The organism is Sphingomonas sp. Leaf67 (assembly GCF_001421965.1).
Lineage (GTDB): Bacteria > Pseudomonadota > Alphaproteobacteria > Sphingomonadales > Sphingomonadaceae > Sphingomonas.
On record NZ_LMLP01000020.1, the window covers coordinates 172,171 to 229,841 of the forward strand.

Genomic DNA, 57,671 nt, shown 5'->3' on the forward strand with positions numbered 1-57,671 from the left:
AGGTTCTTGAACTGCGCCGGCATGTTCTGGTGGATAAATAATATGTCCAACCGCAATACTCCATTCGGGGTAGGTGCGAATATTCAGAATGTGTCCTGTCAATAGACTGGTAAAACTATTGAGTATTTACGTTCAAGTAACCATTGTGTCGCGCATTTCCGACAATGGGTCGGATGGTTGATGACGATGGCGGGGGGCGCGCCGTCGGACGTGGGGGATGGCAGATGGCGAATTATAGCGGCACCACCGGTGGCGACAATTACTCGGGCACCGCCACGGACGACAGCATCGCCGGCAATGGCGGCAACGATACGCTGTACGGCAATGCCGGCAACGACAGCATCGACGGCGGCGACGGTAACGACGTGCTGTACGGCAATGACGGCAACGACACCGTGCGCGGCGGGGCGGGCGACGATGTCATCGAGGATTATCGCGGCAGCAACGTCCTCGACGGCGGCACCGGCAACGACACGTTCAACGGCATCGGCTATATGGACGGTGGCAGCACCGGCGGTGCCGACACGATCACCACCGGCGCGGGTCGCGACACGCTGCGCGTCGATGGCTATGGCGTCCGCAATTTCCCGCTGAGCTTCCTTGCCGACACCGTCACCGACTTCACCACCGGCGCGTCGGGCGACGTCATCGACCTGTCCGAGGTCGTCAACGACCTGATCGGCTATAGCGCGGGCACCAACCCGTTCCTCACCGGCTTCCTGTCGGCGGTGCAGTCGGGCAGCGACACGCTGATCCGCATCGATATCGATGCCGGCGCCACCGCGCACAGCATCAAGACGCTGCTGGTGCTGAAAAACGTCACCGCCACCGCGCTGGTCGCGAGCAATTTCGCGCCGAGCTGGAGCCCGACCGGGGCGGGCGAGACGATCACCGGCACCCCGCTGAACGATACGCTGACCGGTACCGATTCCAACGACCTGATCGACGGCGGGGCCTTTGCCGACCGGATCGATGGCGGCGGCGGCAACGACACGATCCGTGGCGGATCGATGGGCGACACGCTGATCGGCGGATATGGCAATGACTCGATCGATGGCGGCGACGGGCGTGATTCGATCCTTGGCGGGGCCGGCAACGACACGCTGATCGGCGGCGCGGGCGACGACATTTTCGAGGACAATGCCGGCGCGAACCTTATCAATGCCGGGGCGGGCGACGACGAGATCCGCTTCGTCGGCAGCGGCCGGAGCGAGGCGGGCGGCGCGGACACGATCACGCTGGGCGCGGGCAATGATACGCTGACGATCGACGGCTATGGCCTCTATGCGTATCCGTCGAACCAGCATACCGACATCGTCACCGACTTCGTGGCCGGCAGCACCGAGAACCGTGACGTCATCGACCTGAACGACGTCACCTCCTATCTGTCGGGCTGGGATTCGAACACCAATCCGTTCGCGACCGGATTCCTGCGGCTGCTCCAGTCGGGCAGCAACACGCTGTTGCAGGTGGACCGCGACGGTAGCGGCACCGGCGTTGGCTGGGTGTCGGTGCTGCAACTGAACGGCGTGACCGCGACCGCGATGACCGCCGCCAATTTCATCGGCTATGCACCCGCCGACAAGGGCTATGTCCTGACCGGCGGCGAAGGGCGCGACGTGCTGAACGGGTCGCTGGTCGCCGATACCCTGTCGGGCGGCGTCGGCAACGACGTGCTGGACGGCAATGCGGGCAATGACAGCCTCGATGGCGGGGCCGGCAACGACACGCTGTCTGGCGATATCGGCAACGATACGGTCGCGGGCGGCGACGGCAACGACACGCTCTACGGCAATGCCGGCAACGACAGTCTGACCGGCGGCGCGGGCAACGACTTTTTTCAGGATTATGAGGGCAACAACACGCTGGTCGGCGGCGATGGTGACGACCGGTTCGACTATGTCGGCTATGGTGCCGGCACCGACCGTTTCGTCGGCGGGGCGGGGCGCGACACGTTCCAGACCTATTATTACTATGCCGGGCAGGGCGCGGACACGATCGCCGGGTTCGAAGGCGGCGCGAACGGCGACGTCGTCGACGGCTACTGGAACTTCTCGAACCTCGCCACCGGCGCGAACCCGTTCACGACCGGGCATCTGCGGCTGATCGCCAGCGGCGGCAACACCCTGCTCCAGATCGACCAGGATGGCGGCGGCAATAGCTGGGCGACGTGGCTGACCTTCGAAGGGATCGCGCCCGCGGCCTTTACCCGCGACAATTTCACGCTGGGCTATGCGCCGAATGCGCAGGGGCTGGTGCTGACCGGCAGCGCGCTGGCGCAGGAGATCAACGGCTCCAACGACGGCGATACCATCACCGGGCTGGGCGGTAACGATACGCTGAGCGGCAATTACGGTGCGGACAGCATCGATGGCGGCACCGGCGACGACAGCCTGTATGGCGGCGGTCAGAACGACGCGCTGCTGGGCGGCGACGGCAACGACTATCTGAACGGCAATGACGGCGACGACGACGTCGAGGGCGGTTCGGGCGACGATCGGCTGTATGGCGAAGGCGGCAACGACACGCTGGCCGGCGATGCGGGCAACGACTATATCGATGGCGGCGACGGCAACGACAGCCTGATCGGCGGCGACGGCGACGACACGATCGAGGCGGTGTACGGCAACGACACGGTCATGGCCGGCGCGGGCAACGACAGCGTGCGGGGCGGCTATTACAGCTATGCCGGCAACGCGACGGTCGATCTGGGCGACGGCGACGACACGTTCAGCAGCGAAGTCGGCTATGGCGGGTCGGTCGATACCGTGACCGGCGGGACCGGGCGCGATACCTATATCCTGTCGGCCTATCCGACGACGACCGCCAACCTGACCGTCATCACCGATTTCGCGACCGGCGCGGGTGGCGACCGGCTCCAGATCGAAACCGATTATTTCTACAACTGGGACCCGTCGACCAACCCGTTCACCGCCGGCTATCTGCGCTTCACCACCGAAAGCGGCGTGGTCGTGCTCCAGGTCGACAACGACGCCGGTGCCACCGGCTATGCGTGGCGGACGATCGCGCGGTTCGCAGGAGTGACGAACCCGGCCGCCTTCACCGCCGACAATTTCACGACATGGTACCGCCCGGGCTTTGCCGGCGCGACCCTGACCGGCGATGCCAACAACCAGCGGATCGACGGCACGCCACTGGGCGACACCCTCTCCGGGCTGGGCGGTGATGACTCGCTCTATGGCGGCACCGGCAACGACAGCATCGATGGCGGCACCGGCAACGATGTTCTCGACGGCGGCGAGGGCAACGACACGCTGGTCGGCGGGGCCGGCAACGACACGCTGATCGGACAGGGCGGCAACGACAGCCTGTCCGGCGGCGACGGCGACGACGCCTTCAGCAGCTATGAATATGGTAACGACACCTTCGACGGCGGGGCCGGGGACGACAGTTTTAGTCTCTCATATGGCGATGACAGCTTCATCGGCGGCGACGGCGACGACAGTTTCGGCGACTATACCGGCGCAGATACGTCCATCGGCGGCGCGGGCGACGACCGCTTCGACTATGTCGGCTATTATCAGGGCAATGACAGCTATAGCGGCGGCACCGGGCGCGATCGCTACAACCTCTATTACCTGTTCAACCAGACGCCGATCGTCAGCACGATCACCGATTTCGCCACCGGCAGCGGCGGTGACCTGATCGTCCTCGATCAGGCCGGGCTGTCGCTGGGCGGCGAGCAGATGGATGCGACCAAGCTGATCTCGGGTGGCTGGATGCGGCTGCGCCAGGTCGGCAGCGATACCGCGGTCGATTTCGACCAGAATGGCGGCGGCGACAATTTCCAGCAATATCTGTTGCTCAAGAACGTCACCGCAACCGCGCTGACCCCCGACAATTTCACCCCCGACCTGCGTTCGACCGGCGTCTATGCGGTCCAGAGCGGCACGACCGGTGCCGACAGCTTCACCGGCGCGGGCCGCGACAATTATTCGGGGCTGGCCGGTAACGACACCATCAACGGCGCCTATGGCGACGACACGCTCTACGGCAATGAGGGCGCGGATTCGATCAGCGGCGGTGAACGCAGCGACCAGTTGTTCGGCGGCGCGGGCAACGACACGCTCGACGGCGGCGACGATAACGACGCGCTCTATGGCGAGGGTGACAACGACCTGCTGTCGGGCGGGGCAGGCGACGATTATCTGGACGGTGGTGCCGGTCTCGACACGCTGATCGGCGGCAGTGGCGACGACAATCTGTCGGGCAATAGCGAGGCCGACAGTCTCGATGGCGGCATTGGCAACGATACGCTGGATGGCGGTGCCGGCAACGACACGCTGTCGGGTGGCGACGGCAACGACCGGTTCCAGGACTATCAGGGCGCCAACAGCATCACCGGCGGGGCTGGCGACGATTATTTCCGCTATGTCGGCTATAGCGGTGCCACCGACACGCTGACCGGTGGCGACGGGCGCGATACCTATGAACTGACGTCGGTTTCGCCCGGCAGCGTGACCGCCGACCGGATCACCGATTTCGCGGTCGGGGCCGATGGCGATGTCGTCTCGCTGGCGTCGCTCGGCAGCTATTGGACCGGCTATGTCGCCGGCAGCAATCCGTTCGCGACGGGCTATCTGCGACTGGTGGTCAGCGGCAGCGACCGGGTGTTGCAGGTCGACTGGAACGGCGCGACCGGCGGGGCGACGTGGGTCGACCTCATCACCTTCGCCGGCAAGGCGGGCGCGACCTTTACCCGTGACAATTTCGTCATCGGCGATGTGCGGATCGATCCGGCCGGGATCGGCCAGACCGTTACCGGATCGGCACAGGACGACCGCATCGCCGGAACGGCCGATGCCGACAGCGTGACCGGCGGGTTGGGCGACGACACGATCGACGGCAATGGCGGGCATGATTCCGTCGCGGGCGGCGACGGCGACGACCTGCTCTACGGCGAACAGGGCAACGACACGCTGTCGGGCGATGCCGGCAACGACAATCTGCAAGGCGGGATCGGTAACGACAGCCTGACCGGCGGGGACGGCAACGATAATCTGAGCGGGCAGGAAGACGGCGACACGCTGGCCGGCGGGGCTGGCAACGATACCCTGTCCGGCGGCAGCGGCAACGACCGGATCGATGGCGGTACCGGCAACGATACGCTCGACGGCGAGGACGGCAACGACACGCTGCTCGGCGGCGACGGCAACGACCTGTTCCGCGATTATACCGGTGCCGACAGCATCGATGGCGGGGCCGGCGACGACCGGTTCGAATATGTCGGCTACAATACCGGCGCGGACACCATCACCGGCGGCACCGGCCGCGACAGCTATGTCTTCTATCCTTATGGGCAGCAGGTCCAGACGACCATCACCGACTTCGCGACCGGGGTCGACGGTGACGTCGTCGATGTGGCGCAATTGCTTGGACAGCTTCAGAATTACACCGGCACGGTCAATCCGTGGACCGACGGGCATTTCCGCCTGACCGCCGATGGTGGCACCGATACGCTGCTGCAATGGGACCGCGACGGCGGCGGCAATGCGTGGACGACGCTGATCCGGTTCCAGAACGTCCTGCCCGCCGCCTTCCAGACCGCGAACTTTACCGGTGGCTGGAGCATCGATGGTGCGGGCCAGTTGCAGCAGGGCAGCGACGGCGACGACCGGGTCACCGGGTCGAACGACCGCGATACGCTGATTGGTGGCCTCGGCGACGATACGCTGAACGGCGGCAACGGCAATGACAGCATCGTCGGCGGGGCCGGCAACGACAATCTGACCGGGGATGGCGGGAACGACACCATCGTCGGCGATGCCGGAAACGACACGATCGATGGCGGCGATGGCAATGACAGCCTCAGCGGCGGGCTTGGCGACGACACGATCGAGGGTAGCGGGGGGAACGATACCATCAGCGGCGGGGCGGGTAACGACCGGCTGTCCGACTATGGTGGTACGAACGTCATCGATGGCGGCGATGGCGATGACCTGTTCTACAATATCGGTTCGTGGCAGGGACAGGCCGTCACGAACACGCTGACGGGTGGTCTCGGGCGCGATACGTACGACTTCTACGAATATTCGATCCGCTATCCGGTGGCGGGTTCCGGCATAACGACGATTACCGACTTCACCGCCGGTACCGGTGGCGACGTCATCAACCTCGGCACCGGCTATATGTCCGGCGTCGATGGCGGCAATCCGTTCGAAACCGGCCATATGCGACTGTTGCAGGACGGTGCCGACACGCTGTTGCAGGTCGATCATGACGGCACCGCCGCCACGCTTGGCTGGCAGACGGTCGCGCGGTTGCAGAATGTCGTGGCGACGGCGCTGAACTACGACAATTTCGCGAATGGCGTCGGTCCGGTCGGCGTTACCCGCACCGGTACCCAGCTTGGCGACGATATCGATGGTACCAACAGCCCCGACCGGATCGAGGGGCTGGGCGGCGACGACACGATCGACGGTGGCATGGGCCGCGACACGATCCTCGGCGGTGCCGGCCGCGACCGGATCGATGGCGGACAGGGCGATGACAGCCTGTCGGGCGGCGACGGCAACGACTGGTTCAACGACCAATATGGCCAGAACACCGTATCGGGTGGCGATGGCGACGATACGTTCAGCTATGTCCGCGGCGTCGTGTCGGGTGATGCCGGCGACGATGTTTTCGACAATGTCGGCTATGACACTGTCGTCGACACGCTCGATGGCGGTGCCGGGCAGGACGTGTTCCGCCTGAACGGCTATTATCTGCGCTATGGCGACGGCACCGCCGACGTCATCCAGAACTTCACCGCAGGGGCGGGCGGCGACGTGCTCGACGTGTCGAACGTCGTGGCCTATTTCAGCAACTTCACCGCCGGGCAGAACCCGTTCCTGACCGGGCATATGCGCCTGCTGGGCGCGGCGGGCGAACTGTTCCTGCAGGCCGATTTCGACGCCGCCGGCACCGCCACGGGCTGGAAGACGATCGCGATCCTGCGGGGCATGGACACGTCGGTGTCCGAGGAACTGACCCTCTACAACTTCACGCCATCGATTTCGCCCAGCGGCATCGGCCTGTTGATCCAGGGCAGCGAGGCGGCAGATTCGCTGCCGGGATCGAATTCGAACGACACGATCGAAGGGCTGGGCGGCAACGATACCATCGACGGCAATGGCGGCGACGATTCGATCTCGGGCGGTGCCGGCGACGACCGGATCGAGGGCGATACCGGCAACGACACGCTGCGCGGCGATGCCGGCAACGACACCATCACCGACCTGACCGGCACCAACCGGATCGAGGGTGGCGCGGGCAATGACTATCTGAGCGGCACCGGCACCCTGCTGGGCGGGGCGGACAACGACCAGCTCTTCGGGTCGGGATTGCTCGACGGCGGCGACGGCGACGACGCGATGTCGCTGTACAGCGGCACCGCGACGGGCGGTGCCGGCAACGACACGCTCGACGCGTCGTCGGCGGGTGCGGGCGTGCAGATGACCGGTGATGCCGGCAATGACAGCCTGCGCGGATCGGCGTCGGCCGACCGACTGGACGGCGGCGCGGACGCCGACACGATCGATGGCGGCGCGGGGGCCGATACGCTGCTCGGCGGTACCGGCGACGACCTGCTGTTCGCCGGTGCCGGTGCCGACAGCGTCGACGGCGGCAGCGGATCGGACGTGGTTCGCGTGGCCGGGCGGATGGCCGATTTCTCGATCACCGCCGGGGCCAATGGCACGACGATCCTGACCGACCTGCGCAGCGGCAGCCCATTCGGCACCGATACGCTGTCGGGGGTCGAGCTGCTCCAGTTCGACGACGACGAATATGCGCTGGTCAGCACGCCCGGCATCTTCTGGCAGGACAGCGCCGGCATCGACGACCGCATTCCCAATGCGACGCTGACCTCGGCCACGCTGGCCGGCGACGACACGCTCTATGGCAATTCGGGCTTCGACATCATCGATGCCGGCTTCGGCAATGACTCGGTGCGCGGCGGCGTCGGCAACGACGTGCTGTACGGTCAGTCGGGCCGCGACACGCTGGAGGGTGGCGAGGGCGACGACACGCTGTGGGGCGGGACGGGCCAGGACGTGCTCGACGGCGGCGACGATGCCGACTGGCTGTATGGCGATGCCGGGTCGGACACGTTGCGCGGCAGCACCGGCAACGACCGGTTGGAGGACAGCCTCGGCAGCAACCGCCTGTACGGGGATACCGGCAACGACACGCTGATCGGAACGGGCACCCTGGAAGGCGGCATCGGCAACGACGCGCTCTCGGGCAGCGGGCTGCTCGATGGCGGCGTCGGCAACGATGCGCTGTCGGGCGAGGGCACGCTGATCGGGGGCGACGGCATCGACACGCTGTCGGGGTCGGGAACGCTGCTCGGCGGGATCGGCAACGACGCGATCAACATCGTGTCGGGGGCCGCCTATGGCGAGGCGGGCAACGACACCATCGCCACCGCCTATCCGTGGAGCGGGCCGGTCACCATGGACGGTGGTGCCGGCGACGATCGCCTGATCGGATTCTATGGCACGCGTGAGACGCTGCTGGGTGGCGACGGGTCCGACACGCTGTCGGGCGGACGCTATCCGGGCGTGTCGGGCGATAACGACAGCCTCGACGGCGGGGCGGGCAACGACACGCTCGACGGCGGCGATGGCGACGACACGATCGTCGGCGGCGGCGATTACGACGTCGCGCTGTATAGCGGGACGCGCGCCTTCGCATCGGTGATCCGCGATGGCAATGGCGGCTATATCGTCGCCGACAACCGCGACGGGCGCGGCGTCGACGGCACCGATCAGGTGCGCGGCATCACCACGCTGCGCTTCACCGACCTCGATTTCGACGTGACCGCCAACACCGGCATCGTCGTGAGCGGCACGACCGCCGCCGACGGCCTGACCGGCACCGCGTTCGACGACAGCATCACCGGCGGTGACGGCAACGACACGATCGACGGCCTCGCCGGTAACGACCGGATCGTCGCCGGCAGCGGCGCGGACAGCGTCGCCGGGAGCGCCGGCAACGACGTGATCTATGGCGAAGCCGGGGCCGACACGATCGACGGCGGCACCGGGGCCGACTGGATCGATGGCGGTGCCGATGGCGACAGCATCGCCGGCGGCGACGGCAACGATACCATCGTCCAGAGCGCGGGGGCCGACACGATCGACGGCGGCGCGGGCGACGATCGCATCACCGACTATGACGACAACGGCAACGTCCTGTCGGGCGGCGACGGCAACGACACGATCGGCGGCAACGGCACGCTGACCGGCGGCTTGGGCAACGATCAGCTGAACGGCAGCGGGCTGCTCGACGGGGAGGGCGGCAACGACACGCTGAACGGATCGGGGCTGGTGCGCGGCGGCGACGGCAACGACGTCGTCTATGTGTCGAGCGGCAGCGGGCAGGGCAATGACGGCAACGACACGCTGTCGGGCTATTATGCCAGCGACCTGCTGCTCGACGGCGGGTCGGGCGCGGATTCGATCTCGGGCGGCAGCGGCAGCGACACGCTGCTCGGCGGTGCGGGCGACGACACCCTTTGGGGCGGCGGCGGGACCGATACCGTCTATGGCGGGTCGGGCTTCGACAAGCTGGTCTATACCGGCCGCCGGTCGGACTATAGCATCGTCAACAACAGCGACGGCAGCATCACCGTGCAGGACCTGCGCGGCGGCAGCCCCAACGGCACCGACCGGGTGTACGGCGTCGAGCTGCTCCAGTTCGACAGCGGCGACGAACAGACGCTGCCGGGCAGCAATGTCGGGCTGGTGCTGACCGGCACCGCGTTCGACGACATCCTGATCGGCGACAGCGGCAACGACACCATCACCGGCCTTGCCGGTAACGACCGTCTGGGCGGCGACGACGGCAACGACATCATCGATGCCGGGGCGGGCAACGACGTGCTGACCGGCGATTCCGGGTCGGACACGCTGACCGGCGGGACCGGCAACGACTATATCGACGGCGGCACCGGCACGGACTCGATCAGCGCGGGCGACGGCAACGACACCGTCTATGGCGGCCTTGGCGACGACACGATCGATGCCGGGGCGGACGCCGATTATGTCGAGGATGTCGGCGGGTTGAACCGCATCCTCGGCGGCACCGGCAACGACACGCTGAACGGCAACGGTTCGCTCTATGGCGGCGACAATGACGATCGCCTCTATGGCACCGGGCTGTTGTCGGGCGATGCCGGCAACGACAGCCTCACCGGCTATGGCACCCTCGATGGTGGGATCGGCGCGGACCTGTTGCAGGTCGGCACCGGCGGCACCGGCACCGGCGGGGCGGGCAACGACACGCTGTCGGGCTGGTCGCCCACGGGCTATGACGGCGCGCAGACGCTCGACGGCGGGGCCGACAACGACGTCGTTTATGGCAATTGGGGTGCCGACAGCCTGATCGGCGGCACCGGCAACGACTGGCTGTCGGGCGGCGATGCCAGCGACACGCTGGTCGGCGGCGATGGCGAGGATACCGCCTCGTTCGAGCTGGCGCGGGAGACCGCATCGGTGATCCGCGACGGCAATGGCGGCTATTTCGTCGTCGACAATCGCCGCAACTTCGGCACCGATCGCCTGTCGGGCGTCGAACGGGCGACCTTCGCCAACGCCGCCTTCGCCCTGTCGGCGGCGACGGCGGGGATGGTGTTCACCGGATCGGCGGGCAACGACACGCTGACCGGCACCGAACTCGACGATTCGATCAGCGGCGCGGGGCTGCCGGCCGGCGTCACCGCGCCCAACACCGGCATCGACGATCCCGATCAGGACCGGGGCGACGACCGCCTGTTCGGTCTGGGCGGCAACGACCGCATCTTCGGCGGGCGCGGTGCCGACCTGCTCGACGGCGGCGTCGGCTATGACGTGCTCGACGGCGGGGCCGACAACGACACGCTGCTGGGCGGCAGCGACGACGATCAGCTGTTCGGCGGCGCGGGCAATGACAGCCTCGACGGCGGCACCGGCAACGACACCATCGATGGCGGCACCGGCAACGACCGGGCGCTCGGCGGTGATGGCGACGACGTCATCACCGGCGGCGGCGGCACCGACGAACTGATCGGCGGTGCCGGCCGCGACGCGCTGTCTGGCGACGGTACGCTCAGCGGCGGCGAAGGCGACGACGTCCTGTCGGGCAGCGGCCAGTTGCTGGGCGAGGCTGGCAACGACAGCATCTCGATCGGGTCGGGCAATGCCTTTGGTGGTGACGGCAACGACGCGATCACCGGCTATGGCATCCTGCGTGGCGAGGCGGGCAATGACGCGCTCGGCGTCTATACCGGCGCGATCGGCTATGGCGATGCCGGCAACGACACGCTTTACGGCACCGCGCCCGGCGGCATCGACGGCGCACAGACGCTGGACGGTGGCGAGGGCGACGACGTCCTGTACGGCAATTATGGCGAGGATTCGCTGCTCGGCGGCGGCGGTGCCGACTGGATTTCGGGCGGTGCCGGCAACGATGTCATCGACGGCGGCAGCGGCGGCGATTTCCTCGCGGGCAATGGCGGCAACGACACCATCGACGGCGGCGGGTCGGGCGCGCTGACCCCCGACATCGTCCGCTATTACGGCAATCGCAACGACTTCACAGTGACCGAGACCAATGGCGTCGTCACCGTCACCGACAACCGCCCCGGATCGCCCGAGGGCACCGACAGACTGACCAATGTCCGCGTGCTGCGCTTCGACGATGCCGATTACATCGCAAAGGCCAATCCCGGCGTTTATCTGCGCGGCGGATCGGGCAACGACACGATCGGCGACATCACCACCGGATCGTCGTCGGGCGTGGTCAACGTCACCAATCCGTCGGGGCCACGCTTCGCCGGATCGGGCGACGACACGCTGGAGGGCCAAGGCGGCAATGACTCGATCCGCGGTCTGGCGGGCGAGGACAGCATCCTCGCCGGTGTGGGCAACGACAGCGTTGATGGCGGGACCGAAGCCGACCGCATCTATGGTGAGGCGGGCGACGACCTGCTCGACGGCGGCGACGACGACGATCTGGTCGTCGGCGGCACCGGCAATGACTCGATCGTCGGCGGGACGGGCGAGGATATTCTGGCCGGCGGCGACCTGACCATCACCCAACCGGTCGATCCGGTCACCGGTTTGCCGGTGGGTGGTCCGGTGCTGGGCGTCGAGACGATCGGCGGCGGCAACGACACGCTGCGCGGCGGGGACGACGACGACAGCATCTATGGCGGATCGGGCCTCGACAGCCTGTCCGGCGATGCCGGCAACGACCTGATCTATGGCGGCATGGATGCCGACACGATTGACGGCGGCACCGGCGACGACGCGCTGTATGGTGAGGACGGCAACGACATCCTGACCGGCGGTTCGGGCGTCGATACGCTGTCGGGCGGTGCGGGCAACGACGCGCTGACCGGCTTCGGCATGCTGTCGGGCGATGCCGGCAACGATACGCTGACCGGCGGCGGCACGCTGTCGGGCGGCGAGGGGGCCGATATCCTGACCGCGGGCAGCGGCGACGACCTGCTCGACGGTGGCGACGGCGACGATACGCTGACCGCCGGTGATGGCAGCGACACGCTGATCGGCGGGGCGGGTACCGACCGGGCGATCATCGGCGGCCAGCGTGCCAACTTCACCGTCGCGGCGGGCGATGGCGGCGTGTACGTCATCGACAATCGCGGCGGCGGCGGCACCGATTTCCTGACCGGCATGGAAACGATCCAGTTCGCCGATGTGACGCAAGGCGCGGTCGGCGGCAGCGTGCTGCATGGCGACGACGGTGCCAATGCGCTGACCGGCACCGCGCTCGACGACTATCTGCTCGGGGAATCGGGTAACGACACGCTGATCGGCGCGGCCGGCAACGACCGCATCTTCGGCTATAACGACGATGACTCGATCGCGGGCGGCAGCGGCAACGACGCGCTGTTCGCCGGGGCCGGCAACGATACGGTCGATGGCGGCGACAATGACGACCTGATCGACGGTTTCGACGGGGCCGACAGCCTGTTGGGCGGGACCGGCAACGATACCGTCACCGGCGGCTTCGGCAACGACACCATCGACGGCGGCATCGGCAACGACGTGCTGGCGGGCGACGCCAACCACGACAGCCTGTCGGGCGGCGCGGGCAGCGATACGCTGACCGGCGGATCGGGCGACGACACGCTCGACGGCGGGGCCGACAACGACGTGCTGAACGATGGCGACGGTGCCAACCGGATGGACGGCGGTGCCGGCAACGACACCCTGTCCGGGTCGGGCACGCTGCTCGGCGGTCTCGGCAACGATCAGCTGGGCGGAACCGCCGATGCGTGGCTCGACGGTGGAGCCGGCGACGACACGATCGGCGGCAGCGGCGCGAACCTGTATGGCGGCGACGGCAACGACCGGATCACCGGATCGTCGGGGGCGGACACGCTGACCGGCGGCGACGACAGCGGTGCCGATACGCTGGACGCCGGGGCCGGCAACGACGTGTTGTTGGGCGGTGCCGGCGACGACCGGTTGGTCGGCGGCGGCGGCAACGACCGGATCGACGGCGGCAATGGCAATGACATCGCCCTCTATTCCTCGGTCCGCGCCGACTATACGATCACGCAGGAATCGCCGGGCGTGTTCCGCGTCGTCGACAATCGCGGCGGGCTTGGCCCCGATGGCGACGACACGATCACCGGCGTCGAACTGCTGCGCTTCACCGATCAGGATCTGGTGCCCAGCGACGGCAATACCGGCATCGTCTATGACGGCAACGACGCCCCCGACAATCGTACGGGTGGCGAGGGCGACGATACGCTGCGCGGCTTCGGCGGCAACGATACGCTGGACGGCGGGCCGGCGGGCAATGACAGCCTCGACGGCGGCAATGGCAACGACATCCTGATCGGCGGCACCGGCAACGATATCCTCGACGGCGGCGACGGCATCGACACGATGACCGGCGGCACCGGCAACGACCTGTACCGGGTCGAGGATGCCGCCGATATGATCGTCGAGGCGGCGAGCGGCGGCATCGACACGGTCGAGGCCGACTTGCCCGGCGGATCGGTGGCGACGATCAGCACCTATTCGATCGCGTCGCTGACCAATGTCGAAAACCTGACCTATACCGGCGGGCTGCGCTTCGTCGGCACCGGCAATGCCCTTGCCAACGTCATCACCGGTGGTGCGCTGGCCGATACCCTGAACGGCGGCGCGGGCAACGACACGCTGATCGGCGGCACGGGTGCGGATTCGATGATCGGCGGCACCGGCGACGACACCTATGAGGTCGATCTGTCGACCGATATCGTCGTGGAATCGTCGGGCGGGGGCACCGACACGGTCCGCACCGCGCTCGGCAACCTGACCATCGCATCGTTCGCGAACGTCGAAAACCTCGTCTATACCGGTACCGCCGGCTTCGTCGGCACCGGCAACGCATCGAGCAACCGCATGACCGGCGGGGCGGGCAACGACACGCTGTCGGGCGGGTCGGGCAACGACACGCTCGACGGCGGCGCGGGCGTCGACCGTCTGGAGGGGGGATCGGGCAACGACACCTATCTCGTCGACACCACCACCGACACGCTGGTCGAAGTGTCGGGTGGCGGCACCGATACCATCGTCACCGGCCTGTCGAGCTGGACGCTGGCGCTGTATTTCGAAGCGCTCACCTATACCGGCACCGCGGCGTTCACCGGCACCGGCAACGCCTCAGCCAACACCCTGACCGCCGGCAGCGGCAACGATACGCTGCGCGGCGGTACCGGCGACGACAATCTCGTCGGCGGTGCGGGCAATGACTCGCTGGTCGGGGAGGGCGACGACGATACGCTCGACGGTGGCGCGGGTGACGATACGCTCGACGGCGGGTCGGGCAACGACGTCTATGTCCTCGACGGCAACGACCTGATCGTCGAGGCGGCGAATGGCGGCCGCGATACGGTACGGACCGCTCGCAACGCCTACACGCTGGCCGCCAATTTCGAGAGTGTCGTGTTCACCGGCACCGGGGCGTTCACCGGCACCGGCAACGAACTGGCCAATGCGCTGACCGGCGGCAGCGGCAACGACCTGCTCTATGGCCTCGTCGGCAACGACACGCTGAACGGCGGGGCCGGGGCGGACACGATGGACGGCGGCATCGGCAACGACACCTATTATGTCGACAACATCGCCGACGTGATCGTCGAGGCGGCCGGCGGCGGCACCGACACGATCGTCACCTCGCTCGCCAGCTTCACGCTCGCCGCCAACCTCGAAAGCCTGAGCTTCAACGGCACCACCGGCTTCACCGGCATCGGCAACGACGTCGCCAATGCCCTGACCGGCGGGAAATATGCGGACTCGCTGACCGGCGGTGCCGGCAACGATACGCTCAGTGGCGGGGCCGGGGCCGACACGCTGACCGGCGGCACCGGCGACGACGGGTACGTGATCGACAATATCGGCGACGTGATCGTCGAGGCGGTCGGCGAGGGGACCGACACGGTCACTACCTCGCTGGTCAGCTACACGCTGGGCGCCAACCTGGAAAAACTTACCTATTCCAGCAGCAAGGCCTTCACCGGCACCGGCAACACGTTGAACAACGTCATCACGTCCGGCAGCGGTGCCGATCTGCTGCGCGGCCTCGACGGCAACGACACGCTGTCGTCGGGCAGCGGCAACGATACGCTGGAGGGCGGTACGGGCAGCGACGTGCTGACCGGCAGCACCGGCGGCGACGTGATGACCGGCGGTACGGGGGCGGATCGCTTCGTCTTTACCAAGGTGAGCGACTTCGGAACGGCCGCTCTGCTCGACCGGATCACCGACTTCGTCGCGGCGGACGGCGATCGCATCGACCTCGCGACGATCGATCCGTCGAGCGCCAGCGGGAACCAGGCGTTCACCTTCATCGGCACCGCCGCGTTCACGACGACGACCCACACGACCTATGAACTACGGTATCAAGTCGCGGCCGACGGCTACCTGCTGGTACAGGGCGACAGCAACCGTGACGGCGTCGCCGACTTCGCGTTCCTGCTGTATGCGACGTCGCTCGGCGCGGGGGATTTCCTCCTGTGATGGCTTGCCGGCGGTCGGTGCCTTTCATGGCACCGGCCGCTTGTGCCGGCATCGCTTTTTTGCAACGCAACATTCTTCGGCCCGGAAAACCGGAATTTGCCCCGGATCGAAGCGCTTCGCCGTCCGGGACGCCGCGTTCAGGGGGGTTGTTGCGTGCCCGTTCCGGGGCTAGGCGGTTTCCTCATGCGGCGATGCGCCGGGCGGGCAAAGGGTGCTACGAACATGAAGATCGCGGTTTTCGGGCTTGGCTATGTCGGCATGTCGAACGCGGTGCTGCTGGCACAGCATAACAATGTCGTCGCCGTCGACATTTCGGAGGACCGCGTCGCGCTGGTCAACGGCCGCAAGTCGCCGATCGTCGATGCCGAGCTGGAACGCTTCCTCGCCGAACGCACGCTCGACCTGACCGCGACCACCGATGCCGCGCAGGCGCTGGACGGTGCCGACTATGTCATCGTCGCCACCCCGACCAATTACGACGTCGAAACCGACAAGTTCAACACCAGCTCGGTCGAGGCGGTCATCAGCAAGGCGGCGGTCGCCGCGCCGCAGGCGACGATCATCGTCAAGTCGACCATCCCGGTCGGCTTCGTCGATGAAGTCCGCCAGCGGCTGAACGCGCCGAACGTGGTGTTCAGCCCTGAATTCCTGCGCGAAGGCCGCGCGCTGTACGACAATCTCCACCCGTCGCGGATCATCGTCGGCGAACGGTCCGAACGCGCGAAGATCTTCGCCGACCTGCTGTTGCAGGGTGCGGAGAAGAAGGACGTGGCCGTGCTGTTCACCGACAGCCGCGAGGCGGAGGCGATCAAGCTGTTCGCCAACACCTATCTCGCGATGCGCGTCGCCTTCTTCAACGAACTCGACAGCTATGCGATCGCTGGCGACATGGACACCAAGCAGATCATCGAGGGCGTCGGCCTCGATCCGCGGGTCGGCATGCATTACAACAATCCGAGCTTCGGCTATGGCGGCTATTGCCTGCCCAAGGATACCAAGCAGCTGCTGGCGAACTATTCGGAAGTGCCGCAGAACCTGATCCGCGCGATCGTCGATGCGAACCGCACCCGCAAGGATTTCCTGGCGGACCAGATCATCGCGCGCCGCCCGAAGAAGGTCGGGGTGTACCGCCTGACGATGAAGGCCGGATCGGACAATTTCCGCCAGTCGTCGATCCAGGGGATCATGAAGCGGGTGAAGGCGAAGGGGATCGAGGTCGTCGTGTACGAACCGAGCCTCGACGAGGACAATTTCTTCGGATCGAAGGTCGTGAAGGATATCGACACCTTCAAGAACGAGTGCGACGTCGTGATCGCCAACCGCGCCGCGCCCGAACTGGCCGATATCGGCGACAAGCTGTTCACGCGCGACATCTTCGGGTCGGACTGACCGGTCCTCTGCCGCCGCGTAAGGGGTTCACGCGGCGGCAGAAGCCTTTTGGGGTTATCCCCGTCCGATCCGCGCCAGCAGGCTGACCAGATCGGCCTGCCGCGACACGCCGGTCTTGGCAAAGATGTGGCGCAGATGGACGCGCAGCGTCGTCTGGCGACAGTCACGCGCCGCCGCCGCCGATTCCAGCGAATGGCCCGCCATCAGCAGCGCGGCGAGCGCGACTTCGCTGGGGGTCAGGTCGAACGCCTCGCGCCACAGCTGTGATGCCGGCGCAGGACGCTCGGCCGGGTCGATCAGCGTCACCACCGCCGCGCCGGGCGTGGCGTGCAGCAGCCGCATCGCCCATGGCACCGGCCGCGCGATCAGGATCAGCGGCGCACGATCGGGGGCGGCGTGATAGCGTAATGCCGCCGCCTCCGGCGCGATCCGCGCGGTGGCACGGGCGAGCACGGTGTCGACCCGCGCCTGTTCGCACGGCAGCAGCGTCCAGCGCGCCACGCCGTCGCCACCGGTGACCAGCAGCGCGTCGCAGGCCGGCGTCGTGCGCAGGATGCGACCGCTGGCGTCGATCAATGCGCCGGCCTCGTCCGCCTGATCGACACGGCCCTGCCAATACAGGTCGCGGCCAGGATCTCCCGATCCATGGTCCGCGACCTTCCCCCATTCGGTCGAAACGACCGTGCGTACCCCCGCCATATCGCTCCCCCTGAACCGGTCGTTACCGAACGGTTCGATGCTAGGCCCGCCGCACCGGAATCGTCCGGTGGCAAGGTGTCGCAAAGCGTCGCATCGGGTGGTGATACCGCAAAACCGGTGCGGAATCAGGTGGATCGACCGGTCAGGCGGTATCGATCCGTGGCTGTGCCAGCGCCCGCAGCGCGGCATCGATCCGCGCGTCGCCGGCAAAATGCGCCCGGATGCGGCGGACGAATCCGGCCGATCCCCATCGTTCGCCACGCGCCCGCGCATCGTCGAGGATCGCGAGCAGCGCCGCCCGGTCGCCCGCGACCGCGGCGACGAACGCCGGCCAGCTATGGTCGGGCAGGTCGTCATTCTGGGTGATCGACACCGCACGGCTGAGGATCACCGCATAGGTCGTGGCCCGTCCGATGCCCGCGCGCTGGTCGCTGTCGATCGTGCGCCGGAGCGCGGCGCTATAGGCGATGAGTTCGGGTTCGCCGCGCACGCGGGCACGGATGGCCAGATGATGGGCATAGCCGGCGAGATCCCCCTCGGCGAGCGCGGTGACGCTCAGCGCGTCGTGGACGCTGGCCAGCGTCGGATATTGGGTAGCGACGGTGGTGAGCAGCGCCTGCGCCTGCTCTGTCCGCCCTGCCGACCACAGTCCCCAGCCATAATCGGCGAGCAGCCATGGCGCGCCCGGCGCCAGCGTCCGCGCGGCGTCGAACGCGCGCTGGGCGGCGGCGTCCTCGCCATTGTCGGCAAGGATATTGGCATACCACAGATGGGCCAGCGGGTCGTTCGGGGCATGCGCGATCGCGCGGCGGAACAGTTCGCCGGCCCGTTGCGGTTTGCCGTCCCACCAATAGGCGATAACCCCGTCGACCCGGTCGGCGACCGCCGAGCGCGGATCGATCGCGCGGGCCGCCGCCGCCGCCGCGCGGGCCCGGCCGATGCAGAGCGTGTCGGAGGCCGATCCGAATTCGCGGGTCAGCACCCATGCCTCGGCCAGCGCCTCCTGCACCTCGACATTGCCGGGATGGTCGTGGGCGAGGCGGGTCAGCGTGGCAGTGGCGGCGTGCAGTCGCGCGGCGCTGCGCATCGCCACGTCGTCGCGGGCGGCAACGAAGCGCGCGTGGGTCGGCGCGTCGAGCCGGTCGGGCGAGGGCCCGATCCACTCGATCCCGGCGACGCTCACCCCCAGCAGCGCCAGCGCACCCAGCACGATCGGCCAGCGGCGCGGCGGGGCCGGGCGGGGCAGCGCCAGCGGGTCGATGGCGGTCGCTGGCGGTCGGGCAGGCGGCGGTTCCGGGACCTGCGGGTCAGGAAGTGTATCAGGCACCGGGTCCGGCGGCAGCGCCTCCTGCCCCGAAATCCACGCATCGAGTTCATGGGCCAGCGCATAGACGCTGCGGGCGCGGCCGCCGGGCAGGGCATGAACCGGCAGGCCGCGCTCGCGCGACCAGCGGATCGCGGTCGAGCGGTCGCGGCCGAGATAGGCGGCGATCGACTTCCACCCCTCGATCCGTCGCGCCGGTTCCCCGACCTGCCCCATCATCTTGCCACCCCCCGGTTTTGTCCGTCCGCCGGCGTATCCCTACTCGATACCGGGTACGCCATGGACCGTCCAGCGAGGTGTTCGGGCGGGCAAAGGTTGCGAAGGTGCCACGTAACGTAGGGTGTTCGGAGGGTGATGCGGGGGCGGGCAGACCGGCAGGCCGGCGGAGCATGACGCGGATCGGGGGCGTAGGAAAGTTCAATGCAGCCGCAACGCCCGATCATGATCCTGACTAGGGCCTAGTATGCGATGGACGAACACCCGGTCGGGCAATGCGGAATAGAGGATGCCATATCCTTTCCATGACCGTCGGCGAATACCCTGCCGTTCGTACCGCGGGATCAGGGGGAAGGCGCGGGGCATATCGGCGAGACCGGTCGCGACCGTGCGCAGTTCGACGACGAAGGTCGCCGCGCGGGCGGGATTGTCCTGCGCGATGAAGGCGGTGATCAGTTCGAGATCGACCTGTGCCCGGGCCGAAAGGATTACCCTCATGTAGCGGAGCGATCTTCCGCCGTCGCCAGGCGCGCCATGATCCCGTCGCACACGACACCGAGGTCGATGCCCCCGCCGGCCTGCATTTCGGCCATGCTTTCTGCCATCGACGTATCGAGTTCGCGCAACCACCGCGTTTCGTCCTCGATCACCTGCCGATCGCGGCGGATCAGGTCGCGCACATAGTCGCTGGCACTGGCATAATCCCCACTGTCGACGCGCGCCTGCACATGGTCGCGCAACGGGTCGGGAAGCGAGATGTTCATCGATGCCATGGCCGTCTCCAATGGCAGGACGATGGCAAAAAATGCCATCGTCGTCAACAAACGTCTACATGTCGACAGGTCGACCCGTTGCCTTCGCCGCCATCCCTCGCACGTCGACCCGCGCCTTCAGCCTTGCACCCAACAGCGCCGTGCCGCTGATCTTGCGCTGTACGAACAGCGTTTCGACGTGCGGTACGTGCCAAGTGGCACGGTCGGTGGCGAGGGTGCGGGCTTCCTCGCGGACCACCGGCACGAAGGCGCGGTCGCCGAAGTCGAAGGGGCCGGGGCGGGCCATCGCGTCGTCGATCGCGGCGATGATCCGGTCGACCGCGCCGCGATGCGCTGCCACGGCGGCGGCACCCAGAAAGCCGGTTTCGACCGCCACGTCGCGGATCGTGTCGCGGTCGTGGGCGAGGCCGGCGGCGATCAGGCGGCGATACGCGTCGGCGGTGTCGGGCGGCACGGGCCGCGTCGCGCCGAAATCGAGCAGGACGACCCGGCCACTGTCCGCCTGCCAGCGATAATTGGCGAAATTGGGATCGGTCTGCATCTCGGCGAAGTCGAACAGTTCGCGCAAGACCAAGTCGATCAGCGCGGTCATCGCCGCGTCGCGCGTGGCTTGCGGTGCGGTCGCCAGCCCTTCGATCGGGGTGCCGTCGATATAGTCCATGGTCAGGATGCGGGGCGTGGTCAGCGCGTCGACCGGCGCGGGGACGACATAGCGCGGGTCGCCGGCAAGGCGCTGCCCATAGCGGCGCATGGCGTCGGCCTCGCGCAGATAATCGGCTTCGTCGGCCAGTTGGCGCTTGGCCTCGGCGAGCAGGGGTTTTAGGTCCAGCTCGCGCGGCAACAGGTTGGAGACGCGCAGCAGCGTTGCGACATTGTCGACATCGGCGTCGATGCTCTCACGCACGCCGGGATATTGCACCTTGATCGCGAGGCGGCGGCCATCCTTCAGTTCGGCGCGATGGACCTGCCCGATCGAGGCGGCGGCGATCGGGTTCGCGTCGAACTTGGCGAGCTTGCTGCGCCAGTCGGTGCCCCATTCGGCGATCAGCAGCCGGTCGAGCTGCGCGGAGGGCATGGGTTGGCCCTGATTGCGCAACTGGGCGAGGATCGTGGCGAGTTCGGGCGGCAGCAGGTCGCCCGCGTCCATCGAGATCATCTGTCCGAGCTTCATGGCCGCCCCGCGCAGGTGCGACAGGCGGTCGGCCATGCGCTTGGCATTGGCGGGGGTAAGGATCAGGTCGCCCATGCGCGGGCGTTCACCGCTCGCCAATCGCCGCGCCCCTTCGGCGATCACGCCCCCGGCGATGCCGCCGGCCAGACGCCCGAAGCCGGACAGGCGCGACAGACGGCCAGAGGGAACGGCGCGGCCGGGGCGGGTGGGTTCGTCGGTCATGTGAAGACGAGCGGTCGGGGGTGGCGTTGGGTTCCGGTGCGTGGGGACGGGGGGCACCAAGAAATTTCCCAAATTGGGTAATATGCTTGTTTCCCAGATTGGGAAATGGTATGACTTCCTCATGCGGATCATCGCCCGGAACCGGTTGATTGCGTTCTGGGAACGGCATCCCACCACGGAAGCGTCGTTGAAGCATTGGCATGAAGTGGCCGCTGCTGCGGCATGGCAGAACCCGTTGGACGTCATCGCCGATTTCGCGAAGGCAAAGGCGCTGAACGGGGAACGGGTGCGGTTCGAAATCGCCGGGGGCAATTACCGGATGATCGTCGCGTTCGATTGGCGGCGGTCGATCGCGTTCGTGAAGTTCATCGGTACCCATGCCGAGTATGACCGGATCGACGCCCTGACGGTGAACCTGTTGTGATGGAAGGAAATGCGACCATGCATATTCGCCCGATCCGGAGCGATGCCGATCATGAAGACGCGCTTCGTGAGATCGAAGCGTTGTGGGGTGCCGAGGAGGGAACCGAAGCCGGTGACCGGCTCGACGTGCTGGTGACGCTGGTCGAAACCTATGAACGCCGGCGCTGGCCGATCGAGCCGCTCGACCCGGTGCGGGCGATCGAGGCGGCGATGGAGATGAACGGCTATACCCGTGCGCAACTCGCCGCACTGATCGGTCCGTCGCGCGCGAGTGAGATCATGAACCGCCGCCGGGCACTGACGCTGCCGATGATCCGGACGATTTCGGAAGCGTGGCATGTCCCTGCGGGCTTGCTGGTGCAGGATTATGCGCTGACCGGGCGGTGAGGTAACCCTCCTGCAGATTAGGTCACGCGGAGACGTGGGGGCGTGGAAGAAAAAGGAGGGGGTTCGCGCGGAGCCGCAGAGCCGCGAAGGAAGAAGAAGGAATGGGTTCGCGCAAAGGCGCAAAGGCGCAGAGGACGCAGAGGGGGCTTTGGCGAATGTCACCCGCGCAAGCGCGCTTCGGCTTGTCTGTCAGCGGGGGAGGTGTCTCCCGATCGCGGGGGGCTCACCCGGATCGCAACGCCCTCTGCGTCTCCGCGCCTCCGCGCGAACCCCATCTTCTCTTCGCGCCCTTCGCGCCTTCGCGTGAACCAATATCCCTTGTCCGTCGAAAGCCGCCGTCAACGGGATAACCGGAAGCCTGCACGCAGGCGTACTCCCGCGCAGCCAAGCAAGGCAGCGTTTCCCGTGTGGCCCTGGACCCCCGCCTGCGCGGGGGTACGGGAGGTCAGAACGACGCCGAGATCGTCACGCCGTACGTCCGCGGATCGCCCGGTTGCCCGACGATCAGGCCGGTATTGCCCGACTGGGTCGCGAGCAGTTCGTAGTAATTCTGGTCGAACGCGTTGCGCAGCCACAGGAAGGCGTTCCATCCATCGTCCGCGCGGTAGCCAAGGCGGAAGTTCGTGAGGCTGTAGCCGTCGATATAGGTATAGGCCGAGGGCGACGGGTTGGACGAGAAGCGCGAGCGATAGCTGCCGTCGAAGCCGAGATAGGCATTGCCGTCGGTGGTCCCGATCTTCGCCGGCAGGGTATATTCGGCGCCATAGCTGAACGCCCATTTCGAGATGCCGGGCAGGCGCTGTCCCGATACGTCGCAGGCCGACGGGCTGATGCCGCCGGCGGTGCCCGCCGGGCTGGTCTGCTGTCCCGTCGCCGGCGCGCTGCCGCCCGACAATTCGGGCGGGCAGGGGGCGTCGACGAAGCGGACGTACTTCGCATCGGTATAGGCGGCGTTGGCATAGAGGTTCAGCCGCTCGGTCGGGCGGAAGGCGGTGTCGAGCTCGACGCCGCGGGTGCGCACCGCTTCGGCATTGGCGAGGTAACCGCGCAGCACGCCCAGCTGTCCGTTGGTCACCGTCGCCTGATAATCGCTGATATCGGTCCAGAAGGCGGCGAGGTTGGCGGTGATCCGCCGGTCGAGCCACTGGGTCTTCAGCCCCAGTTCGTAGTGGTTGACCTGTTCGGGCTTCACCTGTGCAGCGGCGAGGATCGGGTTGTTGCTGCCGTCGAGCGGCAGGCCTGACAGGTTGATGCCGCCCGATTTATAGCTACGGGCATAGGTCGCATAGGCATGGACATCGCGCGCCACGTCATAGGCAAGGGTCACGTCGCCCGACACGTTCCAGTCGTCGAAATCGGGGCGATACGACTGCGGGGCGAGCACGCCGCGCTGGTCATTGGTCAGTATGGTCGATCCGCTGCCGGTGGTGACGACCGACACGTAATCGCCGGTCTTCTTGTCATAGTTCACGCGCACGCCCGGCGCGATCGAGAGCGCGTCGGTGATGTGCCACGTCGCTTTCCCGAATACCGCCGCGCTGGTGTTCGAGAAACCGATGGTGTTGCGCGCGGTCAGGCCGCCCAGCACCGCCGGGTTGCAGGCCGCCGCCGTCACGGGCGCGCAGCCGGCGCTGCCCGGGGTGACGCTGCCGGGGTTGAGCAGGAAGCGCGAGGCGGCCGGCCCCTGGACCTGCAACCCCTGCGTATCGATCGTCTGGTGGAAATAGAACAGGCCGGCGACGTAATCGACCGGGCGTTTGCCGTTCGACGCGATGCGCAGTTCCTGGCTCCACTGGCGCTGCTGCGAGGGATTGGCCGACACGGTGGTGATCGGCAGGCCGGTGAAATCGCGGTCGTTCGACGGGTCCCAGTTCCAGAAACGCCACGCGCTGACCGAGGTCAGCGTCGCCCCGCCAAGGTCGAGATTGCCGACCAGCGAGACCCCGCCCAGCTCCTGTCGCGCCCGCAGCGGGGTGTCGAGGTCGGTCAGCCGGTCGAAGGCATTGGTCGAGGGCGGCGCATAGCCGAACGCGGCAGCGAGCGCGGCATATTGCCGGTTCAGCGGGCGCTGCGTCGTGCCGGTGCGGACATAGATCTGCGCACAGCAATTGGGGTTCTGATGACCATAGTCGCCGTACAGCGTCACGTCGAGATTGGACGCGGGCGTCCACAGCAACTGGCCGCGCACGCTCTGGTTATCCTGCGCATTGGCATAGCCGCCCAGCACGGTGTTGCGGATCGTGCCGCGCCGCGAGGTGACCGAGGCGGAGAGGCGCGCGGCGAGCTTGCCATCGACGATCGGGCCGGAGGCGGATGCCTTGGCCTGGATGAAGTCGTAATTGCCGGTGGTCAGCTCGACGCGGGCTTCGGGGGTGAAGCTCGGCTTGCGGGTGGTGATGTTGATCGCGCCCGCCGTGGTGTTCTTGCCATAGAGCGTGCCCTGCGGCCCGCGCAGGATCTCGATCCGTTCGGTGTCGGTGAAGTCGAACGTCGCCGATGCGATGCGGCTGTAATAGACGCCGTCGACATAGATGCCGACGCCCTGTTCGATGCCGTCGTTGGTGAGACCGAAGGGTGCGCCCAGGCCACGGATATTGGCGGCAGAATTGCGCGGATTGGTCGAATAGAATTGCAGCGTCGGCTGCAGCTGGGTCAGGCGGTTGACGTTGTACGCGCCGGTATCGGCCAGCGTCGTGCCGCCGATGACCGAGATGGCGATCGGCACCGACTGCAGGGTTTCGACCCGGCGGCGGGCGGTGACGACGATCTCGCCGCCGCCCTGTGCCGGAGCGAGGCGGCCGGTATCGGGGCGCGGCGTGTCCTGCGTTTCCCCGGTTTCAACCTCGGGCGTGGTGGCCTGTGCGGGCGCGACCGGTTCGGGCACCACCGGGGTGGCGACCTGCGCCAGAATCAGCGCCAACGACAATGCCATGCGTAATCTCCCTGTATTACATGGGAGAATGGCCGGGATAGCATTGCCGATCAATAGAGTAGGGATTTAGCGCGGGGGTAGTTTTGCTTGGGGGGTGGAGGGAGGCTGCAGGGGCAATCGAGGGCAGTCTACACGAACCGGCCCTTTGGAATATGCGTGATCCGGTACGCGAGGGTCCGCCTCGCTCGACGCAACGACATAATGGTCGCCACCATCGGCGATACCGGTCATGAACACCACGTCGCGGACGTACATCTGATCTTCCAGATCGCGGGTCAGGTCGGAGTTCGCTCCAGCAGCGGGCATGGTCGGTGGCGATAGCCCGGCTCGGGTCGGCGGCGTCGAGGATTGACTGACAGGTGCGACAGACGCCGACAATCTTCTTCAGCTTGATTTAATACTTATTCGTATAGTCAGACACACTGTAAAATTTCTTTACATACGTCATCCGTCCGTAACCATTTTTTATAACAAAAACTGCAAATAGAGTAACCAAGGAACGTACTTGCAGTTTCTGTGCGTAGGGCGAAAGCGACAGCATGATCAGTATCATCGCGGACCCGATCGTTGCATTGGACATGTATGAGACGGCATTCACCAGTTACCTGGCTCCTGTTCTGGCTGTGAAAACGGCGAACAGCATCGAATTGCGGTTCGATGGCGGTTTTCGTGATGAAATGATGGTAGCCGGCATGACCATCGGAGCCGACGGAACAATCATTGCCGGTACGATCACGGATATCGTCGAATACCGCGACGGTACCAAAATTTTCGCTATCGGCGGTTTGAATTTTCCTGATGTCGATCTCGCGACGTTAGTCGAGACGGGTTCGTACGACGAAATCCTGGAGAGGATATTTTCCGAGAACATGAGGATATTCGGATCCAGCCTAGACGATCGCCTATACGGTTCCGAAGGAAACGATATGATTTGGGGCGGGATTGGGGATGACGAGATTGAAGGGCTGGGTGGCAATGATTTTCTGTACGGCGGTATCGGTAATGATGTAATAGTCGGTGGTAACGGTACCGATACCGCAATTTTCGACAGTTACTTTAATAATAATGTCACGCGTATCGACGATGGTTCGATCCGGATTGTTGGTTCGGAAGGTAACGATGTTGCCGAAGGAATAGAATATTTCCAGTTTACCGATGGCATGTTCGTAACGGATGCGGATAGTACGGGTGCGCAGCTAATGCGGTTGTACGATACGATTTTGGATCGGGCGCCGGATGCGGTTGGTTTGGAATTCTACGTTGATCGTATCGAGGATCGCGGTGTATCACTGGCGGCGATTGCGAGCGAGATTGCGGGATCGGCCGAGTTTCAGACAGCAACGGGTGGCCTCAACAACGGACGGTTCGTCGATTACGTGTACCAGAAGGCGCTGGGACGTGCTGCGGATGCAAGCGGCAAGGCGTTTTACACCCAGTTGCTGGATTCGGGTCTGAGCCGCGGCGTGTTCGTGGCCGATCTGTCGGAATCGGCGGAACATCGCGATCTCACGGCGGAAATGGTAGCAAAAGGCTATTTCAGCGTTGACGACAGCTATCAGGCGGTAACGTTGTTCTATGACAGCTTCATGGGCCGTCGTCCGGATGCGGGTGGTCTGCAATATTATGCCGGTCGCGTAAAGTCGGGAACCATGTCGCTGTCGCAGGTAGCGGACGATTTCGCCGGTTCAAGTGAGTTTAAGGCAGCTATCCAGGGCAAGAGTAACGCCGAAATAGTGGATTATGTCTATCGCAACACGCTCGACCGCGCACCGGATGCGGGTGGTGCTGCTTATTATACCGACCTGCTGAACAAGGGCTTTGCGCCGGCTGCGTTTGTGGCCGAAGTCAGCCTGGGCCAGGAGCATTACAACCTGATGAGCGGTACTATCATCAACGGTATCGATTTGATATAAGTTCATAGATTTTATTGGTATATACTATATAGATAAGATCTAATATCATTTGAAATGAGCCATAATTTAGGATTCCGATGATCGGATTCATATTTCTGGTTCGTTACATGCTCGCAAGCTATATGGTAAACGGACGAAGATTCCTGTTTTAGATCATGCGTTAGCCGAGACTTCGGTGGAATTTTCGTGACGAGACGGGTACTGATCCCACGCGAACGCTTAGGCGGAATGTGCGCGGGAGTTGATACGCATGAATTATATTGGTGAATCCGGCAACGATACTCTGACCGGTAGCGACTCCAACGATGTGTTGGTCGGTAACGATGGCAACGATGTGCTATCGGGTGGCGCGGCGGGTGATATCCTCTATGGCGACGGTACCGATGGCACCAGCACACTGGCGGGTAATGACACGCTGAACGGTGATGCTGGTAACGACTTCCTGGTTGGCGGCGCAGGTATCGACCAATTGAATGGCGGCGATGGCAACGACATCCTGATCCCGGGCTTGGCATCCCGCGTAACGCTTAGTGGCAGCTACACCTTCGTGGTCGGAACCGGTAAGTCCGTTGATGAAGCCACCGGAGCTGATTTCGGCTCGTCTTTTCAGGAAACTGTCAATGGCGGGGCAGGGACCGATATCGCGTATCTTTCTTTCCATGACCAAACTGCGAACATCGTATTCGACAACAGCAATCCCGCAGCAACCAATACTGTTTTGGCGGGCGGTGTCGGAATCGGTACCGTTGCGGCGGTTGAGCGGGTCGTCTTCTACAGCGGTCAAGGTGCCGATGTTCTTCGTGGTGCTGACTTCTCCGATGTATTGAAAGGTGGTGCCGGCAATGATGAAATCTACGGCAATGCCGGTAGCGATGACCTTTATGGCGATGCGGGTGACGATACGCTCTACGGCGGCGCGGGTAACGATTATCTGAGCGGTGGTGCTGGTGACGACCGGATTGATGGTGGCGATGGGATCGATACCGTCGATTATGATAGTGCCGCGACGGTCGATCTTCGCCTCATGGGCCAAACACAAAATACCGGGGCGTCCGGAATTGATGTTTTGTTCGGGGTGGAAAATCTGTCGGGATCTCGCTCCACCGATGTTTTCAACGGCGATGATCAAGCCAATCGCCTCGAGGACGAAGACGGCGGAAACGACGCCTTCTACGGCCGCGGCGGTGACGATACCCTGATCATCTCGCGCAGCACTACCATGTACACGACGCCGACCGGGGCACGGCAATATATCGTCGGCTCCACGAACGTTACGATGGAAGGCGGAGACGGTAACGATACGCTCACCTTCAACGGACGGACGCGCTATATCGACAGGGCGTCGTTGATTTCCGGTGGTAACGGCGACGATATCATCAGCGTAGTTGGCATGGCGACGGCGACGATCGATAGCGGTGCCGGCAACGATCGCGTCACAGTCGATGGTCGCGGTAGCGATATTGGCTATCAGATCACCTTCGGCGCAGGAACCGACACGATCGCGCTCAGCTATGCGGCGTCGAGCACGGCAACATTGTCGACCGGGACGACGGTAACGGACTTCGTTACTGGCGTTGGTGGCGATATCATCGACATTGCCTCGTTATTGACGACGAATTTGTTTTTAGTGGATGCAACCAAAGCCAATCCGTTTGGCGTCGGCTATCTTCGTTTAGTTCAGAATGGCACGTCGACGAATCTGGAAGTTGATCGTGATGGCGATGGTGCTGGTGGGTTCATTACACTATTGACCCTGTCCAACACGGATGCTGCCAGTTTCCATGCATTCAACCTCTATTATGTGACCGCGCAAGGTACGTCGGGTGCGGACACGCTCACCGGCTCGGCAAGCTTCGACCGTTTGCTCGGCCTGGGTGGTGCCGATGTGCTTGACGGAGGCGCAGGCCGCGACGTGCTGGACGGCGGTGACGGGGCCGATCGTTTGCTGGCTGGTGCGGATGACGACTATCTGATTGGCGGCAACGGGACCGACACGGCGGTATTCGGCGACTTTTTCAAGAAGTCGACGGTGTCGGCCGAATCCGCTTCGGTTACGGTGGCCGGTCCGGACGGGACCGATATCGCGACCGGCGTCGAGTACTTCCAGTTTACCGATGGTATGTTCGTAACGGATGCGGACAGTGCGGGTGCGCAGGTGATGCGGTTGTACGACACGATTCTGGATCGTGCGCCGGATGCGGTTGGTCTGGAGTTTTACGTCGATCTTATTGAGGATCGGGGTGTAGCACTAGCAGCGGTTGCGAGCGAGATTGCGGGATCGGCAGAGTTTCAGACGGCGACGGGTGGCCTCAACAACGGGCAGTTCGTCGATTACGTGTACCGCCAAGCGCTGGGACGTGCTGCGGATGCAAGCGGCAAGACCTTTTACACCCAGCTGCTGGATGCGGGTCTGAGCCGCGGCGTGTTCGTGGCCGATTTGTCAGAATCTGCCGAGCATCGCAGCCTTACTGCAGAATTGGTAGCAAAAGGCTATTTCAGCGTCGACGACAGCTATCAGGCAGTGACGTTGTTCTACGACAGCTTTTTGGGCAGGCGCCCGGATGCGAGCGGTTTGCAATATTATGCAGAGCGCGCGAAGTCAGGAACGATGTCGCTGTCGCAGGTGGCCGAGGATTTTGCTGGATCAAGCGAGTTCAAGGCAGCTATCCAAGGCAAGAGTAATGCCCAATTGGTAGACTATGTCTATCGCAATACGCTCGACCGGGCACCGGACGCGGGAGGCGCTGCCTATTATACCGACATGCTGAATAAGGGGTTTGCGCCGGCCGCGTTCGTAGCCGAAGTCAGCCTGAGCCAGGAACATTATAACCTGATGAGCGGCGCTATTATCAACGGTATTGATATATTCTAGGCCCATTTTTGTTAAAATCATGATCCGGCGTGTTGGAAAGACACAGCCGGATCATTGTAATAGTGAAACGTATTAGGACGTTTTTAGATAATTCTGCATGATACCCACAGTTTGCGAATTAGTTTACGCATTCCTTTGACGGATTGAGGCCGAGGATGCGGCCGATGGCGTTCCAGAGGCCGTGGATGATGCGCTCGGTGGCCTTAATCAGGTGGGCTTTCAGTTTTGCGAAGGCTTGCTCGATCGGGTTGAAGTCGGGGCTACAGGGCGGGAGGAGCAGGAGCCTGGCATCAACGCTTTCGACGGCTGCGCGCACGGCGGGTGCCTTGTGGCTCGACAGGTTGTTCATGATGGCCACATCGCTAAGAGCGAGCTCGGGCACGAGGAAAGGCGATGTAGGTGAGGAACGCGTCGGCATTCATCGGTCCGTCGAGCCCCATGGTGCGACCATGTCGGTGCGGCGGAGCCCGGCTGTGAAGGTGGTGGTCTTCCAGTGACCGAAGGGGACGCCGGCGCGCAAGCGCTCGCCCAGCCAGCACCAATATGGCGCCGCGCCATATTGGTGCTGGCTGGGGTTTCGTCGATGAAGACCAGTCGCGCAGGGTCGAGGTCGCGCTGGCCATCGAACCACTCCTCACGTTGTTTCAGGACGTCGGAGCGATCATGCTCGGTCGCGTGGCCGGTCTATTTTTGCGCGTGATCCCGTGGCGGGCGAAGAAGCGCCGCAGCGTGGTGATACTTACGCTCCCGCCGACCAGCATCTCGCGCAACTCCAACAGCGTCAGGTCGGGCTGCTCGATCACGCCAGGATTAAGGGCGCATGCTCTTCGATCCTCGCCGTGTGACGGTCGCCGCCCTGCGGTCTGGCCGCCGGCGTGCCGTGGGCAAACGCCATCTGTCGCCACCGGATCGCGCTCGCTGCGCGGGCCCCGAACCGTTCGGCCGCCTGTCGGTATGATAGCCCGCCTTCAACCGCAGTAATAACACGATCCTGAAGATCACACGATAAGGCTCGTTCCATCCCTGCCGGCTTCCTTCGCCAGCAGGAACCGTAAATCAAAAAGCTGCGCCGTTGTGAAACTCTGCCGATTCAGTCCGCTCAAAAAATGGTCGTAAATTATTTTATCGAAGCATAATATAAGCAGGAAATTAAAAGTTAAATCCCATTTCAAAAATTATCATATAATTTAGCCGCACTAATTCCTATTAAGCAAGATCTATTCCGTGCCAAATATACTTAGCAATTAAGCTAAAATGCTCGCTACTTAGTGATACGTCCAGTAAAATTCCAGCAGAGGTAGCGCCCATATCGAGCTGGCTAACATAAAAACTCTTTCCGCCAAAATCTGCAGATCTATCCAATGTGTTTTGGTAGATCATATCAACAATCTCACCATTTGTCTTATTTGTAATAAGATCCTTAAATTCTTTTGAGCTGGCGAAGTCATCCGCCACCTGCAGCAATGTCATATTACCGGATTTGACGCGTTCGGCATAATACACTAGGCCGGTTGCATCCGGCCGTCGGTTTGCGAACCCATCGTAGAGGAGGGCAATTGACTGGTAGGTTTCATCCGTATCGAAGTACCCTGCGGCGATCTTATCTTTCGTGGATGCTCGATGCTCCGGTGATTCTGACAGATCGACTACGAACGCACCGCGACTAATGCCGTTATTTAGCAATTGTGTATAATAATTGGCTCCGCTCTCGTCCGGAGCGCGACCCAACGCATGATGGTACACATAATCAACAAACTGTTCATTCGAAAGGCCGCCAGTTGCTGCCTTAAATTCGGCGGATTGGGCTAGATCGTCTGCAACCGCCAAGAGCGATACTCCCCGCTTTTCTATGGCATCGACATAAAATTCTAAGCCAGCTTCGTCGGGTGACCGGCCAAGTACGGTGTCATATGCACGAATAATCTGTGCGAATGTCGCGTCGGCATCAAATTTCATGACGCCGTCACGGAAGGTGATGATTTCCACATTTCTAATGGTATCGGCACCCTCGCTGGTTGGTCCTTTGAGTTTTAGTGAATCACCGACAATTACGGATGAGTAATTTTTGAATAGGCCAGAATAGCTTGCGCGGTCAAAGCCGGCCCCACCATCAATCGTATCATTCCCGGCACCGCCGGAAAGCGTGTCATTACTAGCTTGTCCGTTCAATACGTCGGCGCCGTTGCCGCCAAATAGTATGTCTTCGCCTTCTTCGCCGAAAAGCTCATCATCCCCTTCAAGGCCATAAATAACGTCGTTTCCAGTCCCGCCAAAAAGATGATCCGGTGTGGTGAAGCCGGTTATCGTGTCATTTCCGCCTTCACCATATATACGAACGCCACCAGGAGAATATGACAGGTTGCTTATGGTGATTACGTTATCTGCATCACTACCCACTATGCCAAAATTGGGGCTATCATACTCCAAATTAATTAGTAGATTTTCCGTGTTATTAACATAGAATTTTGTATTATTCGTTTCTATTATTCCTTTACTCAAATCGATCTTAAAGATATTACTGACTGATAAAGTATCATTACCTTCTCCGCCATCAATGATTCCGGTTCTAAAACCTGATCCATTCTTTGCAAAAACACTGATTCTGTCGTCGCCTGCTTGCGACCACACGTTCGCATTCGCATTTACCGATATTATATTGGAAGCAGATCCTGCATATATTTCCGCTAAGATGGGGAAGGAGCTATCATTTATTGCAATGCTTATTGTTTTTTCAGAAAAAAAGACTTTTTCTAAGTTTTTTAGTTCAAACATTTGACTTCCGACACGAAGTCCGAATTCAATTTTACCGGAAGACGTAACGTACTGGAGCATGACAGCTTCAAAAAGGCCGCGAAGGTCAACCGTATCAAACCCCTCACTGCCATCGATCAAACCTAGCGATCCGGCAGTATCTTTGGTCGGTCGTCCCTCCGAAAACTTGAAGGTATCGTTGCCTTCCCCTCCGAATAGCTGGTCCATACCGGGGCCGCCATCAATGACGTCGTCGCCAGCAAACCCCCGAATGACATCGTCGTCTGCGGAGCCGCGCAACGTATCGTTTTCTAACGTACCTTCGATGATAGCCATTCTGATTCCAAACTGTGCGCTGGCCAGTTGTTACGGCCGGTATATGTGGCCTCTATCATCACGTCCGAAAGCGTATCCAGTGGTAAATATGCACTGGTTTCCACTATTGAGGCAGTTGGAACAAGGCGGTTTGGTCTCTTGCTCGTTGCGCAACCGCTCATGGCCGCTCGCCTTGCTGTTGCCATCGTTGCGAACCTCACCTTCCTACTATGCCGAAGAGCTTTGCCAAGGCTGAAATTCGTCAGTTTGAGCCTCTCATTTCCTTAATAACATCAATGCACATTGGGAGGACCTCGACGCCGCACTTTCTTTGCACGCCGCCGCATTTTTTGACCGGACTTTAATCTTTTACCCTGAAAACGGCCCCGTCCAGAGCGGGTCTCGGGCGGTCATGGCCGCAGCGGGGTCTGGTTCCGGATATCCGTATCGCGATCGTCGCACGCGCGCCGATCCCGTCGAGCCGGCGCCGCCCCTGCAGGGGTGATCCGATATGCGCCGCGACCGGCCGGACCGGGCGTAGAGGGGGAATATAAGTGAAGTCTTCGGCTATCCGACTGCCGCGTCGGCGATTTTTGAAGCTCAAGGGCAACATGGTCGAGCTGGCGGTCGGCCTGCTCGCCGCTGTCATGATCGAAACCCAGTCTGCGCATGCCGAGACGCTCCCGGCCGATACCGGTGCCGGCGATACCGGTCCCGTGCCCACCGACGCGCTCCCCGAGGCGATCGCTGCGATCGATCCGGAAGCGATCCGCACCCTGTCGATCGACGAACTCAAGCAGCTGCTCGATGCCAAGGCACTGGCCTCGCTTGGTCTCGACAGCGATTTCATCCAGCTTCTGGACGTCGATGCCTCGGCGGCGATCCGTCGCCTCGAAACCGCGTTCCGCGAAAAGATCAAGGTTGCCGCCAAGGGCGAGGCGAAGATCGCCGCCGCCGGCGACGCGCATGGCGATGTCGCCCATGCCGAGCGCGCCAGCGCCGATACGCATCATGACTCGGCGCTCGATGGCGGCTTCTCGCCGCTATGGCTGCTGGCCGGGCTGGCGGTGGTCGGCGGCGGCGGTGTCGCGCTGGCTGGCGGTGGCGGCGGCGACAAGGACGGTCCCGCGGCCAACGTCGTGCCGAGCGCGAGCGCCGACAGCTTCACCACGGCCGAGGACACCGCCGTCACCTTCGACGTGCGGACCAACGACAGCGACCGCGATGGCGGCACGCTGAGCGTCACGCAGATCAACGGCACCGCGATCACCACGACCGCTCCGGTCACGATCACCGGCGGCGTCGTCAGCCTGAATGCCGATGGCCGGCTGACCTTTACGCCCGCCGCCAATTTCAACGGCAGCCCGAGCTTCACCTACACCGTATCGGACGGGCAGGGCGGCACGGCCACCGCAACCGTCACCGGTACCGTCACCGCCGTCAACGACGCACCGGTCGCGACCAACGACAGCTTCACCACCACCGAGGACACCGCCGTCACCGTCGCGGTGCGCGCCAATGACCGCGACGTCGACAGCGATACGCTGAGCGTCACGCAGATCAACGGTACCGCGATCACCGCGACCGCCCCGGTCACGGTCACCGGCGGCGTCGTCAGCCTGAATGTCGGCGGCGATCTGCTCTTCACCCCGACGGCCAATTTCAACGGCAGCCCCAGCTTCACCTATACCGTGTCGGACGGGAAGGGCGGCACTGCCACCGCAACCGTCAACGGCACCGTCACCCCGGTGAACGACGCTCCGGTCAACGCGCTGCCCGCCAGCGTCGCACCGGTGGCGCAGGGTAGTGCCGTCACGATCAACGGCCTGTCGATTGCCGATGTCGATGGCGGCAACGCCAGCTTCACCACCACGCTGAGCGTCGCGCACGGTGTGCTGGTCGCCGGCACCGTCGACGGCGGCGCCACGATCAGCGGCGCCGGCACCGGTTCGCTGGTGCTGACCGGCACGCTGGCACAGGTCAATGCGACGCTCGCCACGATCGGCTATACCAGCACGTCGGGCTATGTCGGCGCGGAAACGCTGACCATGGTCACCAGCGACGGTCAGGCGAGCGACACCGACACGCTGAACCTGACCGTGGCGCAGGTTACGCAGGGCGTGGTCATCGACGGCTATGTCGCCGGTGCGCGCATCTTCTTCGACGCGAACGGCAACGGCACGTATGATGATGGCGAAGTGGTCGCCATCACCGACGCACAGGGCCGCTTCACACTGGTCGGCGAACCGGTCGGCACGATGATCGCACTGGGCGGCGTCAACACCGACACCGGCCTGCCCAACACCATTGCGCTGAAGGCCCCGGCGGGTTCGACGGCGATAACGCCGCTGACCACGCTAGTCGCCGAACTGACCCAGACCGGCATCGACGTGGCGACCGCGCACGCACAGGTCGCCCGCGCGTTCGGCCTGCCCGAAGGCGTCGATCTCGGCAGCTTCGACTTCCTCGCGCCAACCGCCGATCCGGCGATCGGTTTCGCGATCCAGAAGGTTGCGACCCAGATCGCGACGGTGATGATCCAGGCGCAGGCGGCGGGCGTCAGCGCCACGGCGGTCAGCGCCCAGATCGCCCAGATGACGAAGACCGGCGCGGTCGATCTCGGCAATCCGACGCAGCTGGCGAACGTGCTGGTCGCGGCCGGTGGCGATGCGGGCGTGGCGACGGCCACCGCGCAAAAGGCGGCAGCGATCAACCAGGCGGTGGCGAGCGCGACCTCGCCAGGCGCGCTGGTCGACACCGTCCGCGATCTCAACCAGCCCGATGCCAACCTGCCGCCGGTGACGCTGGCCGATGCCGCCAAATTCGGTCTGGGCATGTCGGTACAGATCGGCGTGCTGGCCAATGACACCGATCCGAACGGCGGCCCGCTCAGCGTCGTCGCGGTCGAAGGCCGCGCGATCGTGATCGGCCAGTCGGTCGACGTGACCAACGGCACGGTGACGCTGGGCGAAAACGGCACGCTGACCTTTACGCCGGCGGACGATTTCTTCGGTAGCCAGAGCTTCAGCTACACCGTGGCGGACAGCGCCGGCGCGACTGCGATCGGCACCGCCACCGCCAGCCTCGACGTGCCGCTGCTCATGGTATCGGCCGAGCAGCTCGACTTCGCGATCACCCGCGCCGCCGATCTGGCCGCCGCGGGCGTGGAGACGATCGTCGTCGACACCGCGACCATCGACGATGCGCAGGCGAACACGCTGGTCACCGCCGGCATCGATTTCGCCGAAGCCGGCGACGTGACGCTGCAGGTCGAGGGGACCCACCTCAACACCACGCTGAAGTCGCTGCAGGCGTTGCATGTCGATGCGATCGCGGTCGGTGCGGGTGTCACCGCACTGTCGCTGGAGGCGGGCGGATCGCTGGACTCGCTCAGTGTCGGCAGCCTGCCGCAGTTCGACGTGGCGCAATCGGATGCCGCACTCGACGTGACGCTGAACGTCGATCCGGGCACGCTCGGCGCCGGGGTCGACCTGACCCAGCTGGCGGCCGGGCTACGCGACAGCGGCATCGACCATCTGGGCGTGGCCGGCAACGGCGCGCTGGCACTCGATCTGGGTCAGGCGCAGGCGTTGGCAGGCGCAGGGCTCGACTTCGCGACCACCGCCGACATCACGCTCGACGTGGATGCGGGACAACTCGCGGGGATCGCCAGCGATCCGGCGCTGCTGGCGCAGCTCCATGTCGATCATCTCGACGTCGCCGGTGCCGCCACCATCACCGAGGCGCAGGCCGCCGGGCTGATCGGCGCGGGCGTCGACTTCGTCGAGAGTGACGATGTGACGCTGGCGGTCGAGGGTACGCACATGTCGACCACGCTGAAGGGGCTTCAGGGGCTGCATGTCGATGCGGTCGCGGTGGGCGCGGGCGTCACCGTCCTGTCGCTGGAGGCGGGCGGCGCACTCGACGGCATCACGACCGGCGATCTGCCGTCGTTCGTCATCGACCAGAGCGACGCCGCGCTCGACGTGACGCTGACCGTCGATGCCGGGATGCTGGGTCGCGACTTCGACATGTTCGCGCTGGCACCGGCGCTGGCCGATGCGGGTATCGACCATATCGGCGTCGCCGGGTCGGGCACACTGGGGCTGTCGCTCCAGCAGGCCTGGGGCGTGTCGGTCAACGGCATGGACTTCACCCCTGCCGCCGACGTGGTGGTACATCTGGGCGCGACCGAACTGGCGGCGGTCACCGCCCCTGGCGAGGCGGCGCTGCTTGGCCAGATCCATGTCGACACGCTCGACGTGATCGAGGATCAGGCAGTCATTTCCGACGATCAGGCGGCCAATCTGGTCGCGGCGGGCCTGCACTTCGCGGACGGCGACGACATCACCGTCGCGGCGGAGGGCACGCAGATGTCGACGACGCTGCGCGGGCTGCACGACCTGAAGGTCGATGTGGTGGCGGGGACCATCGGCGGAAAGCTGGTGATCGATGCCGGCGACCTGACCGGGATCAGCGCCGACGACCTGCCGCAGTTCGACGTGGCACAGTCGGACGACCTGCTCGACGTCACGCTGCGGGTCGATGCGAGCCAGCTGGGTGCGATCGTCGAACTGGCACAGGGACTGGCCGATGCCGGGATCGACCATATCGTCACCAATCAGGATATCGCCCTGCTCGATCCCGATCAGCTGGCGGTGCTGGACCAGATCACCGACCTGTTCGGCATCGACTTCGCCTACGAACCCTTCGATCCGGTGGCACAGCGCTTCCTCGATCCCGAAGAGGCTCGCGCCGAAGCCGAACTGATCCAGGAGATGCGCAGCGGCTTCGAAGGGGCCGACGACGATGGCACCGGCGGGGTGTACCGCATCACCGACGGCGCGCATCATGCGCTGGCGGAATCGGGCCTGCTGCGCGCCTATACCGCCGATACGCTGGTCATCGACGGCACCGGTTCGTCGGACAAGCTGCTCGCGACGCTGAAGGACATCGGCGACATGGGCGTCGACGAGGTCCGCCTCGACGATGGTCAGAATGGGCCGGTCTATGTCGACCTCGGCCTCGACGGGCTGGACGGGGATAGCGGCATGGCCGAGATCCGCGCCCTGCTCCGCTCGCTGGGCGATGGGCAGAACGGACCCGATCCGATCTTCCAGGGCAGCGACAAGGTCGCCTTGGTGATGGACGCCGACGCCGCCCATGCGCTGGCGCAGGTCGAAGGCGGCGTGGAGCAGCTCAAGGCGATCGGCATCACCGAAATCGACGTGCTGACCGATGATGGCGACATGACTCCGCCGGCGTTCGGCGATGTCGGGATCGAGGTGAAGCTGATCGGGCAGGACGACGAACTGTACCGCCAGCTGCATCACGACCGGTAAGGCCGGCCGATACTCCGCCCCTTCCCGGTCGGGAGGGGGCGGCCATCGGCCAAGATGGTCCTTGCCTGCAAATCAATCGGTTCGCGCCGATTTCGGTCCGGTCCTCCTGGGGATCGGACCGTTCGCGCAACGATCGTCTAACCCCATCTTAACCATTCCCGCCGCATAGCCGATCCGAACAACGGCAAGGCGCAGGTGAATGGCCACGGACGGACAGGGCAGCAGCGGACCGCTTCGCGCGGCGGACAAGCCGGTGGCACGGCTGCTCAAGGCATGTCGCCACTCCTTCTACCTCGTCTTCTTCTTTACCGCGATCACCGAATGCCTCGCGGTCGCGCCGATGCTGTACATGATGAGCGCCTATGACCGCGTCATCAGCACGCGCAGCGGCGTCACGCTCGTCTCGCTGACGCTGCTGATCGTCGGCGTCTATCTGTTCTGGTCGGCGCTCGAATGGATGCGGACCCGGCTGCTGATCCGCATCTCGCTGCGGACCGACTGGGATCTGGCGGCGGACGTGTTCGACGCCTCGTTCCGTCGCTCGGTTGGGCGGCGGAACGTCAATGTCCAGCAGCTGATGGGCGACGTCGTGTCGTTCCGCCAGTTCATGACCGGCGAACCGATCCTCGCGTTGATGAGCGCGCCGTTCGCGATCGTGTTCATCATCGTCGGTGCGCTGTTCCACCCATGGCTGGCGGCGTTCATCGCGGTCGCGGTGGTGCTGATGCTGGTATCGGCATGGTTCACCCAGAAGATTTCCTCGCCGATCCTGAAGGCCGCGAACGACGAGAATACGGAATCGCAGGCGGTCGCCGCCGATGGCCTGGCGCAGGCCGATGCGACGCTGGCGCTCGGCATGCTGCCGGCGGTGCGCCGGCGGTGGCATGATCGGCATCGGCAGTTCTTGCAGATGTCCGTCAACGCATCGGAGGCCAGCGGCATCGCCGGCGGCCTGTCGAAATTCCTGAACAAGGCGCTGCCCTCGCTCCAGATCGCGCTGGGCGCATGGCTGGCGATCAATGGCGAGATCACCGGCGGCATGGTGATCGCCGCGTCGATGCTGATCTCGCGCGCGGTCTCGCCGCTTCAGCGGCTGATGGGCAACTGGCCGCAGATCGTGCAGGCGCGTGCCGCCTATGACCGGTTGAACATCCTCCTCACCGAGGAAGCCCGGAGCGCGGGACGCATGGCGCTGCCCGCGCCCACCGGCCGGCTCGATGTGATCGGCGCCGCCGCCGCCCCGCCGGGTGCGACCCGTCCGGTCGTCACCGACGTCAGCTTCACGATCCGCCCGGGCGAGGCGGTGGCGATCATCGGTCCGTCGGGATCGGGCAAGACCTCGCTCACCCGGCTGCTGGTCGGCGTGTGGAAGCCTGCCGCCGGATCGGTCCGGCTCGACGGCGTCGAACTGAACGAATGGAACCATGACGAGGTGGGGCCGCATATCGGCTTCGTGCCGCAGGAAATCCGGTTTCCCGAAGGCACCGTCGCCGAGAATATCGCGCGTCTGGGCGAGGTCGACAGCGAAAAGGTCATCGCCGCCGCGCGCCTGGTCGACATGCACGACACCATCCTCGCCTTTCCCGACGGCTATGACACGTTTCTGGGCAAGACCGGGTTCCAGCTGTCGGGCGGGCAGCGCCAGCGCCTCGCCATCGCCCGCGCCTTCTATGGCGACCCGGCGTACGTCGTGATGGACGAACCGAACGCGAACCTCGACGAAGTGGGCGAGACCGCGCTGCTCAAGGCGATCACCGCCATGAAGGCACGCGGCACCAGCTTTGCGATCACCACCCACCGCCCGCGCCTGATGAGCGTGGTCGATAACCTGCTGGTGCTGCGTCAGGGCCGGCAGGTCGGCTTCGGCCCGGCGGCCGAGATGATCGCGGCGGTGCGCACCGTGCGCACCGGCGCGGAAGACCCGAAGCCCGCCCCCAAGCCCGTCGTGGTCGCCCCGATCACGCCGCAGGCCGCCTGAAGGAAACGGACGACATGGCAACGGTAACCGATGCAGGGGGCTGGGCCGCCCGGTTGAAGCGCAGCTGGAACCCCTATGACCCCGCCCGGCTCGCCGAGCGTGGGCTGGAGCCGGTCGCGGTTGAGGAATCGACCGTCCGCCGCCGGGGTACCTGGCTGATCGTGACGGCGGTCGGCGCGTTCTTCATCTGGTCGATCACCGCGCCGATCGATGCCGGGTCGAACATGGTCGGGACGGTGACGGTCGCGGGCTATCGCAAGGCGGTGCAGCATCCGACCGGCGGCGTCGTGCAGAAGGTGCTGGTCAGCGAAGGCGAACAGGTGCGCCAAGGCCAAGTGCTGCTGCGCATCAACCCGCTGGAAACCGAGGCGACGCTCACCAACCTGCGCCAGGAATATATCAACACGCTGGTCAGCGTCAGCCGCGCCAAGGCCGAGCTGCTCGGCCGTGGCATCGTCTGGGACCCCGAACTGGCCGCGCTGGAACGCGAGAGCCCGAACGAGGTCGCCGAGGCCAAGATGCTGCAACAGCGCTTCTTCACCACCCGCCGTCAGCAATATGCCGAACAGGCACGCGGCCTGAGCGCGCAGATCGCCGGCCTGTCGGGTGCGGTCGCATCGCACCGGGTGCAGCTGGGCACGCTGTCGGAAGAGCTGCACAGCGTCGAAACGCTGGCCAAGGACGGGTTCGTGCCCAAGGCGCAGTATAACACCACCTTGCGCAACAAGGTCGATCAGGAAGCAGCGCTGCAGACCGCGCAGGCCGATGTCGGCAAGATCCGCGCGCAGATGGCCGAGACCCAGTCGCAGTTCCAGAGCGAGGTCGCCAAGGAGCTGACCGAATTCCAGAAGAACCGCGAGGCACTGGCCACCAAGCTGTCGGCGGCGCGCTTCAACCAGTCGCTGAGCGAGATCCGGGCGCCCGTCGCGGGCACGATCGTCAACCTGAAGGTCTTTACCGAAGGCGGCGTCATCAACGGCGGCGAGGTACTGATGGAAGTCGTGCCGTCGGACGGCGCGCTGATCGTCGAGACCAAGGTGCCACCCGCCTCGATCGACAAGGTCCATGTCGGCATGCCCGCCGATGTCCGCTTCACCTCGTTCAACGCCGCCATCACCCCCGTCGTCCATGGCACGGTGAAGTCGGTCGGCATCGACAAGCTGAAGGCCAAGCCCGGCGAGGAAGTGCGCGAGAACGAGGATTATTATCTCGCGCAGGTCGAGATCGGGCCGGACGCGCTGAAGGAGCTGGGCGACAACCAGCTGCGCCCCGGCATGCCCGCCGACGTGATCGCCAAGCGTGGCGAGCGCACCTTCATGTCGTGGCTGCTCAAGCCGCTGGCCGACAAGTTCGCGCGCGCTTTCAAGGACTGATTTCCATGTCATCGCATCGCCTGCCGGCGACCGCCCTCGCAGCGGCCATCGCATTAACCATGAATCCCGCCGGAGCCGCCCCCCGCGCCCAGACCGGCGGGGTGAGCGTGCCGCCGGTGCCGATGAGCAGCGCCGCCGGACAGGGCAGCACCGCGACGTCGGGCGGCACCGCGCCGCCACCGGTGACGATCGATCGGGTCCCTTCCAGCCCGGCGCTGCCGCAACCGGCACTGGGCGGGCGCGTCACCAGCTTTCCGCTGCCCCCCGCCACGTCGTTTTCGCCCGATGTGCCGCCGGTGCCGCAGCGGCCGGTTTCCGGGCCGCAGGCACCGCTCGGCAACACGCCCGAGGCGGTCGGACCGGTCGATCCGCAGGTGCAGGGGCCGCCGGCACCCGGCGAACGGCGGGTGCGCGCGCCCGGCGAGATCGACCTCGTGTCCGCCTACACGCTCGGCCGCGAGAACGATCCGACCTTTCAGGCGGCGATCGCCGAGCGCGACGTGAACCGCGAAACGGCGGGTCAGACCATCACCGCCTATCTCCCGCAGGCCAGCTACACCTATAACAACATCCCGACCGAAGGCGGCGCGCGTCACGTCGCGACGGTGACGCAGCCGATCGTCAGCATGTCGGGCCTCGCCACGCTGAAGCAGCGCCGCCCGCGCCGCGCCTATGCCGACGCGACGCTGGAGGTGCGCGCACAGGATCTGGCGACGCGCACGATGACTGCCGTCGCCGACATCATCAAGGCGACCGAGGCGATCGCGCTCAACGATGCGCGCATTTCCGCGTTCAGCACCCAGTCGCAGCGGGCGAGCCGGCTGTACAAGGCAGGCCAGGGCACCGTTACCGACGCCCGCGACATCGAGGTGCGCTACGAACAGGCGCTGGCCAACCGCATCCTGTTGAAAAGCGATCTGATCGCGGCGTCGACGCGGTTGCGTTCGATCACCGGGCAGCCGGTGCCGGTCGATGCGTTCCGCCTGCCCGAACGCTTCGGTCCGGTCGTGCTCAACCCGGTCGATGCCTATCTCGGCACGCAGGAAACCGCCAATCCGCAGATCGAGGCGGCGCGCCAGACCGAACGGATCAACCAGCTCGAAGCGCGACGGGTGCGTGGATCGATCTTTCCGGTGCTGGGCGCCAGCGCGACCTATACCCGGCGCAACGGACTGGCCGACAGCTATGTCGGCCTGTCGCTGTCGGCACCGCTCAACGCCGCATCGATCTTTCAGGTGGGGGCGGCCAATGCGACGGTCCGTCGCTCGTACGAGGAACGGCGGCAGGTCGAGGAACGCGCCCGCACCGAACTCGAACGGCTCCACGCGCTGGTCGATGGCGGGCGGCAGGCGCTGGCGATCAATGCCAAGGCGATCCAGGCCGCCGAACTGTCGGTCGAAGCGAACAGCCGCAGCTATGAAGGCGGCGTGCGCACCAATGTCGATGTCGTCAACGCGATCCAGACGGTGTTCGAGGTGAAGAACGCCTATGTTCAGGCGGCGACGACGCTCTCGATCAACTATCTGAACCTCCAGCTGCTGGCCGGGGCGGCACCCGAGGATGCGATGGCGGCGACCCAAGCCTTTCTGCTGGGGAACTGATCATTGCCGGCGGTCGCATACGCGGGCAGGACGGGGGCGATGGACCCGATCGACACGTTGCTGACCGATGCGCAGGCACGCCGCGATGCGGGCGACTGGCCGGCGGCGGCGGCGCTGTTCGCACGCGCCGCCGAGGCGCGTCCGGCCGAAGCCGCGATCTGGCAGAATCTCGCGCTGGCACGCTATGCCGCAGGCGAACGGCGCGGGGCGGCCGAGGCCGCCGCGCGCACGGTCGCGATCCAGCCCGCTTTGTGGCAGGCGCGGGCCTTGCTCGCCCGCGTCGCGCGCGACGGCGGACAGCCGGTCGAAGCCGAACGGCAGTGGCAGGCGGTGCTGGCGCAGGATCCGGCCAGCGCCCCGGCGCTAATGGGACTGGCCGACCTGCACCTCAACGTCTTCGGCGATGCCGCGCATGCGGCGGCGCTGGCCGGTCGGGTCGCGCAGGATCCCGACTGGGCAAGCGATGCCGAACTGACGCGGTTGATGGCGGCGTTCTATACCGGTGCCCTTGCCCCGGCGGCGTTGAGCGAAGGACTGCGGACCTTCGCGCGGACCCATCTGCAACGCCCGGCGGCTCCCGTCCGGGTGTTGCGCAGCGGGCGGCGGCGGGTCGGGCTGATCTCGCCGTTGCTGTCCGCCTCGCCGGTCTATTTCCTGACCTTCTCGACCTGGGCCGCGCTGGCGGCGACGCATGATCTGGTGATCTTTCAGCGGGGCACGCGCGACGATGCCGCGACCGCGCAATTCCGTGCCCTTGCCGGCGAATGGCACGACGTCGCCCATCTGCCGCCCGAGGCGCTGACCGACCGTCTGGTCGCTGCCGAGCTGGACGTGGTGTTCGATCTGGGCGGGTGGAGCGACGTCGGCGCGCTGTCGGCGCTGTCGGCGCGGCCGGCGGCGCGGGCCTTCACCTGGATCGGTGGCCAGTCCGCCACCACCGGGCTGGATGCGTTCGACGGATGGATCGGCGACAAATGGCAATCGCCTGCGACCTCGCGCGCGTTCTATGCCGAACCGCTGGTCGAGATCGATCGCGGCTATTGCGACTATACCCCGCCCGCCGGCATCGCCGCCTTGCGCGACCTGCCCAAGGCCGGGGTCGCGCTGGTCGGCAATCCGGTGAAGGTGACCGACGCACTGCGCCCGCTCTGGCCCGAAGACGTGCGGGAGGTGACGCTGATCGATCGCCGCTATGCTTATGGCGCCACGCTGGAGCGGGTGCGCCGCGTTCTGGAGCAGATCGGGGTATCGATCGCGGCGGTCGTCACCCCCGATGGTCATGACGCCTATCTGGCGGCGGTCGCGCGGCATCGGGCGATCGTCAACACCGCCCCCTATGCCGCCGGACTGACCGCCGTCGAGGCCTATCATCTGGGCGTGCGCGTGATCGGGCCGCCATCGGGCGGGCCGTTGTTCGCGCAGCGCCATGTGCTGTCCCATGCGCGCACCCGGGGCCGCAATCCGACGCTCGCGCGTCAGATCGCGGCGCTGATCGCGCAACCCGCCTGACCCTGTCCCTCTCGCTCGGCATCCGGATGACCCCGCTTCAACGCAAGTTCCACCGCCTGATCCGCGCCACGCGCACGTTCGACGCCGCCTTCTACGCCCGGAACAATCCCGATCTGGCCGGCGAAGAGGATCTGCTGGCGCAGTACATCGTGCAGGGCGAGGCGGAGAACCGCGCGCCGTCGCCCTATTTCGATCCCCTCTGGTATCGCGGACAGCTGCGTCGCGTGCCCGAGGGGCATTGCCTGCTGGCGCATTATCTGACGGTCGGCGACGGCGACGGCTATCAGCCGATGATCGGCCTCGACCCCGCCTTCGTCCGGGCGCGGGCCGGTCGCCGCGACGAGCCCGCGCTGGTCGGCTATGTGCGCGCGGTCGAGGCCGGGCGTCCGGTCGATCCCAACCGTTTTTTCGCGGCGGCATGGTATGGCGAACAGAATCCGGATGTGGTCGCGGCCGGGGTCGATCCTTATTGGCACTGGGTCCATGTCGGTGCCGATGAAGGGCGGCTGCCCTCGCCCGATTTCAACTGGTTCGCGCTGCGCGAACGCTATCATCTGTCGGGCAGCAATGCGGAGGCGTTTCGCGCGCTGATGGCGCGCTGGCGGCTGCTGGGCGGCGGCGACGACGATACCGGCACCGACCGCACCTCGGCGGCCGAGCGGATGCAGGAGGAGGTGCGCGCCAATCACCGGCCCTCGCCGCTGTACGAACATCACGCCGCGCCCCCGGCCGCGGACACGCGGCGGGCATGCGACGTCTATGCCTTCTACCTGACCCAGTATCACCGCGTCGCCGAAAACGATGCGTGGTGGGGGGAGGGCTTTACCGAATGGCACAATGTCGTGCGTGGCACGCCGCGCTTTTCGGGCCATTATCAGCCGCGTGTCCCCTCGGCGCTGGGGTTCTACGACCTTGAGGACCCGCGCATCATGCCGCGGCAGGTGGCGCTGGCGCGGCAGGCGGGCCTCGCCGGGTTCGCCTTCTATTATTATCATTTCGGCGACCAGCGGCTGCTCGAGCGGCCGCTCGATCGCTTCGTTGCCGATCCGTCGCTCGATGCCGGTTTCTTCCTGATCTGGGCGAACGAGACGTGGTCGCGCCGCTGGGACGGGTCGGAGGCGGAGATCCTGCTCGAACAGCGCTACCCGGACACGCTGCCCGGCGAAGTCGCCGCCGATCTGGTGCGCTATGCCGCCGACCCGCGCTATCGCCGGATCGGGGGGCGGCCGCTGTTCGTGATCTATCGCGTCGGGCACCTGCCCGATCCGATGGGCTGGATCGCGCGCTTCCGCGAAGCCTGCCGCACGCTCGGCGAAGACCCGGTGATCTGGATGGCGCAGACCTTCGAGGATCTCGACCCGCGCGTCTACGACCTTGACGGGGCGATGGAGTTTCCGCCGCACAAGCATAGCCGCGAACTGCCGCTGGCGATGCCGCAGCGCCCGTTCGGCAGCAATCCGGCGCTGAAAGTATGGGATTACGACCGCTTCGTCGCGGCGGCGCTGGCCGATCTGGCCGAACCGACCCCCTATCCGCTGGTCCGCGCGTGCTTTCCGTCATGGGACAATGACAGCCGCCGACAAGGCGCCTCGTCGGTCATCCACGGATCGACGCCCGCGCTGTTCCGCCAGTGGCTCGAACCGCTGGTCGCGGCGGCGGAGGCGGACAGCGACGATCCGATTGTCTGCATCAACGCATGGAACGAATGGGGCGAGGGCGCCTATCTCGAACCCGATCGCCATTTCGGCTATGCCTATCTCAATACCGTACAGGCGGTGATGCACCCGCAGGAGGACGCCGGCGGGCTGAAGATCGTGCTGGTCGGGCATGATGCCTTTCCGGCCGGGGCGCAGCGGCTGCTGCTGCATCTCGGTCGCACGCTGACCGCCGATCTGGGAGCGAGCGTCCGCTTCGTCCTGTTGCGCGGCGATGCCGGTTATGACGGGCTGCTGCCCGACTATCAGGCGGTCGCGCCGACGATCGTGTGCAATGCGCATCGCCCGGTCGATCGGGTCGCGGCGGAACTGGTACGCGACGGGTTCGGCGCGGCGATCGTCAATAGCGGTGCGTCGGCCCCGGCCCTCAAGCCACTGGCCGATGCGGGGCTCAAGGTCCTGTCGTTGATCCACGAATTGCCCGCCATGGCCGACACGCTGGGCTTCGCGCCCGATCTGCGCGCGGCGGCGGGGGTGGTACGCGGCTTCGTCGCCTCCACCCGATCGGTCGCGCAGGTGATCGAGGATGCGGGCGTGCCCGCCGATGCGATCACCCTGTTGCCGCAGGGCCAGTATCGCCGGGTCGCGCGGATCGATCGCGATGCCGCACGCCGCGCGCTGCTGGGTCCGGACGACGACCGTGCGGTCGTCGTCGCGCTGGGCTATGGCGACCGGCGCAAGGGGATCGACCTGTTCGTCGCCGCCGCCGAAGCAGCCTGCGCCGCCGACGAGCCGATGCTGTTCGTGTGGCAGGGCGATTGGGACCCCGCGACGGCACAGGCGCTGGCCGACCGGGTCGAACCGCTGGTCGCGGCGGGATGGCTGCTGCACCTGCCCGACCGTCCCGAGATCGAGACGCTGATGGCGGCGGCCGATCTGTTCCTGCTGTCGTCGCGCGAGGACCCGCTGCCCTCCGCCGCGATCGAGGCATGGTCGTGCGGCCTGCCGGTGGTGGCGCTGGCCGACGCCGGCGGGATCAGCGACCTGATCGCCGAGGATACCGATCTGGGCGTGCTGGCCGATGGCGAGGACGTCGCATCGCTGGCAGCGGCGGTGCAGGCCGGGCTGGCGCTGGGCCGGTCGGAGGCGCGTGCGGCGTGGGCGGCGGAACGGTTCGACTGGCCGGGCTATGTCCGCGCCCTGTTGGGACTAGTACTCGCACCCCCGGCCGTGGAGGTCGCGATCATCGGCCACAACCATGGCCGCTTCGCCGCATCGCGCTGTGCGAGCATCGCGCAGCAGACGCTGCCGCCCGTGCGTGTCACCTATCACGACATCGCTTCGACCGATGGCAGCGCCGCCGCCGCGCGCCACGAAGCCGCGCGGCTCGGCTTCGGTTTCCGCGCCGATCCGGCCAATGGCGGCCATCTGCCCACGACATGGCGGCAGATCGTCGCCGACAGCGATGCCGAATTCCTCCATCTGGCCGAAGGCGACGACTGGATCGCGCCCGACATGCTCGACCGCTGCGTCGCCGCGTTGCAGGATGCGCCCGACGCCGCCTATGCCTTTACCGCTGTCGAATGGATCGATGGCGACGATCAGGTGATCGCCGATCATTCGGGTTATCCGGCATCGGTGATTGGCCCCGCCGTTCAGGACGGCGCGATCGATGCGGCGACGCTGCGCGCGTCGGGAATGCGGATACGCAATCCGGTGCTGTCGGTCAGTTCAGTGGTCTGGCGGCGCGCGGTCCTTGCCGAGCTGCTAGAGCGCGAGCGGGCGGCGCTGGCCTCGCTGGACTTCGCGTTCGACTGGCTGCTGTACCTGCGCGCGGCGGCGGCGGGTCATGGCGCGGTGTTCGTGCCCGAGCCGCTCTGCCGACACCGGCAGCACGCGGCATCCTTCGCTGAACGCAGCGATGCCGGACGCCACCACGCCGAAATCGCCCGCGTCCACGCACTCGACCCCGATCCCGACCGGGCGGCGGAACGGGCGGCCTATCTGGTGTCGATCGTGCAATAAGCAGGGTCAATCGGCCGATCCGCTTGCTACCGCCCCAGCAGCCGCGCCATCCAGCTCCGCCGGGGCGATGGCGCGGCCTCCGGCTCGGGTTGCGCAATCACCGGCGGCGCGACCGGTTCCGGGGGCGGTGGTGCGTCGACCCGTACCCGGCCGCTGGCGACCGCCAGCGCGATATCGTCGAGCGACAATTCGTCCAGTTCGGCCAGCGACGGCATTGCCGGCCGCTGGCGTGGCGGAAGTTCGGTCACGACCGCGCTCGTCGGTGCAGGCACGACAATCGGCGCAGGCGGTGCCGGTGGTTCAACCGCTTCGGGCTGCACAGGAGCCGCAACCGGCGGCCCCTCGATGGTCAGTGGGCTGCCGGGCATGGCCGAACCGTCGGGCAGCGCGATCGTGACCCGGTTCGCTCCCGGCATCAACCGGCCTTCTAGGAACAGGTGCCAGCCCCCGGCACCGCGCGACATGCCCTTGGCCGCCAGGTCGGCGCGCGTCCCCTCCGACAGCACGGTCACCGGGTCGTCATCGCCGACCGTGATCGTCACCTCGCACGGGTCGCCGGTCGCGGTCAGCGCCCAGCCCGACAGCAGCCGGGCATTGGCGCTGTCGATCGCGCCCAGATGGCGCGGCGCAGGCGCGGCGGCGGGGGCCGGCGTCCATATCACCATGCGCGGGCTGCCCGACAGGGGCGTGCCGTCGGGCAGGGTGATATCAATACGGTTCTCCCCCGGCTCCAGTGCGTCGGCCAGTTCGATCCGCCATCCGCCGGCACCGCGCGACTGGCCCTTGGCGGCCAGATCGGGGCGCGGCAGGTCGGATGCGGTGGCAAAGCTGCGGCCGTTGACGGTGGCAGTCACTTCGCACGGATCGCCCTGTCGCGTGATCGCCCAACCGCTCAGCCGTCCCTGCCGGTCGTCGTCGACCGCGCCCAGATAGCCGATCGTCGGCGTTGGTGACGGTTTGTCAATCAGTTTCATGGTTAACGTCCCTCGACCGGGCAGATGGTGTGCATGTCGCCGCATCCTACCGCCCGGAGGTCACGAGGTGGTTAACGATGCCGGATGTTCGCGATCAGGGGATGCAGGGGGAACCGCCGCGCATCTTTCAGATCCATTATGAGGATTGGCATCGCAGCGTGTGCGACCCGCGCTTCATCCCGCTCGACAATCGCGGGCCGGCGACCGAATATCTCGAATTCGACCTGTTCGAACGGCTGTCGATCTCGCCGCATGTGCAGGGTGCGGCGTTATGGGGTGCCCTGTCGTGGCGTTTTACCGAAAAGACCGGGCTGGACGGGAGCGAATTGTTCGATCTGATCGCCGCCCATCCGGGTCACGACGTCTATTTTTGCAACCCGCATCCGCAGCATGAGGGTATCTACCACAATCTGTGGGTGCAGGGCGAAACCGCGCATCCCCGGTTCGTGGAGCTGTCGCGGGCCTTTCTGGTCGCGGCCGGGCTGCCGGGGGAAGCGGTCGACACGATCGACCCGTCCAACCAGTATTCCACCGCCAATTATTTCGTCGGCACGCCGGCCTTCTGGTCGGCCTATCTGCCGTTCGTGCGCGGCGCGATCCGGCGCGCCGACGCCAATCTGTCGGCCGGGGACAAGGCCGCACTGCACAGCACCGCCGCCGACGACCGCATGGTGCACAAGGGCTGCACTTATATGCCCTTCATCGTCGAACGGCTGTTCCCGCTGTTCCTGCGCACCGCCGGCGCGCATCTGTCGGGGTTCAAGCTACCGCTGCCGATCCCCGAGGACGAGATGAACGTGCACCAGAAGCTGCTGCGCGAGATGAAGGACCATGCCTGTCGCGACCGGTCGTCCTGGCTGGCGGCATGCTGGGTCAATTATCGCAGCCTCTATCTCCAGCAGCAGCACGGCCGGCAATGGGCACAACGCTATCTGCGGCAGGTGACGCCGGGCGAGATCCGTTTTGCCTGACATGCCCGTTCCTGCGGCCGAGGTCGTGTTCGCCAGTGCCGAGGCGTTGCCGGCGCGGATCGGTCGAGACGACCGGCCGCTGGTGGTGATGCCGTATATCGACGTGGCGGCGGCGAAGCGGTCGGCGGTGCAGCTGGCCCGCCGCGCGGGTACGCCGATCAGCGTCGTCTGCGTCGCCGACGATCGGCGGTGCGGCTTCATCGCGGTCGCCAACGCCGCCTTTCGCCGCACGGATGCGCCGTACGTTGCCTATGTCGCGCAGGATGCGTTCGCCGGGCGCGGATGGCTGGCGCACGGGGTGCGCGCGCTGGACGCCGGACAGGGCGGGCTGCTGGCGTTTCACGACGGCAAATGGGCAGGGGCACTGGCAGCGTTCGGCATGGTCCGTACCAATTGGGCACGCGGCAACTATGCCGGTGACCTGTTTCACCCCGGCTATCGCAGCCATTATGCCGATACCGAACTGACCGTGCTGGCGATGGCGGCCGGCGCGCTGCGCCAAGATCCGCAGGCGATGCTGGTCGAGGTCGACTGGGACAAGGAAGCCGCTGCCGTGTCGCCGGAGGACCGCGCGCTGTATGCCGAACGGGCGGCGGCGGGATTTGACGGCCGGGTAAGCGATGCCCGCTTACGAACTTTATTTGGCTAGCATGCAAGTTTCGATTGGGCGTATCGGATTTTCAACTTTCTTAGGGCAAGTTTCGAATATGAGCGATGTGGTTCCAGCACTGCAGGCAGCGGTTGCCAAAGCGGACTACGACACTGCCCGTCGTCTGTACGAAAGCCATGCAACTGATTTAGATGGGAATATTGTCGCGCGCAATCTCCACGCCGAAACGCTGTTTGCGCAAGGGGATACAGAAGCCGCGCTTTCCTTGCTGCATGAAACGCAGACCAGATCGCCGTCCGATGTTCGAGCGCCATTGGAACTCGGCAAGATGTATCTGCGTCTTCATGATAAGGCATCGGCACTTGGCTGGTTCGAACGCGCCGCTGCCGTCGCGCCAGCAAATATGTGGTCTTACTATCACATTGCCCAAATCCATCGCCGACATGGTGATTTTGCTGCGGAAGTGGACATCCTGCGGCGGGGCGAACGGCATTGTCATGGGCGGGTGCTGGCAGCTGAATATCAGGCGATATTGAAGGAACTTGCGTCCGCCCGCACCTTGCTGGCGGTTCAGCCTCTGTCCGGTTACGAGGTCCGGCTCGCACCGCCGGCAGCGGAGGCTCCAGAATTGCCCGGATGCGTGCACGTGACGATGGCCAAGGACGAAGGCGACGTGATTTACGCCTGTCTGGCGGCATCGTACCGGCAGGGCTTCCGAAAGTTCATGATCGCCGACAATGGCAGCACGGACAATACGGGCGACGAGATACGCCGCTTCGCTGCCGATCATCCATCGGCGATCACCTTCATCGTCAGCGATCCGGTCGTCGGCTATTATCAGGACGTGAAGACGATGGCGCTGGTGGATTATGCTGCTCGGGTATTCGCGGGGATCGGGAGTCCGATCCGCTGGGCGTTTCCAATAGATGCCGACGAGGAATTGCAGGCGTTCGACAGCGAAGCCTCGCTGCGACAGATCGTCGATCATGCCGACCGCCAGGATGCGAAGATGATCGTGTTCGCGTGGAGCCATGCCGCCTCCGTGACTGCCCTGCAGCGGTTCGAACCCGAACAGGATTTGCATCGCAGTTTTCCATGCCGAAGCCGTTTCGGGCCGGGACTGGTCCGCAAATGTGCATTTCGCATCGACGGCGTCGCGATGGTCGAAATGGGCGCCCATTTCATCCGCGATTGTGCCGACCGGGAAGCGGATATGGTCATCGCCGCCGAACATGGTTTCGCCATGGTCCATTATGCCGTCCGCAGCGTCGAACAGGCAAAACGCAAGACGGTCAACGGTTACAACGCGCTCAAAGCTGCAACCGGAATGGAAGGCATGGGCAGCCACTGGCGATCGGATTACGAAAAGTTCGTCGCACTAGGCGACGTTTTCTTCCAGCAGAAGGTTGAGGCCTATATCGACCGGGTGAAGAGGCACGCAATCTGATCGAACGAACGTCGCCGCGCGTGGCGGCGGCGAGCGTCGCTATTGCAGGAAGCCGGAATAATTTTCCCGGGTCAGGTGAAAGCCGGGTTCGAACACGGTCAATTCATCCCGAACTTCCTCGAAGCGATCGATCATCTTCCCGATGTCCGTGTAATCGATGCTTTCGAGGTGGAAGATCGAGTAGTTCCACCATTGCAGGTTGAGCAGTTTTGCGATGATCGCATCCGGGAACCGGTATCGCAACACCCGTGCCGGATTGCCGCCGGCAATGGCATAGGCGGGGACGTCCTTGGTCACGACGCTGCCCGGTGCGACGATCGCACCGTCGCCGATCGTGATGCCGCGATTGATGATGCAACTGTTGGCGATCAGCACGTCGTTGCCGATCCTGGTCGGCGTTCCCGTCGCCGAAAACGGCGTGCTGGGATCACGGCCGCCGACGAAGGTGGAAAAGCCTCGAAAATCGGGGACATAGAAAACACGCGATGTCGATATCCAGTCGGTGGGATGCCGATCCGCACCGATGAAGCAATTCTGTGCGATGCTTGTGTAACGGCCGATCGAGGTGTGGCCGATCTCGGTGGAAGCGTTCAGGTTGCTGAAGGCGCCGATCCGCAGGAACGTGTCGAACCGCAGGTTCGAGGCGCAAAATACCGGAGATTCAATTGCGGCATCTCCCCAGATATCGAACGACCGGGGAAAGGCCAGATCGATACCGACCGATTTCAGTGCATTCGTGTCGAGTTGCATGTCACCTCATGTCCAATCAGTCGTAGCATCTGCGCGGCTATATGAGATCGATCATAAGTATTTATTTTTATTGCGTAAATTGCAATAATGTATAATCTGCGCCTGAGCTGATCGTATGCTTGTCGACCGTTACCCGGAATAAATGTCAATCATCCGATCCGCAGTTTCGCATACTGTCGGTGGTATAGCCATCGTTCCTTGTATCTCCGCCAGCAACCCCCGGTCCGCCGCCAACCGGCGCAGCAGGGCGGCAAGGCTGGTGCCGCTGCCGCTCTGGAAGTGAAAACCGTCCACCCCGTCGCGGACCTTTTCGGCCATGCCGCCGATGTCGGAACACAGGACCGGACGGCGATTGGCGAGCGCTTCCTGGATCACCAGCGGGGAATTTTCCCACCAGATCGACGGCACCACCACCGCATGGACCGACTGCATCAGCGTGTCGACGCGGCCATTGTCGTACGGCCCCATATAGCGCAGGTTGCGCGGGGCGGTGAGCAGGCGTTCGCGTACCTCGCGCTGGAAATCCTCGGGCTGCGACGAATAATCGCCATGCACCTCGATCCGGATATCGGCGTCGTCGTCGCCGTCGAGTTGGGCGGCGGCGTCGAGCAGGACGTTGAAGCCCTTCAGCCGCGAAATCTGACCGAAGAAACCGAAGGTGATGCCGCGATCGAGCGTCGGGTATGGAAGTTGCCCGCGCCGTTCGGGATCGGGAATGCCGTTCTCGACGACGCCGATTCGCTCGCGTGGAATGCCCCACGCGATATAGCGCTCGGCCAGAAAGGCGCTCGGCGCGACGAACCGGTCGACCAGGCGGAAGAAGCGCTTGATGAACAGTTCACGCAGGAAAAAGTCCTGCGGGCTGATCTCCGGGAAACAGCCATGGCATTCGCGCGGGCCGGATTTCTGGCACAGCGCGAAGCTGCCGCGTTTTACCATCTGGCCGAAATGGTTGCAGATCGCGAGATATTCGTGGAGCGTCACGACGATCCGCGCCTCGGGCAGCGCCCGGCGGACGGTCAGCAGCATCTCCAGCCCGAAATTGGTGTAATGGTGCATATGCACCACGTCGGGCCGGATTTCGTGCAGGAGCGCGGTCAGTTCGGCCACCGTTTCGCCATCCGGGTTCGAATGGAGGAAATGGTCGAACCCGCGCATCGTATAGACGAAATTGTCGGCACCGAAGGGCTGCCCGAACACCACGCCGTCGCGCCGCTCGATCTTGCCCGGCGCGCACGACACGAAGAAGGATCGATAGCCCGGACGGCGGCACAGTTCCTCGTGCAGCTGGAACGCGGCGATCTCCGCTCCGCCCTTCGACACGCGCGGGTCCATGTGCGACATCACCAGCACGCGCGTGTCCGACGCGGCTACGGCCGGCGGGGTTGCGACCGCCATGGCGGATCTTGCGGAACGACTCATGCCAGCACCATCAATTCGTCTTCGACCGGAATATCGGCCAGCGCGCCATCCCAGCGTTCGGCGAAGGTGCAGGCGTTGACCAGCGTCAGATTCTGCCGCCATGCCTGCGCGGCGCTGCCCTGGCTCTGCCGTTCGAGGTGATAGAGACGGACCCCGTCATGCACCGCGCAGCGCAGGCCGCGCGCGCGCACCTTCATGCACAGATCGGCATCCTCGAAATCGCCGACCACATAGTCGGTGTCGAACCCACCCAGTTCCTCGACCAGCGTCCGCCGCATCAGCATCAGCGCGCCGGTCACCAGTGGCACGTCGCGCACGGTGTCGCCGGTGGCCGGCAGCCGTCCCTTGCCGGGATGACAGGGGAAGGGCATGTTGCCGAAGTTCGCCAGTCGCTGCACCGCCATGCCGCCATGTTGCAGCGTGCCGTCCTCGAACAGCAATTGCGCGCCGAGGATGCCGATGCCCGGATCGGTCTCCATCGCCGCCACCAACCGGTCGAGCCAGTCGCCGGTGATCGGCACCACGTCCGAATTGAGGAAGCAGACATAGTCGCCGACGCCGGCGGTCATGCCGGCATTGCTGGCACCTGCGAACCCCAGATTTTCGGGCGGCAGTACCAGGCGCGCGGGCATGGCGAAGCGGCGGTGGCAGGAGCGGGCGAGGTTCAGGAATTCGGTCTTCCGCTCGGGCTGGTCGAGGACATAGACCAACTCGTCCTCCGCTAGTCCGGCCTCGGACAGCAACGCCATCTGGTACATCATGAAATCGAGCCGGCCATAAAGCGGCACGACTACCGAACAGCGCGGCCGTGGCGACAGGGTGCCGAGCGCCATCACCACGGGCGTACCGCTGGCAGCGATGCGCTCGCGGTTCATGCCAACGACGGGCGGGCCAAGGACCTTGCCGCAAATATGGCGGACATTGTCGGCGGTCACCGTCATGCCCGACAGCAGCCGGACGATGCCGCCGCGACCGGCCCGCGCCGCGACCGGCAGCGGCTTGAACGCCACCGCACCATCGCTCAGCGTAATTTCGAGATAGAGTTGCGCCGGATCGTATCCGGGGATCGCCGCATAGGCCTGGAAACCGAAACCGGCATGGTCGAGGTCGAACCGGCGGCCCAGCGTGTCGCGAATGTCGGGACGATCGACCGTCAGCCAGCGCTCGCCAAGGGGCTGGGAAGCAAGCACGCCCGAACGGACGCGGATCGTCGCGATCGATTGCGTCGGGTCGACTCGCCAACCGATCAGCACCACCCCGTCGGTACCACCACGGACGATCTCGTCGACTTCGAGAAAGATCGGGCGGTTCAACGGGGCCAGCGTATCGACGCCCTCGTACACCGGGCGCGAGACTGCCTCGACCAACGCGCTGTCGGCGGCGTGCGGCAGGTCGCGCACGATCGCACGCACCGTGCGTACCGCTTCGAGGTCGTTTAGTCGTTGCGCGGTGTCGGATACCTTGAGCGCCAGTCGCTGTCCGTCGTCGCTCCGCAAATGGACAATGTCGCTGGCTTCCCCTGCGCCGCCGGGCACGAAGGCGAGGATGCCCTGACCGATTGCCGCCACGTCGGCCCGCGGATAAGTAAGTAGCAGCACCGCGTCGTCCGCAGCACCGTCACGGTCGAGTTGCGCCCGCGTCAGCGACGTACCCCCCGACGCATCGTTGCGAATCCAGCCACCGAACAGCCAACCGTTCAATCCGGCGGACCAGCCATGAAAGTCGATATAGCCGTCCGGCACGCCGACGGGCCTTGCCGGGGCCGGGGGGGCGGGCGGCGCAGTCACCTGCAGCATCGCCTCGACAAGGTCATGGCCCTGTGCGATCAGGGTTACCGGCACGTCGCTGCCGGTGCGGTAATCGGCCGTCGCTGCGGCATCCAGTGGCACGCGAAAGCCAAGGAAGCTGCCCTCGCGCGCGGCGGAGAAGGGCAGGTCGGTACGGCACCCATCGACGGTGACCGGCAACAGCCGATCGCCGACGCGCAGCTTCAGCGTCTGTGCGGCGCGGCTGCCATGCCACAGCGCCGGATCATATACCCAGCCCGAAACCACTTCACGGCTGACCTGATCGAACGATGCCACCGGGCGGAAGGTGTGGGTGCCGACGGCATGGCGGGTGCTCGACCATAATTCCTGTTCGCCCGCCAGCAACCGCACGCGCGGCAGCGTGCCGACATGCGCGACATCGACACAGAATGCACAGGCCTCGGCCGACACGCCTTCGGCTTTCAGGTCGCTGCGCGGGAACAGGCCCGCGATAGGGTGACGTTCGGCATCGATCTCGATCGTCAGGCCGGTATCGACCGGCTGCCCTGCGGCATCGGTCGCCCATCCGGTGACGACGATGAAGCCCTCGCCTGTCTCGATCGATTCCACCCGCCCGGCGCAGCGCACCGTTGCGGGTAGAGAGGCCGGCACAATGGAGGCCGGCGGCTTATGGTCCGGCCGGATCGTGCCGAGCCTCGACGGCTTGCTACGTGCCACGTTTGTCTTGCCCCTCCGGCAGCGATGCGATGGCGCAAGCGGTAAATGACGATGGTAAAAATTGCTTAAAGATATTGCGGATTATGCGTCCAACGCCTTGCGAAAGCGCGGTTCGA

Annotated in this window: 28 protein-coding genes and 1 pseudogene (2 of these 29 only partly in view); 15 read left to right on the forward strand and 14 right to left on the reverse strand. The window is 65.1% G+C overall.

Translation table 11 applies throughout. From position 1 onward, the window contains the following. Window positions 1–50 carry the beginning of a glycosyltransferase family 4 protein gene (locus tag ASE90_RS11725; protein WP_056000588.1) on the reverse strand. 1,180 nt of this gene lie to the left of the window's left edge, so the window shows 50 of its 1,230 coding nt (coding positions 1–50); it begins with the start codon at window positions 48–50; the stop codon falls past the left edge of the window. A 174-nt stretch (window positions 51–224) separates the two neighbouring features. On the opposite strand from ASE90_RS11725, the gene ASE90_RS20860 reads away from it, so the two are divergent. Beyond that, complete coding sequence (locus tag ASE90_RS20860; RefSeq protein ID WP_321163783.1) at window positions 225–16,025, forward strand: type I secretion C-terminal target domain-containing protein; 15,801 nt, start codon at window positions 225–227, stop codon at window positions 16,023–16,025. Between the two features lie 222 nt (window positions 16,026–16,247). Next, entirely contained in the window at window positions 16,248–17,414 is a 1,167-nt protein-coding gene (locus ASE90_RS11735; RefSeq protein WP_056000594.1) for a nucleotide sugar dehydrogenase, read from the forward strand. A 54-nt stretch (window positions 17,415–17,468) separates the two neighbouring features. Here ASE90_RS11735 and ASE90_RS11740 read toward each other — a convergent pair whose 3' ends face one another. The 5 genes from ASE90_RS11740 to ASE90_RS11760 form a co-directional block, all read right to left on the reverse strand. Continuing rightward, a complete protein-coding gene (locus ASE90_RS11740) occupies window positions 17,469–18,113 on the reverse strand; it encodes a helix-turn-helix transcriptional regulator (RefSeq protein ID WP_056000596.1) in 645 nt (214 codons plus the stop codon). A gap of 142 nt (window positions 18,114–18,255) precedes the next feature. Continuing rightward, complete coding sequence (locus tag ASE90_RS11745) at window positions 18,256–19,656, reverse strand: tetratricopeptide repeat protein (RefSeq protein WP_056000599.1); 1,401 nt, start codon at window positions 19,654–19,656, stop codon at window positions 18,256–18,258. 198 nt (window positions 19,657–19,854) lie between these two features. Then, complete coding sequence (locus ASE90_RS11750) at window positions 19,855–20,151, reverse strand: type II toxin-antitoxin system RelE/ParE family toxin (protein ID WP_056000602.1); 297 nt, start codon at window positions 20,149–20,151, stop codon at window positions 19,855–19,857. Further along, window positions 20,148–20,465 (reverse strand): type II toxin-antitoxin system ParD family antitoxin, encoded by a 318-nt coding sequence (locus tag ASE90_RS11755; RefSeq protein WP_321163784.1) that lies wholly within the window; start codon window positions 20,463–20,465, stop codon window positions 20,148–20,150. Before ASE90_RS11755 ends, ASE90_RS11750 begins: the two co-directional genes overlap by 4 nt. A gap of 16 nt (window positions 20,466–20,481) precedes the next feature. Continuing rightward, window positions 20,482–21,819, reverse strand: a complete 1,338-nt coding sequence (locus tag ASE90_RS11760) for an ABC1 kinase family protein (RefSeq protein WP_056000605.1) — start codon at window positions 21,817–21,819, stop codon at window positions 20,482–20,484. Between the two features lie 82 nt (window positions 21,820–21,901). Here ASE90_RS11760 and ASE90_RS11765 point away from each other — a divergent pair, with 82 nt between their 5' ends. Together ASE90_RS11765 and ASE90_RS11770 are read left to right on the forward strand one after the other, a co-directional pair. Beyond that, a complete protein-coding gene (locus ASE90_RS11765; protein ID WP_235531781.1) occupies window positions 21,902–22,243 on the forward strand; it encodes a type II toxin-antitoxin system HigB family toxin in 342 nt (113 codons plus the stop codon). A 17-nt stretch (window positions 22,244–22,260) separates the two neighbouring features. Then, window positions 22,261–22,629, forward strand: coding sequence for a helix-turn-helix domain-containing protein (locus ASE90_RS11770; RefSeq protein ID WP_056000882.1), 369 nt, complete (start codon window positions 22,261–22,263; stop codon window positions 22,627–22,629). A gap of 445 nt (window positions 22,630–23,074) precedes the next feature. Here ASE90_RS11770 and ASE90_RS11775 read toward each other — a convergent pair whose 3' ends face one another. Beyond that, window positions 23,075–25,561: a TonB-dependent receptor gene (locus tag ASE90_RS11775; protein ID WP_056000610.1), complete on the reverse strand. Its 2,487-nt coding sequence runs from the start codon at window positions 25,559–25,561 to the stop codon at window positions 23,075–23,077. Window positions 25,562–26,100: 539 nt separating this feature from the next. Between ASE90_RS11775 and ASE90_RS11780 the strand changes: the two genes are divergently transcribed. Next, complete coding sequence (locus tag ASE90_RS11780) at window positions 26,101–27,474, forward strand: DUF4214 domain-containing protein (protein WP_056000613.1); 1,374 nt, start codon at window positions 26,101–26,103, stop codon at window positions 27,472–27,474. Window positions 27,475–27,724: 250 nt separating this feature from the next. Beyond that, on the forward strand, window positions 27,725–30,346 hold the full coding sequence (locus tag ASE90_RS11785; RefSeq protein WP_056000617.1) for a DUF4214 domain-containing protein: 2,622 nt from the start codon (window positions 27,725–27,727) through the stop codon (window positions 30,344–30,346). Between the two features lie 118 nt (window positions 30,347–30,464). Here ASE90_RS11785 and ASE90_RS21020 read toward each other — a convergent pair. Both ASE90_RS21020 and ASE90_RS19225 read right to left on the reverse strand, forming a co-directional pair. Further along, a pseudogene (locus ASE90_RS21020) lies at window positions 30,465–31,367 on the reverse strand (IS630 family transposase). A 185-nt stretch (window positions 31,368–31,552) separates the two neighbouring features. Further along, window positions 31,553–33,433, reverse strand: coding sequence for a DUF4214 domain-containing protein (locus tag ASE90_RS19225; RefSeq protein WP_082449755.1), 1,881 nt, complete (start codon window positions 33,431–33,433; stop codon window positions 31,553–31,555). Between the two features lie 572 nt (window positions 33,434–34,005). Here ASE90_RS19225 and ASE90_RS11800 point away from each other — a divergent pair. The 6 genes from ASE90_RS11800 (at window position 34,006) to ASE90_RS11825 (ending at window position 48,895) form a co-directional block, all read left to right on the forward strand. Further along, entirely contained in the window at window positions 34,006–38,754 is a 4,749-nt protein-coding gene (locus ASE90_RS11800) for a cadherin-like domain-containing protein (RefSeq protein ID WP_056000624.1), read from the forward strand. Window positions 38,755–38,953: 199 nt separating this feature from the next. Next, window positions 38,954–40,732 (forward strand): type I secretion system permease/ATPase, encoded by a 1,779-nt coding sequence (locus ASE90_RS11805; RefSeq protein ID WP_056000627.1) that lies wholly within the window; start codon window positions 38,954–38,956, stop codon window positions 40,730–40,732. 14 nt (window positions 40,733–40,746) lie between these two features. Next, complete coding sequence (locus ASE90_RS11810) at window positions 40,747–42,105, forward strand: HlyD family type I secretion periplasmic adaptor subunit (protein ID WP_056000630.1); 1,359 nt, start codon at window positions 40,747–40,749, stop codon at window positions 42,103–42,105. Window positions 42,106–42,164: 59 nt separating this feature from the next. Continuing rightward, entirely contained in the window at window positions 42,165–43,706 is a 1,542-nt protein-coding gene (locus ASE90_RS11815) for a TolC family protein (RefSeq protein WP_162235085.1), read from the forward strand. 39 nt (window positions 43,707–43,745) lie between these two features. Continuing rightward, window positions 43,746–45,215 (forward strand): hypothetical protein, encoded by a 1,470-nt coding sequence (locus ASE90_RS11820; protein ID WP_056000636.1) that lies wholly within the window; start codon window positions 43,746–43,748, stop codon window positions 45,213–45,215. Between the two features lie 26 nt (window positions 45,216–45,241). Beyond that, entirely contained in the window at window positions 45,242–48,895 is a 3,654-nt protein-coding gene (locus ASE90_RS11825) for a glycoside hydrolase family 99-like domain-containing protein (RefSeq protein ID WP_056000639.1), read from the forward strand. 26 nt (window positions 48,896–48,921) lie between these two features. On the opposite strand, the gene ASE90_RS11830 is transcribed toward ASE90_RS11825, so the two are convergent. Next, window positions 48,922–49,869, reverse strand: a complete 948-nt coding sequence (locus tag ASE90_RS11830) for a hypothetical protein (protein WP_056000643.1) — start codon at window positions 49,867–49,869, stop codon at window positions 48,922–48,924. Window positions 49,870–49,946: 77 nt separating this feature from the next. Between ASE90_RS11830 and ASE90_RS11835 the strand changes: the two genes are divergently transcribed. From ASE90_RS11835 to ASE90_RS11845, 3 genes are read left to right on the forward strand one after another with little or no spacing between them, the layout of a single operon-like run. Further along, complete coding sequence (locus ASE90_RS11835) at window positions 49,947–50,840, forward strand: hypothetical protein (protein WP_056000646.1); 894 nt, start codon at window positions 49,947–49,949, stop codon at window positions 50,838–50,840. A gap of 1 nt (window position 50,841) precedes the next feature. Then, a complete protein-coding gene (locus ASE90_RS11840) occupies window positions 50,842–51,489 on the forward strand; it encodes a hypothetical protein (protein ID WP_056000648.1) in 648 nt (215 codons plus the stop codon). Between the two features lies 1 nt (window position 51,490). Beyond that, complete coding sequence (locus tag ASE90_RS11845; protein WP_162235086.1) at window positions 51,491–52,897, forward strand: tetratricopeptide repeat protein; 1,407 nt, start codon at window positions 51,491–51,493, stop codon at window positions 52,895–52,897. Between the two features lie 39 nt (window positions 52,898–52,936). Here the strand turns inward: ASE90_RS11845 and ASE90_RS20870 are convergent, their stop codons facing one another. The 4 genes from ASE90_RS20870 to ASE90_RS11865 all read right to left on the reverse strand — a co-directional run. Further along, on the reverse strand, window positions 52,937–53,647 hold the full coding sequence (locus tag ASE90_RS20870; RefSeq protein WP_056000653.1) for a CatB-related O-acetyltransferase: 711 nt from the start codon (window positions 53,645–53,647) through the stop codon (window positions 52,937–52,939). Between the two features lie 129 nt (window positions 53,648–53,776). Beyond that, entirely contained in the window at window positions 53,777–55,045 is a 1,269-nt protein-coding gene (locus ASE90_RS11855) for a glycosyltransferase family 4 protein (RefSeq protein ID WP_056000655.1), read from the reverse strand. A 20-nt stretch (window positions 55,046–55,065) separates the two neighbouring features. Further along, window positions 55,066–57,555 carry a glycosyltransferase family 2 protein gene (locus ASE90_RS11860; protein WP_156361553.1) on the reverse strand — a complete coding sequence of 830 codons (2,490 nt, stop codon included), beginning with the start codon at window positions 57,553–57,555 and terminating at the stop codon, window positions 55,066–55,068. Between the two features lie 81 nt (window positions 57,556–57,636). Then, window positions 57,637–57,671: the 3' portion of a glycosyltransferase family 2 protein gene (locus tag ASE90_RS11865; protein WP_156361554.1), read on the reverse strand. 835 nt of this gene lie beyond the right edge of the window; only the last 35 of its 870 coding nucleotides appear in the window; its start codon lies beyond the right edge, outside the window; the stop codon is at window positions 57,637–57,639.

Bases quoted from the DNA above. Each gene is read 5' to 3' on its own strand.
- ASE90_RS20860 (WP_321163783.1), top strand. From the start codon at position 225: ATGGCGAATTATAGCGGCACCACCGGTGGCGACAATTACTCGGGCACC.
- ASE90_RS11735 (WP_056000594.1), top strand. From the start codon at position 16,248: ATGAAGATCGCGGTTTTCGGGCTTGGCTATGTCGGCATGTCGAACGCG.
- ASE90_RS11740 (WP_056000596.1), bottom strand. From the start codon at position 18,113: ATGGCGGGGGTACGCACGGTCGTTTCGACCGAATGGGGGAAGGTCGCG.
- ASE90_RS11745 (WP_056000599.1), bottom strand. From the start codon at position 19,656: ATGATGGGGCAGGTCGGGGAACCGGCGCGACGGATCGAGGGGTGGAAG.
- ASE90_RS11750 (WP_056000602.1), bottom strand. From the start codon at position 20,151: ATGAGGGTAATCCTTTCGGCCCGGGCACAGGTCGATCTCGAACTGATC.
- ASE90_RS11755 (WP_321163784.1), bottom strand. From the start codon at position 20,465: ATGGCATTTTTTGCCATCGTCCTGCCATTGGAGACGGCCATGGCATCG.
- ASE90_RS11760 (WP_056000605.1), bottom strand. From the start codon at position 21,819: ATGACCGACGAACCCACCCGCCCCGGCCGCGCCGTTCCCTCTGGCCGT.
- ASE90_RS11765 (WP_235531781.1), top strand. From the start codon at position 21,902: ATGCTTGTTTCCCAGATTGGGAAATGGTATGACTTCCTCATGCGGATC.
- ASE90_RS11770 (WP_056000882.1), top strand. From the start codon at position 22,261: ATGCATATTCGCCCGATCCGGAGCGATGCCGATCATGAAGACGCGCTT.
- ASE90_RS11775 (WP_056000610.1), bottom strand. From the start codon at position 25,561: ATGGCATTGTCGTTGGCGCTGATTCTGGCGCAGGTCGCCACCCCGGTG.
- ASE90_RS11780 (WP_056000613.1), top strand. From the start codon at position 26,101: ATGATCAGTATCATCGCGGACCCGATCGTTGCATTGGACATGTATGAG.
- ASE90_RS11785 (WP_056000617.1), top strand. From the start codon at position 27,725: ATGAATTATATTGGTGAATCCGGCAACGATACTCTGACCGGTAGCGAC.
- ASE90_RS19225 (WP_082449755.1), bottom strand. From the start codon at position 33,433: ATGGCTATCATCGAAGGTACGTTAGAAAACGATACGTTGCGCGGCTCC.
- ASE90_RS11805 (WP_056000627.1), top strand. From the start codon at position 38,954: ATGGCCACGGACGGACAGGGCAGCAGCGGACCGCTTCGCGCGGCGGAC.
- ASE90_RS11810 (WP_056000630.1), top strand. From the start codon at position 40,747: ATGGCAACGGTAACCGATGCAGGGGGCTGGGCCGCCCGGTTGAAGCGC.
- ASE90_RS11815 (WP_162235085.1), top strand. From the start codon at position 42,165: ATGAATCCCGCCGGAGCCGCCCCCCGCGCCCAGACCGGCGGGGTGAGC.
- ASE90_RS11820 (WP_056000636.1), top strand. From the start codon at position 43,746: ATGGACCCGATCGACACGTTGCTGACCGATGCGCAGGCACGCCGCGAT.
- ASE90_RS11825 (WP_056000639.1), top strand. From the start codon at position 45,242: ATGACCCCGCTTCAACGCAAGTTCCACCGCCTGATCCGCGCCACGCGC.
- ASE90_RS11830 (WP_056000643.1), bottom strand. From the start codon at position 49,869: ATGAAACTGATTGACAAACCGTCACCAACGCCGACGATCGGCTATCTG.
- ASE90_RS11835 (WP_056000646.1), top strand. From the start codon at position 49,947: ATGCCGGATGTTCGCGATCAGGGGATGCAGGGGGAACCGCCGCGCATC.
- ASE90_RS11840 (WP_056000648.1), top strand. From the start codon at position 50,842: ATGCCCGTTCCTGCGGCCGAGGTCGTGTTCGCCAGTGCCGAGGCGTTG.
- ASE90_RS11845 (WP_162235086.1), top strand. From the start codon at position 51,491: ATGCAAGTTTCGATTGGGCGTATCGGATTTTCAACTTTCTTAGGGCAA.
- ASE90_RS20870 (WP_056000653.1), bottom strand. From the start codon at position 53,647: ATGCAACTCGACACGAATGCACTGAAATCGGTCGGTATCGATCTGGCC.
- ASE90_RS11855 (WP_056000655.1), bottom strand. From the start codon at position 55,045: ATGGCGGTCGCAACCCCGCCGGCCGTAGCCGCGTCGGACACGCGCGTG.